Consider the following 57,671-nt stretch of genomic DNA (forward strand, 5'->3'; position numbering starts at 1 on the left):
GCGCGATGATTTTCGGCGCCGACATCTGCTGGTAGATGCGCTGGTTGGTGCGGTGATGCAGGTATTGCAGTTGCGGCACCATCGACACTTTGTAGCGGGTCAGGCGCTTGCCGGCATCGCCTTGGGCAACGCGGTAGATCTGGCCGTGGATGCCCGAACCTTGTGGATCGAATGCGAGAAACGCCTGCTTGTGCAGCAGTTGTTCGAGATCCAGATCCGGGTTTTCGCTGACCAATTCCAAGTCGAAACGAAACGGCTGGCTGATGCCTTCGGTGCCGGTGAACGACAGCACTTGCAGGTCGCCGACGTAGTCTTCGACCTTGAGGCTGAAGTGGGTTTCGTTAGCTGGGTTGAACATAAAGTGCTCCCTGTTCGAATGTCATCCGTTACGCCCGAAGTCGCAGACGTTGCAGCCAGGACGAAGTGGCGCCCAAGGCGTCACGCAATTGTTGGGCAGTGATGCTGCGTTCTGCCGGGTCGAAGCTCAGCGCGGTTCGCAGCGCTGGCCAGCCGTGTTTCGGTAAGTTCGCCGGTGCTTGCAGCTCGCGCTCCAGATGCTCGTCGCGGGCCTGGGTCGAGGGCAAGCGGCGGAACGGGTGTTTGCCGCCCGCCAGTTCGTAGATCACGCAGGCCACGCCGTACACGTCCGCGCTGGCCGACAAGGGTTGGCCCTCAAGCAGTTCGGGGGCGGCGTAGCCCGGGGTCCAGGCGTTGAAACGTTCGCGGCTCAGGTGCGGCAGGCCGGGCATCACGCCCTCCTCTGCCTGACCGAGACCGAAGTCAAAGAGGCGTAAGCCGTCTTCGCTGAGCATGACGTTGCTCGGTTTCATGTCACCGTGCAGCACGCCGCGACCGTGGGCGTAGGCCAGCGTGTCGAGCAGCGGCAGGACGATGTCGCGCAGTTCTTGCCACGGCAGGCCGAGGGGCCGCTCGCAGAGCAATTTGTCCAGGGTCAGGCCACGCATGTATTCCATGGTGATGAAGGCCCGCTGGCAGTCGGTGTCGACTTCAAAAGTGTGTGCACGCACGACGTTGTCGTGGCGCAGGCGTCGGGTCAGGGCGAACTCGCTGTAGAGCAAGGCACTGGCGTCCGGCGATTCGGCAAATTCTTCGCTGAGGATTTTCAGCGCGATGTAAGGGTCGGGATCACCGAACTGTTCGTGCAGCAGATCCCGCGCCCGGTAAACGGCGCCCATGCCACCGGCCCCGAGCAGACGCTCGAGGTGGTAGCGACCGGCGAGTACGTCCGGCAGTGCACCGATGCTGGCCTTGGTCGGCGCCAGCAACGGTTCTGCTTTATTGGCCTTGGCGAAGGCGAAGTAGGTCAGGTTGTTGGCCTGTTCTTCGCTCATCAGCAAGTCATCGACTGAGGTTTCGATTTCAGTCATTGGCGGATCACCACGGCTGTCAGGTTGTCGCGCGCGGCGCCACGCAGGGCGCCGTCGAACAAACGTTCCAGCGCCACGTGCGGCGCGCTGAGGCTGAGGGCGGTGCCGAGGGTATCGCTGCTCAGGCCCTGATACAAACCATCGCTGCAGAGCAAAAACGCATCGCCCGGATAGACCTCGAGTTCGAGGACATCCAGGGTCAGTTGTTCAGCGGCGCCGACGGCTCGGGTCAAGGCCTGAGCCGCCGGGTGCGCTGCCGCTTGTTCGACGCTCATTTGCTGTTCGTCGATCAATTGCTGTTGCAGCGAATGGTCCTTGGACAGCTGATACAGCCGCTGCCCACGCCACATATAGCAACGGCTGTCGCCGGCCCAGATGCAGGCCGCGCGATTGCCTTCCACCAACAGCGCCACAACGGTGCTGCCCATGATGCTGTCGTGGCGTCCGGCGGTGACCGTCAACTCCTGCCCCAAACGCCGGTTCAACCAGTGCAGGCACTGGCGAATGGCTTTGAGGCGTTCATCGAAGTCCTCGTGTTGCGGCAGTTCAGCCAGGCTGGCGACGATCAACTGGCTGGCGATGTCGCCACCCTGATGACCGCCCATGCCGTCCGCGACCACCCACAGCCCCTGCTGTGGCGAGTCGAGGAAGGCATCTTCGTTGCGCGCCCGCACCTTGCCCGGGTCGGTACGCGCCGCGCTGCGCCAGGCACTGGCCACCAGCATCAGAGCTGCACCGGCATACGGAAGGTGCGCAGTACGCCCATGTCGAACGGGTTCGGCGTGCGCTGGCTGGTCAGCAGATAGTTGGCGCGCAGGCCACCTACGTCGGCTTTCAGCACCAGCACGTCGCGACCGCTCAGGTACTCGGTCTGCATCAGGTCGAACAGACGGAACAGCGACCATGGGCCGGAGTTCTTCTCGATGCCGATCGGGCGCCCGGCCATTTTGTCCATGACCAGACTGGTGCGACCGTCTTCAGCATCGGTCGGCCATTTGAACGACATTGGCAGGATCGGACCGTGGCGGTATTCCATGGTCTTGTCGCCGAACTTGAACTCGGAACGGCTGACCGCCGGATCGAGGGTGTACGGCTCCAGTTTGAACTGCACGGTCGGCTCGGCCGGGTTGATCGAGAAGAAGCTCTGACGAATCGTCAGCGCCGCGGCCATTTGGTCGAGGTACATCTTCGATACCGGCAGGCTGTGACCATCGACGCTGCGCATGCGGTAGTTGCCCGGATCGCCGCTGACGAACGGACGCATGTAGCTGTCGAAGAAGCGGTCGACGGTACCTTGAGCCCGGAAGAACTCGCGGAAATCGCTGATCGCCACGTCGCTGGTGCTGCTGGCGCTGAACGGATAACGCTTGCTGATGGTTTTGCCATACACGCTGTACAGCTCGTTCTGATAACGGCCGTTCAGGTATTGGTAAGCATCGTTAAGCACCAGACGCCACGAATCTTCGGCCAGCACGTTGAACCACACGCTGAGCGGACGCGGCAGACGGCTGGACGCATTGCGCAGGTTGGTCAGCGCATCACGCTGGCCGCTCATGCGGGTTTTCGCCATTTCGAACGCGGCTTGTTCCGGCGTGCTGGAACGGGCCAGACCGGCCAGTTGCAGTTGCAGGTCGTTGAGCGCGCTCAGCGCAGGCGTGAGGTCCGCCGCCGGGCCGTTGTTGTCATCGAGCAAGCGATGCAGCGGTTCGAAGCGGCGTTGCAGCGACTTCTTCGCGGTGTCCGGCAGGGTCTTCGCCACGTTCAGGGCCGAAGCCTTGTCCGCTGCGGCGGCGGCAAGTTTGCCAACCTTACCCAGTTTGCCTTTCTGCCCGGCCAGCGCATCAGCAGCGTCGCCAGCTTCTTCGACAGGATCTGCAGCCGCCTGGAAGCGCGTGTTCTCGCGCACTTCGGTGAGCAAGGCCAGTACCGGCGAGTTGGCCGAGGTCAGGCCCGCCAGTTGCTCGGCGCCTTCACCGGCGTCGCTGATTGGCGGCAGGGCAACCTGGCCAACCGCTTCGCTCCAATAGTTGGCGTAGTCGCGGAAGTACAGCTGCTCCAGCTCGACCATCAGGCGACGCAAGTCCATGTCGCTGATGCCCGCACCTTCGCCCAGCACCCAGTTGTCACGCAGGATGTCGGTAACCAGCGCCGAACCCTGCACCGAGAAATACTGCTGATAACCGGTTTGCGTGTAGAACCCCGGGATCACGTATTCGGTGCCGATAAACAGCGAGCCTTGTGGACCGAGGTGTTGGCTGAAGCGGTAGTCCGGCAGGTTGCGCGCCTGCTCGCGGAGCATGCGGTAAACCACGGTAGCCAGCGATTCGCTGCGCAAAACCTGACGCGCCTGAGTGACCAATTGGTCGTTCAGCGGGTAGATAAACGGCTGCTTCAGCAGACGCTCAAGATGCGCACTCAGACCGTTTTGCACAGCGGTGTTGCCGGTGTAGCGCGTCGACCAGTCAGTGGCGACCCAGTCCTTGAGCCACGCGGCATCGCGACGGTCTTTCATGTTCAGCATCAGGTACGCGCGCAGGCTGTTGAGCAGGCGGTCGCGGTCTTTCATGTTGGCGCGGATCTGCCCTTCGAGCATCGTTGCAACCCGTGGCAGCAGTTGCTTTTCAAGCTCGCGCTCGTAAGCCTCTTTGACCACTGGATTGACGTCTTCGCCCTGATACAGACCGCCACGTTCGTGGTACGAAACGTCGCCCTTCTTCGGGAACACCTGTGTCGCAGCGTAGCTGCTGTCGAGGGTTTTCAGCACGCCCATGGCGTCATCACGCGGCGATAATGCCGTGCGTTGCTGCGTCCAGTTCTGCGCCAGATTGCGCAGGTTTTCCAGACGCTCGTAGTTGGCCGAGAAACCGCCCGCCCAAAGCATGCCGAACAGTGCCAGCGCCGCCAGTGCGCCAACATACAGGGCACGTTGCCCCCAATGAATGCGGCTGCGTTCGCGCTTGTCCAGACCGGCTAGATCGGACTCAGGGAAAATCACCTGGCTGAACAAGTGATGAATGAACCGCGAACGGCCGCTGCGCAGGGTCGGCAGCACACCGGCATTCAAGCCGAGGCTGGCACCGATGCCGGCGGTGGTCGCATCCATCTCTTGGGTCAGGTGCGGCGCGCTGGTCAGGTAGAAACCACGCAGTTGCGTGGCACGCTGATAACGGTTGCCAGTGAACGCCATGTCGACGAACAGGCACAGGCGCTCGCCGATCTGCCCCAGTTGATGCGGGAAGTCGAGGATGCGGCCACGGCGCTGAGTATCGCGCTCGGAGTGCATGCGCATGATTACTTGGCTGTTGAGGCGACGCAGCAGTTCTTCGAACTCGTTGCGCAGCACAGCGACATCGGTGCCGACCTGATCCTTGCGGAAACTGGTGCCGAGCACTTGATCGCTTTCTTCGCGAGTCAGTTGATCGAAGAACTCGTCGAAGCCGAGCAGCTTGTCAGCCTTGCTCAGGACCAGGTACACCGGCACGTCGACGTGCAGTTTCTGATGCACGTCTTGCAGACGGCCGCGAACCTGGCGCGCGAGGGTATCGATGTCCTGCTCACTGCCGCCGAGCAGGGTTTCCACCGGAATGGTCACCAGCACGCCGTTCAACGGACGCCCGCGACGACGCTTGCGCAACAGCTCCAGCAACGTCGTCCAGGCACCGCCGTCGACTTCCACATCCGGTTGCGTGGTGTAACGCCCGGCGGTGTCGATCAGCACACCGTGGTCGGCGAAGTACCAGTCGCAATGACGGGTGCCGAGGGTGTCGCGGGTCAGCTTGCGGTCGATCTTGTTGATCGGGAATTCCAGACCGGAGAAGTCCAGCAGGCTGGTCTTGCCGGAGGCCTGCGGACCGATCAGCAGGTACCACGGCAAGTCACTGCGCCAGCGCTCGCTGCGGCCGCGATACAGGCTCGAGGTCTTCAGGGTTTTCAGCGCGTCTTTGAAGCGCGCCTTCAACTCCTTCTGTTCTTCGTCGATCAGCTCTTCGCGGCGAATGCGGTCCTGGCCGTCCTCGCTTTCTTCCTCGGCTTTCTTGCGAATACCCGCGCGCCAGCTGACGAAGACCATGGTCAGGCCCCAGATCAGGAACAGCACGGCAATGGTCAGCAAGCGCGCGGTCGCGCTCTCCCAGAACTTGTAATCATCAACCGCCAACAACGGGCCGACGAACCACACCAGCAGCGCCACGAACAGCACCAGCAGCAAGGTCCAGACCCAGGTCTGGCGCAGGAAGGCGCCGACTTTCTTGAAAAACTTTTTCATCACACGTCCCTGTTTACGGCTGCGACTGCGGTTGCACCGCGGCCGGATCAAGCGGCTGATATGGTTGCAGAACGGTGTCGCGCTGCTCGCCCAAGACCCAGGCGAAGCCCGAATACATCACCACCAGACAGACGAAAGTGAACAACACCACCATCCACGCCGGCACGATGCGCACCAGGTTGCGGCGCTGATCGTTCAAGCCTTCCCAGTGCGGCGACAACTCGCGCGGCACGTCGCCACGCAACTGACGGATCTGCCGATACAAAGCATCGCGGATGCCTTCAAGTTCGAGCATGCCGCGTGCCTGTACGCGGTACTTGCCCTCGAAACCGAGGGACAGGCACAGGTACATCAGCTCGAGCATCGGCAGGTGCTTGACCGGGTTCTTCGACAGTCGATCGAGCAACTGGAAGAACTTCTCGCCACCGAAGGTTTCGTTGTGGAAGCTGCTCAGCAGGCTCATCTGCGACCACTCACTTTCGTTGCCCCACGGCGTGGTCACGACGGCTTCGTCGACCACGGTGCAGAGCACGTAACGCGCGGCCATCACCTGGCTGCTCTCAGCGCCGTTGTGCAGGGCGCGCACTTCAAACAGCTTGAGCCCGGCAGTCAGACGCTCGTTGAGTGCGTACAAGTCTTCGCGGGTTTCGCTGTGCTTGAGGCGCACCACTTCCGAGAGCAGCTCGGACGAGGCAGCGACCAGCGAATTGAGGCTGATGTTGAACGCTTCTGCCGGGCGCAGGCGCGCGGCGTAGATCATGCGTTCTTCCAGTTGCTCGAAACGCGGCGGCGCGGCGAAGTCGGTCAGCGGACTCGATGCCGGTCCGTGGCCCTGACGATCGAGCAGGACGGTTTTGTCGTCCTGGTTGTAATCCGTTTCCTTGATCATGTCGGTCAGTTCCTGATGGCCCAGAATTTCAGTTCAAGCTCGGCAAATTCGCCGGACACATGGAACGCGAAACCGCCGGAGCGCTCGAGTTGTGCCAGGTCTTCGGAACTGAGTTCGAGGATGAAATAGGTTTTGTTCGAGTGGAACGCGATCTGCCGTGGGGCCACCGGCAACGGTTTGACCTTGATCCCCGGCAGGTGCAGATTGACCAGTTGGCGGATGCGCTCCACCGGGCCGACCTTGAGGTGCGCCGGCAAGCGATGGCGCAGTTCTTCGGAGTCGCAGTTGGCACTGGCTGCCAGCACGAACGACGCCGAGCCGAGCAGTTTGTGGTCGTGCAACGGCGAGACGATGATGCCGTACTGACGCGCTTGCAGGATCAGTTCGATGGCGTGCTGTTCGAGCACCATCGACAGCACCTGACGAATCGCTTCCATCAGTTTTCGGAAGCTGCCGCCCTGATCGGCGTGGGAGTAGCGGCTGTCCAGACGCGGACGTTTGCTCTCGCCGGAGAAGGTCGCGAGATCGCCGAGCATGGTCAGCAGCGTGCGGTACAACTCTTCCGGGTGCACCTGCTCCAGGCCGAGGTAGTGGCGCAGCAGCAATTCGGTACGGTTGATCAGTTGCAGCATCATGAAGTCGCCGACTTCCGCGCCGCCAACCTTGCCGTTGGAGCGAATCCGCTCGGCAATCGTGTCGCCACGGTGGTTGAGCATGCTGATGACTTCTTTCAGGCACGACAGCAAGTAGCTGGAGGCGTGGGCCTGAATGTAGGTCGGCACGAAATCCGGGTCGAGGCTGATCACGCCGTCGGGCGTGGTGTCGAGCACGTCGCAGATCTTCAGCTTCACGTAGGCCTGATCGCTCTGCTGCTCACCGAGCAACAGTTTGAAATCCGGGCGACCGCAGCTGACCTGGCTGGCGGAATCGTCGCCGGCGTTGGAGTCGGCCACTTCGGCGTCGTACGCGGTGTAACGCGCGAGCACGTCTGATTGCTCCGGACGGCGCGACTCGATGTGGTTGCCGGTGACCAGTGGCAGCGCCAGGTAGATCGGCGTGTTGCCGGTGTTCGGCGGCACGTCCAGCGCCAGCGGCTCGGTGTTGCCACCGAGTTCGAACAGGCTGCCGTCCGGCAGGATCCCCGAGGCTTCACTGATCACCAGTTTGCCCATGTTGAGGAACTGCAGGTCGATCTCCAGATTGAGGAAACCCCAGGTGTAGCCACCCAGCAACTGGGTGCGGGTTTTCATCTGGTGATCGTAATAACGATCGTTGTGCTGGAAGTGCTGCGGACGCAGCAGCATGCCTTCCTGCCAAATGACTTTATGGGTATTCATGATCAGTCATCCGCCTTGGCGAGCACTTGATTGGTGTTGCGGATGCCGGTCTGGTCCAGCGTCAGATCGACTTCAGTGACCTCCAGCGGAGTGATCTGAACGGTGTGGCGCCATTGGGTGTCCGGCAAGTCGCGGTAAGCGGCGAGAACGCCCACATAAAGGCTGCCCTCTTCCACCTTGAGCTTCATTTCCACGGTTTCACCCGGGCGCAGTTCGAGTTCTTCGCTGGCCACCAGATCCGGGTTGAGGGATTCCTTGGCGCGCTCGTAGAGGCTGAAGAAATCAGCGTTCTCGAAGGTCACCGGGTGCTTGAGTTCGAACAGGCGCACGACGATCGGCGACGGCCGACCGTTGAGGTCCGGGTTGAGCTGATCGCTGCCGGTCAGCTTGAGGTTGATCTTGGTCACTTTCGAGTACGGCGACAGCGACGAGCAGCCGGCGAGCAGCACCAGCACGGTGAGCGCAGTCAGCGTCTTGAAAAAAGCGGTCGAGCGGCGAGACATGCGCATCATCCTTGGTGGTCGGTGTGGAGGGTGGAGATCAGGCGGATCTGTTCTTCGTAGGCCTGGGCGAAGTCGCGGGCCAGCAGGCGCTCGCTCCAGTCATCGTCCTGACGCAGGGCCTGGTGATAACGGCCGAACGCTCTCCAGCGCCCGCCCGAGGTCGCGATCAACGGCTTGTTGTCGCGCTCGAAACGCAGGGTCAGTTGCTCCGGCGAGAAGTGCTCCAGGGTGCCACGCACAGCGGCGCGGCTAGCGGTCAGCAGGGCGACTTGATGCGCCTGCAGATCGCGGAACGCGCGGGAGATCGCTTGCTCGGCCGGCAGATGGCCGGGCTTGCTTGGCTGCAACAGAATCTGCAGGGCTTCGCTCGGATCGACGGCGAATTTCAGCGGATTCTTGTTGGTGCCTTGCACGGTGGTCTGGGCCAGACGCAGCTCGTTTTTCAGCTCGGAACGGGTGCGCAGGCTCTGCTGCAAACCGCCGATGCTTTGGCGCAGCAGACGCGCGGCGTTCAGCGCCAGGGCTTCGCGTTCGTCGTGGCTGAGGCCTTTGACGTCGACACCCAGCGCTGCACCGAAGTGCTCCCAGAAACCTTCGCTTTGACGCTCAACGGCTTTCGGTGCTGGAGCAGGCTCAGGTTCGGCAGGCGCGGCAATCAGCTCCGGCACCATCAGGCTTTCCATGTCGATACGCGCGTAGTCGGCGCGCTGACGGGAATCCTCAGGCTTGGTGTTCGGCGCCAGCAGTTCGTCGATTTCCGAATACACGCGCTCTTGCTGTTCGAGAGCATTGAGCGGGTCGAGATCGAGGAAGGCGTCATCGGGAATGATGCTGCCAGCGGCACGTGGACGGCCGACTTCACCGTCGAAGGTCGCCGGGTCGCGTACCAACCGCGCGCGAATCTCGAAGTCACCCAGCACGTAGGTGCTGCCGTGTTCGATGCGCACCGGTTCGCCTTTGTGCAGACGCGCGCCGCTCTCGCCGTCCTGGACACCGTTGCTGCTGGTGTCGGTGAGGAAGAACGTGCCTTCGCGGTAGCTGACAATCGCGTGGTGATTGGACAGGTGACGCTTGCGGTCAGGGATGATCCAGTCGCAGTCCTCGCCCCGCCCGATCACGCCGCCGGCCTGTTTAAAGGTCTTCTGGCACAACTCGGTGGGCACGAACTGCTTGGTGTTCAGCATTTCGAAAACCAATTCCATGTTTGATGCTCCTTGCGGTCACTTGCCGCGATTGACCGCTTGCGGATCACCCAACGGGCGATAGTCGTTGTCGTTGAATTTGTAATTGCCGCTACAGCCGCCAAGGCCGCATAGAACGACGAGGGTCAGCAGGACAGCTTGCCAGTGACGAACAGACATCAGAGGGTCTCCAGGTGTAGACAAAGCACAAAGCGCCGACCCTTGCGGGCGGCGCTGAAATTGGTTTTTGTGGGGATTTCGATGACGTTTTGCCTACCCATCGAAATCTCCCAGATTGATGTTCAGACGGCCGAGCCGATACAGCAGCGTGCGTCGCGGCAGGCCCAGCTCGCGGGCGGCGAGGGTCTGGTTGCCGTCGTTCTTGCGCAGGCAATCGAGCAATAAAGTGCGCTCGACCTGCTCCAGACGTTCGCGCAGATTGAGGTGGCTGTTGTCTTCCGGCATTGCCTCCATGCGCAGGGAGAAATGCTCGGCGAGCAACTCGCCGCCTTCGCACAACAGCACCGCGCGCTCAACGAGTGCCTTGAGTTCCCGCACGTTGCCGGGGAAGTTGTAGCCAGACAAATGCTCCAGCGCGGCACTCGACCAACGCACTGGATCGCGCTGCAAATACGTGCAGGTTTTCTCGGCAAAGTGCTGGGCCAGTTCAAGGATGTCGCCGTCGCGCTGACGCAGCGCCGGTAACTCGATCGGGAATTGCGCGAGGCGGTAATACAAGTCCTCGCGGAATTTGCCTTCGCTGACCAGCGTCGACAGATCACGGTGCGTCGCAGCGATGATGCGTACATCGATCTTGTGGGTGTCGTTGGAACCCAGCGGACGAATCTCGCCTTCCTGCAACACGCGCAGAATCTTCGCCTGCAATGACAGCGGCATATCGCCGATTTCGTCGAGCAGCAGCGTGCCGCCATTGGCCGCATCGAACAGCCCGGCGCGATCACGGTCGGCGCCGGTGAAGGCGCCTTTGCGATAGCCGAACAGTTCGCTTTCCAGCAGATTTTCCGGGACCGCCGCGCAGTTCTGCACGATGAATGCCTGGGAGCGGCGCGGGCCGCAATCGTGAATCGCCCGCGCAACGACTTCCTTGCCGGTGCCGGTTTCACCGCGCAACAACACGGTGTACGGACTGTGCAGGACTTTGCTGATCAGCGAATGGGTCTGGCGCATCGCCGCGCTTTTACCGATCAAGCCGTAGCCACTGATGCTCGGCATACTGCGCGCGACCGTTGTCGATGCCGCCAGCGGCTGGCGCAGGCGTTGCAGCAAATGCAATTGGCCCAGCACGAACGAGCCGAGCTGGCCGAGGGAATCAGCGAAGCCTTGCAGGTGGGTGCGGCGACGGCTGGCGCACAGCAGCAAGCCTTCAACGGCCTTGTGCTGATTAACCAGCGGCACACACAACAGCGACTGCCACGGCGAGGTTGCCGCCGGCAGAAAACTGGTTTCGTGCAGGCTGCCGCTCAAGTCGTCGAGGCACACCACGCGGTTCTGGCACAGGGCGAATTGCAGCAGTTGCTCACCGTTGTAATCCGCCGGCAGGCTCGCCGCTTCACGCGGTTGCAGGGCGCCGTCGAGGCATTCGGCGTTCATCCCCAGGCACGTGTGGGTGGCGTCGAGCAGATACAGCTGCGTCAGTTCGCAACCGCTCAGCTCGGCCAGACCACGCACGAAGTCACCCAGCAACGCAGCACCGTCCGCCGCCCGCGACAGACTGGCGAACTGCGCCAGCAACGCTTCGGCATAGACCAGTGGCTGCGGCACCTGAGTGAACATCACACCCACCTCAGGCGAACTCGCAGGTCACGCTGGCATCGCCGTCGATCGTGGCGTGCACGCGCTTGAGGCTTTCACCGGTGGCCATGGCATCGAGCAAACGATCCGCCACCAACGGCAGCACATGCTGATCAAGCAGATGGTCGATCAGACGCGCGCCGCTGTCGCTTTGCGTGCAACGCTCGGACAGGTGATCGACGAGGTTCTGGCACCAGCTGAAATCCAGCTGACGACGATTCAGGCGCTCGCCGAGGCGACCGAGTTTGATCTCGATCAGCTCGCGCAATACCGGGCCGCCGACCGGGTAGTACGGCACCACTTTCATCCGCGCCAGCAGCGCCGGTTTGAAGTGTTTGCTGAGCACCGGGCGAATGGTTTCTTCGAGGACTTCGGCAGTTGGGCGCGCGCCGTTTTCGCAGAGGTCGCTGATCTTGTCGCTACCGAGGTTCGAGGTCATCAGGATCAACGTATTGCGGAAGTCGATCTCGCGCCCTTCGCCGTCGTTGGCCACACCCTTGTCGAAGATTTGGTAGAACAGGTTGAGCACGTCCGGATCAGCCTTCTCGACTTCATCGAGCAGCACCACCGAGTACGGTTTCTGCCGCACCGCTTCGGTGAGCATGCCGCCCTCGCCGTAACCGACGTAGCCCGGCGGCGCGCCGATCAGACGGGAGACGGTGTGCTTCTCCTGGAATTCGGACATGTTGATGGTGGTGATGAAACGGTCACCGCCGTACAGCAAATCAGCGAGGGCCAGGGCGGTTTCGGTTTTACCGACGCCGCTCGGGCCGACCAGCAGGAACACGCCCACTGGTGCGTCAGGTTTGTTCAGACCGGCAGCGGTGGCGCGCATGGAGCGATCCAGTGCGTGCACGGCTTGTTCCTGACCACGGATGCGGGTGCGCAGGTCAGTGGCGAAGCTGGCGACTTTGGCGTTGTGTTCGCGGGCCAGTTGCGCCAATGGCACGCCGGTCCAGGCGCTGATCACTTCGGCGACCAGACGCGGGCACACTTCGAAGCTGACCAGACGCTCCTTGACCTGGGCGGCGGTCAGGGCGCTGTGGGTTTCGTTGAGTTGGGCTTCCAGCGCCTCGACGCTTTGGCCCTCTTCAACCTCAGCGGCAACGGTTTCGATCACGGTGCCTTCAGCGTCTTCTTCAACGTTGACGGTCGGCTCGACGGCGGCGGCTTCGCGGGCCTTGGCCAGTTGCTGACGCAGTTCCAGCAGGCGCTCGGCCAGTTGCTTCTGTTCAGTCCACAGGGTTTCCAGCGCGACCATTTCGTCTTCGGCTTCGTCGAGACGCGCTTCCAGTGCATCCAGCGCTTCGTGGTCGATCAGCAGACCGGCCTCGGCATCACGGCGCAGGGCCTGACGCTGACGGCCACCTTCAGCCAGTTCGCCACGCAGGCGCTCCAGACTTTCCGGGGCAGCGGCGAGACTGATGCGCACGCGGGCGCACGCGGTGTCGAGGACGTCGACGGCTTTGTCCGGCAGTTGGCGACCGGCCAGATAACGTGCGGACAATTCCGCCGCCGAGACCACCGCGTCATCACGCAGATAGATGCCGTGGCTCTTCTCGTAAACCTGGGCCAGACCACGGAGGATGGTCACCGCTTCGCTGACGGTCGGTTCGTGCAGTTGCACTGGCTGGAAACGACGGGCCAGCGCCGGGTCTTTCTCGAAGTATTTCTTGTACTCAGCCCAGGTGGTGGCGGCGATGGTGCGCAGCTCGCCACGGGCCAGCGCTGGCTTCAGCAGGTTGGCTGCATCGGAACCGCCAGCGTTGCCGCCTGCGCCGATCAGGGTGTGGGCTTCGTCGATAAACAGAATGATCGGTTTCGGCGAGGCTTTGACTTCGTCGATCACGCCTTTGAGACGACGTTCGAATTCACCTTTGACGCTGGCGCCGGCCTGCAGCAAGCCCATGTCCAGCGACAGCAGCTCGACGCCTTTGAGCACTTGCGGCACTTCACCGGCGGCGATGCGCGAGGCCAGACCTTCGACGATCGCGGTCTTGCCGACACCGGCCTCACCGACGACGATCGGGTTGTTCTTGCGGCGACGGGCGAGGATGTCGACCATCTGGCGGATCGCACCGTCACGGCACAGCACCGGGTCGAGTTTGCCGTCGCGGGCCTGCTGGGTCAGGTTGTGGGTGAAGCGCTGTAACAGCGATTCGCCCTGAGCGGCCGGTTTGCCATTGGCCGCCGGTTGCTCTTTTTGCGACAGGGCAAATTCCTTCAGGCGATCGATGTTCAGCTTGGCGAGCAGCGGCTGATAACGGCTGCCGGCGTAGCGCATCGGATTGCGCAGCAGCGCGAGGATCAGCGCGGCGTCTTCGACCTGGGTCTGGCCCAGTTCGAGGTTGGCCACCAGCAAAGCGTCTTGCAGCCACTGCACCAGCTCCGGGGCGAACACCGGGTTGCGCGAAGCGCTGTGTTCGACGCGCGATTGCAGCGCGGCGCTGAGTTCACCGGCGTCGACATCGGCATCTTGCAACGCGCGTGCGAGCAAACCGTTCGGACGCTCAAGCAGGCCGAGCATCAAATCTTCGACGAGGATCTTGCTGCCGCCACGGGCCACGCAACGCTCGGCGGAACGCTCCAGATCACGACGGGTTTCGGCGTCCAGCGCCTGGATGAGTTGTTGCAGGTCTACGTTGATCATGGCTCACGTCCTTAATGAATTTTGCTGCCCAGGGTCACCACGCCGTCCGCTTTTTCGCGGCCCAGCCAACTGGTCCAACCGAGGCGACAGGCGTTCTGCTCACCGATGCGCAGTTCGCGGATTTCTTCCTGGCGCAAAACCAGGCGGATGTCGTAATCGAGCGGGTCACGCAAGGTGAACCGCACCAGCGCGCAGAGCGGCTGGTAACCGAAACCGATCGGCAGGAATTCATGGAATCGCTGCCAGTCGAGTTCGGTGATGTGAATGCGGAATTTGCCGCTGCGGTCGCGCACGTGCTCGCCGAGCACCAGGTCTTCACCGAGCAGGCTGTTGGCGCGGCCCAGACGATTGCGCTGCTCTTCGAGAATCTCGACGCGGCGCTCGATGCACTGCTCGATGACCAGGTCTTCGTGCTTGAAGTAGTAACGCAGCACCGCTTCGATCAACGCCGCCGAGTGCGCGCGCAAGCTGAGCAGGCCGAGGTAAGGCAGCAGGCGCTTCCAGTTGAGCTCCTTGGCCTTGCGAATCTCGTCGCCGCCCAGACCGATCAGGGCGAACAGCTGCGCCGAAAACGGGTCGAGCGCGCCGCTCTGGAAACTCGCGCGGTAACGATATTTGCGCCAGATCGGCAGCATCAGCCGTTGCAGGCGATGATGGAACAGGTCGAGGAAGTTGCGTGTCGGGTTGCCGTCTTCACTGTCGCCCAGGGCTTGTTCGCCGTAGAACGCCGGCAACGGCGAGCCCGAGCCGACCAGGCCGATCAGGTTGAAACGCATGCGCGCGCGCATCTGCCCGTGCTCTTCGAAAAACTCCACGCGATCGACGTCGCTACGCGGAAAACCGAGGCTCGGGTTGGCCTGGAATTCGACGTGGTCGTACAGATCGTCTTCGCTCAGGTGCGGGTGTGCCTCGCGCAGCCGGTCGATCACCAGCAGCACGGCCTGAAACAGCGAGTACTCGCGTATTACCTTGGTCAGCCCGCTTAAAGCAGGGGCTGCAGGCCCATACGTGGTGTCCATTGGTACACCTCTCCCTGTGTGCTTTTTACGCGCAGTTCATGGAATGAATTGAGACTGGCGTAAAGCGCGAAAAACTCGTTAAGAACCGAAGCGAAAACGAACAGGTCGCCCTCGCCGATGTACCCTTCCGGGTCGATGGTCAGTTCGGTGCGCAAACCGCGCACCGGCAACCCACGGTGCAAGCGGTCGACGTGGTGATGCTTGATGTGCTTGAGGCCGCCGAGCAGGCGTTTGCTGACCTTCTCCGCGTGCTGGTCGTAGTAACGCGGCAGGTCGTAGGTTTCGAGAATCACCTTCAACGCATTGACGTCGGCCAGCGACAGATAGTTAAGCGACATGTTGCTGATCAGCTTCCACAGGAAGTCACGGTTCAGCGGTGGCGCGAAGCTGGAAGTGGCCGGGGTAATGTTGCGGAAGCTCAAGAACTCCGGCGTCTCTTCACTGGCCATGCAGATGTCGCCGAGCTTGAGCTTGCGCGGCAGGTTCTGGTTGGTGCACATCAGCTCGATCGACAGGGTTTCGTGGGCTTCGGTGTGGCGAATGCCGAAGCTCAGGTAAGTGTCGAGGCCGTCGTGCAGCAAGGACGAACGCTGGCGGATGCTGTAATGCGGACGGCTGTTGGGCACGTCGAAACTCGGGTCGTGCTCGAAGGATTCGAACGGCACGTATTCCTGATAACCGAGGCCGCCGGGCTTCCAGCCGGTCACGGTTTCCACCGAGAACACACCGCAGTTTTCCAGATCGTATTCCGCTGGCAGCAGCAGGTATTCGTCCTGCTTGCCATCGAGGCGAATCGGCAGCGCGTCGTGGGCGAACAGGTTGGCAATCGGCGTGCAGAACAGCTTGACGTTATCCAGGGTCGGCCGCATGCGCATGATGCCGCTCTTGCGAATATCGAAGCGCAATTCCAGGCCGCGCATCTGCTTGAGCGTGTCTTCCGGCAGCGCGTTGAGGATGTCCAGACCATTCACATCGACGAACAGGAACTTGTCCTGGAAGGCGAAGTATTCCTGCAGGTAGCGATAGCCGCGGAAGGTGTTCAGCGGATACGGGATCAACGCCTCTTCTTCGGCAAAGCCCACCGGTTTGACCCGATCACCGGGAATCTTGAACGCCATCGGCTTGCCGCTGACGCCATCGATCGGTTTACCGGCGCCGTCGAGCGGGATCAGTTCGATGCCTTCGAGGTTGCGCAACAGGCTCAGGTAGAGCATCTGGCTGATGTAGCGCTCACCGGCAAAGTGCAGACGCAGTTTGCTCAGTTCCAGTTCACCGAGGTGGCCGTCGGCGCTCATTTCCAGGCGCAGGCTGAGCAGCGAGCCGTCACCCTTCACCGAGTAGTTCAGCGCAGCCAGATCCAGCGGCAACACTTCGGTCGGGTAGCAAGTACGGAAGCGACAACGCACGTCTTCGATCGGTTTGCTTTCAATCGGCGTATCGCGCTCGACGCGCAACGCCGGCCCGGAGCGCTTGAGCGGATCGAACTGCAAAATGCTGAACGCCGGCAGCGGGCGCATGTAGTTCGGCCAGAGCAACTGCATCAGCGAATGACTGAGTTCCGGCAGCTCGTCATCAAGCTTCTGGCGCAGCCGCCCGGTGAGGAACGCAAAGCCTTCGAGCAACCGCTCCACGTCCGGATCCCGCCCGGCCTGGCCAAGATACGGCGCCAACGCCGGACTACGCTCGGCGAAACGGCGACCGAGTTGGCGCAGTGCGGTGAGTTCGCTTTGGTAGTAGTGGTTAAAGGACACGGGTTACCTGCCTGGTAGTGGAACGCATCAAAAAAATATCCTGTAGAGCGCGACTGTCACGCCGGCACAGACATAACCGCCAATCAGCAGGAACGGCACAATCGTGATCCAGCCGTACGCCATGTAGGCATCACCGAGTTGCCCGACAACCAGACTGAGCAGGCCATACAGCATCCATGGCACGGCGTAGAACGGGATGAACTTCACCGGCGCCCACCAAACCATCCGTAGTGCCTGTTGCTCGTTGCGGCTCTGCGCCGATCGGGACATCCACAGCGAGAAACCCAGAAACCCGGGAATGCCCCACCACAACAGGTACTGCCAGCGGGTCTCGGACGAATCGAACGACGAGTACTCGCCATTCCACAGGTCATAGGAAGTAATCGCCAACACCGCCAGCAATGGACACCACAATGCAGCCATGAAGAAGCTGAGTTGCGCGCGACTGAGCATGAGCATCTCGCTTGATGAGTCGGTCATCGGCGAACCTCCACAGCGTGATCCATGCACCATGTGCGGACATCGCGCTTGTCGAAGCCTGCGCACCGATTGTCTTTTGCGATCACGCGATATGAATGTTCAGGGACGTACGCAAAAAAGTAATAGTTGTTCCTGTCCTCACCGTAGAGCCAGTAAGACGAAGAACCTTGATTGATTTCGTAAGGTTCAAATGTCCAGATGGACGACTGTGCAGGGATAAAATTTTCGCGGTCCATCAGCAACATAAAAGCGTTGGAAAGCGCGTGCGCAGCAAAATAGAGCATGCAGGCGAACGCTCCCACCACGAGTAGCAAGCGCTGCAGCCAAATCATTGCGAAGCGACCTGAGTCGGTCATGCGTCCGTCTCCTGCCCCGGGGTCGCTGGCACGTATTTATTCATCGCTGCGCAACTCCCTGTTTTTGCGCCGTGATCGCGACACCCGTATAGACATAGAGCTCTTCACCGCCGTAGCCACCAATTGCCGCAGCGCTGAGTGGATGGCTTTCCCTGGTGCCATATCGAACCCAGCCTTCAGTCCACATCCCACCATTTTCGTGACGAATTTCCACGTAATAGTCCGGCGCTTCGTGCTTGGTAATCTCGACGAATACCCCGCCATCCTCGGCGCCAACCCACAACGCATTGGGATGCGCGAACAGCTTTGGTGCGGTCGAGCTTTCCATTCGCAGCAGCAGCGTCAAGCCGACCAGAATCGCCAGCAAACCGACCGAGCTGAGAAAAGCGATGAGACATTGCCAGGCTCTGAGTTTCATCAAGCCAACCCGAACAAATGCTTCATGGGCAGAAAGCCCCGGTATCGACCGTCCAGGAGCGGACAGCTTTGTCTTCAGTTTTTTTGATGCTCGCTACTGTATTTCGCAAGGTCTGCGCGTCGATGGACTTAGTCGCGTTCTGGCTTTTGATCGACAGGCTGTACTGGTCGCTGATCTGACCCGATACGTCTTCACCGAATGACTGGTAGTTGCCGATGGAACTGCGCTGGTTCGGGTTTAACGTGAAACTGCGTGGCTGATCGTCATAGTTGGAGTCATTCGCCAGCGCCAGTTCCAGTGGTACTCCACAAGTGTTCAACAGGTAAACATCATTGCGATAGACCTGCTGCGCAGCGCATGCGGTCAGCGAAACGAAGCACGCGAAGAAGCTTGCCCATCTCATCATCAAAATCGTCCTTGGCAGTTTCATGGACAAACCGATGCCTCGCTGATTGTCCACTCGCGCTGCGTGCCTTCAGTGACTTTCTCGACGGCAGCCAGGTGTTGTTTCAACTGAGCGGCGTCCAGGGTCTTGCTACCCGCGGCATCCTGGAGGGTCAGCTGATAATTGCTCGGGATCTGTTCGATCACGTCTTCACCGTAAGAAGCAAAACTCGCCACGAGCGCACGTGCGCCTGCTGCAACGGTAAGGTTGCGCTCCAGTGAATGCATGTTCGAGCTGTTGGAGACCTTGATCTCCAGTGGCTGGCCACAACGGTTTTCCATGTACACATGGTTGTTGTAGACCTGCTGCGCGGCGCAGCCGTACAGGGAGACAAACAGCAGGATGAAACCGGCGAACCTAGTCATCGAATTCAACCCTGGCCAGCCAAAGCAAGCTCTTCACGTCTTGTTCGGAAGCGGCCATGCGCTTCTGCAGGTTGGCGGCCGACTGGGTGTAGCTGCTGAAGTAATGCATGACATCCACCTCACCCGTGCTCGGTGTCGGGTGGTTGGCCTTTGGGTTCTGCATCAACGTTGACGTTTCCTTGTGCGTCCACGAGTAATTCGGGATCAGCCCGCCACCGTATTCGTTGAGAATCAGATGCCCGAATTCATGCGCCGAAGTCTCTTTGAACTCTCCCTGGGCGTAGTTGGCAGCATCCGCAGCCGTGAGGCCCTGACGCTTGACGAGCTGGTCAAAGGCATAGCCAGCGTTGTGGTAAACCTTGCGGGCAATCGCCAGGCTGGTCGAACGACCGAAGTCCGCTGACAACGAATCAATCAACGGGAAGTTCCCGGCCTTGGGCTCGACATTGACGTCGGCCTTGACCGTGACTTTGTAGACCCCTTTGCTGGTCGTGATGCCTTCTGCAATACCACCGCCGCGCGAACCATTGCGAGACCAATACAGTTCGATGCCTTCCTTGGCCCAACCCAGCAGAGTGCTGAATGGCGTAGGCACCAGGCCAGGCGTGGAACCACTGCTGCCACCATCCGAGAAGCTCGGGCGCAGGGTCACTTCCACGGTCTTGGCATTACGGTCGATACGCACATCGACCCACTTCACCTCTTCGGCCGAACAAGCGAGCTTCACTTCGGTGACTTGCTGCTTGCCTGCTCCGGTCGCGGTCAGACGTACCTTGAGGTTTGGGCTTTTGAGGATTTTGGTGTCGAGGATGCCGACCGTGTCGTAGCCGTCCCATTGCCATGGGTGCTTGCCTGGCGGCAGGAACGGCGCAGTGTTGGCTTCGGCGTAGACCGGCTTCTCGCCGTCCAGCACTTCCAGCTTCACACTGTCAGCTGCGTCCATGCGGTTCTCGACAACGAAATCGACCAACTCACGGTTTTTCGATGTTCCTGATTTCAGCTCGTCGAAGTCTGGAATTTCCAGCGGCGTCAGTACCGAGTTGCCACCGGACTTCAAACCCAGTCGGTAATCCAGCGCCGCGACAAGCGCTATAGCGGCAAGCCCCGAAAAGGGCGCTGGCGAATGCGAATTCCCGATGATCACCGTCCCGGAACCTGCCGTAACCTTGTTGCCGTGAGAGCCAACAGAGCCGACCGTGGCGGCCGGTTTGCCATTGATCAAAACCGTGTTCGCCAGATCACCGACCATCGCACCACCACACGCCGAGGCATCGCCTTGGCGGGCGGCCGCGAGGCCGTCGAAGAACACGTCGCCGGAACCGGCGGCGATCGGGTTGGTACCGTGGCCTGGAAGTGGGCAAGCGGTGGGGTCGGATACGCGTGCTGCTGGTTTGCCAGACATCGGGGATCTCCTTAGGTGACCTTCACTTGTCCGCTGCCATCCAGGCGCGCGGAAAAACTGACCTGACGCTTGAACCCTTCAACTTCCAGCAGGCCTTCGATACTGAAGGCCAGGCGCAGTTGATCGTGGTCACGCGGCAGGGAAATGACACGCACATTGCTCAGGCGCGGCTCGTAGGCTTCGATGAAGTTTTCGATGGCCAGACGGGCCTGACTCAGGGAGTCGTGCAGGCTCAGGCGCATGTCATTGAGATCGGGCAACCCGTAGTCGGCCAGCGTTTGCACGCTGCCGGCCCGGGTGCTGAGCATTTTGGCCAGATGAGCAGCCACTGACGCCATGGCACAAGCCTCAAGGCTGTTGCCCTTGCGTAGTTGTGCGTCGCCGTTGAGGCGTTCGAACAGGCTGCCGTATCCGTCCATGAGTCGCTCTTACTCTTTGTCCAGCTTGCCAACCAGCGACAGGGTGAAATCGGCACCCATGTACTTGAAGTGCGGACGCACGTTCAAGCTCACGCGGTACCAGCCTGGCTCGCCTTCAACGTCGCTGACAATGATTTGCGCAGCGCGCAGTGGACGACGGCCACGCACTTCGGCGCTCGGGTTTTCCTGGTCGGCAACGTACTGACGGATCCACTTGTTCAGTTCCAGCTCGAGGTCGGTACGTTCTTTCCACGAACCGAGTTGCTCGCGCTGCAGCACTTTCAAGTAGTGAGCCAGGCGGTTGACGATCATCATGTACGGCAGTTGGGTGCCGAGCTTGTAGTTCAGCTCTGCCGCCTTGCCTTCTGCGCTGATGCCGAAGAACTTCGGCTTCTGCACCGAGCTTGCGGAGAAGAACGCCGCGTTGTCGGAGCCTTTACGCATGGTCAGGGAGATGAAGCCTTCCTCGGCCAGTTCGTATTCACGACGGTCGGAAACCAGAACCTCGGTAGGGATCTTGGTTTCGATTTCGCCCATGCTTTCGAAATGGTGCAGAGGCAGGTCTTCTACCGCGCCACCGCTCTGCGGACCGATGATGTTCGGGCACCAGCGGAATTTGGCGAAGCTGTCAGTCAGCTTGGTGCCGAATGCGTAGGCAGTGTTGCCCCACAGGTAGTGCTCGTGGCTGTTGGCAACGGTTTCCTTGTACACGAACGATTTGACCGGGTTTTCTTCCGGATCGTACGGGTTACGCAGCAGGAAACGCGGCACGGTCAGGCCAACATAGCGGGAGTCTTCCGAAGTACGGAAGCTCTGCCACTTGGCGAATTGCGGGCCTTCGAAGTGGTCTTTCAGATCTTTCAGATCCGGCAGGCCGGTGAAGCTTTCCAGACCGAAGAATTTCGGGCCGGCAGCAGCGATGAACGGCGCGTGCGACATGCACGAAACGCTGGCCACGTACTGCATCAGCTTGACGTCTGGCGAGCTTGGCGACATGTAGTAGTTAGCGATGATCGCGCCCACAGGCTGACCACCGAACTGGCCGTATTCAGCGGTGTAGATGTGCTTGTACAGGCCCGACTGCATGACTTCCGGCGAATCTTCGAAATCGTCCAGCAGGTCTTCTTTGGAGACGTTGAGGATTTCGATCTTGATGTTTTCGCGGAAGTTGGTGCGATCGACCAGCAACTGCAGACCACGCCACGACGATTCCAGGGCCTGGAAGTCCGGGTGGTGCAGGATTTCGTCCATCTGACGGCTGAGCTTGGCATCGATCTCGGCGATCATGCGGTCAACCATGGCCTTCTTGACCGGCTCACCGTTGTTCTGCGGCTTGAGCAGTTCTTCGATGAACGCCGACACACCGCGCTTGGCGATGTCGTAGGCTTCGTCGTCCGGAGTCAGACGGGTTTCAGCGATGATGCTGTCGAGAATGCTGTATTCGCCGCTGGCGGCGCTCTTCTCTTGTGCTGCGCTAGTGCTCATTGTGTTGGCTTCCTTGGCTGGAGTCTCAGGCGTCCGGGGCTGCGGCGTTCAGGCCCAGCTCACCGAGTACGCGACCGCGGGATTCGTCGTCGGCGAGCACGCCTTCGATCGCTTTACGGAACGCAGGTGCGTTACCCAGCGGGCCTTTGAGGGCCACCAGCGCATCGCGCAGTTCCATCAGTTTTTTCAGCTCAGGCACTTGCTCGACCAGGCTGGCCGGGTTGAAGTCCTTCATCGAATTGACGCGCAGTTGCACAGCCAGCTCGTCGGCCTCGCCATCTTCCTGCAGACGGTTCGGCACGCTCAGCGTCAGACCCAGTTCTTGCTTGGCCAACACTTCGTCGAAGGTCATCTTGTCGATGCTGATCGGCTTGCGATCTTCGATTTTGCGATCGTCCTTGCGGTGGGTGTAGTCACCGATTGCCAGCAGCTTCAGCGGCAGTTCAATCTCTTCCTGAGCACCGCCGGTGGCGGGTTTGAAGGTGACGTTGATGCGTTCCTTGGGGGCTACCGAGCCTTCTTTGGCCATGGCTTTTCTCCTTGCGGTTGTGGCCCTGGGGCCTATTCGAGTACCACTTCGAGGTCGAGGTGGCACAGCCTGCGATAAATCTCTTCCTTGCGTTCACGTACGGCATGGTTCTGCGGCAACAACTCGCAGCAGCTATGCAGTAGATGCAGCACTTCCAATGCAAGATCGGGCTCCCAGGCGTGCAGGCCTGAGTCCTGTAATGTCTGATCGAGGGTTTCCAGCTGGTTCTTGGCCAGTTCGTATTTCTTGGCCATGAAGCACAGGCGCGCGAGGGCGAACTGCCAGAAGAAGCGTTCGCGGCCACCGTGAGCCGATTGCAAACCCTGCTTGAGCGTCTGCACGGCAGGCTTCAAGCCTTCCTTGCGCAGCAGCGGCAGGACTTCTTCGAGGGCCTTTTCCCAGGCCGGCTGGGTTTCGACGTTTTCGCTTTCGACCTTGCGCGGTGCACTGGCGCTTTGCAGGTGCGGCATGACGTTGGCGGCGATCCACGCGCGGGTGGACGGATCGGCAAACGGCGCGCCGTCATGGAAGCGCAACTCGACAATGCCGGGCAGCCGTTGAACCAAAAGCGCGAAGTGGATTTCCACTTCGCGCATTGCCAGCTCGGCGTTGAGGTTCTGGAGACATTCCCAGACCATCCTCTGGCCATCGAACCAGAACGGCGCCTTCGCCAGGCTCGCCTCCAGTTCCACCAGCAGGTCAGCGTATTTGCCCTGATCGAAACGGTCCTGATAGAGCTTGAGTTTTTCCAGCGGCAGACCGCGCAGCACGGTGATCTGCTCGGCGTTGCGCTCGGGCACCGCGTCGATGGTCATCCACAGCAGCGTGCGATTGAGGCGCAGGGCGCGCAGGTCGGTGGCCTTCTGCTTCAGCCACCAGGCGCACAGCGGGCGAGCACTTTCCTGCTGGGCACGCAGGGCTTTGTGCGCATCTCGTTCGTTGTCGATCGGCGCGCCGGGGGTGAGCAACTGGCTCGCGGCTTGCTTGACCTGCGCCACCGCCGCGCCCACCACGCCGGGGGCCGGCTGATTGTCGGCCGCGCGCTGGATCATGGTTTTCAAGCGGCGGGAGATCGGCAGCAGCAACGGCGAGTCATCGCCCAGGTGCTCGGCGCAAGCGGCTTCAAGACCCGACAGGTGCTCGGAGAGCTGCCGGAACATCGGCAACTGCTCTTTGATCGCAATGTTTTCGGTGATGACCTGCTCGAGACGCGGCACCAGCCAGCCGATCGCGGCGGCACGAGTGCGGGGTTTGAGCGGGTGAACGTCGGCCCAGTTGTTTTCCGACAAATGGTGCAGCAAGCCGAGACCGGCAAGGAGGCCGGGGAAGGATTCGCGCTGGTACAGCGACCAGGTCAGCCAGGCGCCGACACGCAAATCCTTGGATTGGGTACGTAGAAGATTTTCGCTGTTTTCGCGAATTTTCAGCCAGTCGATCTGCCCGCTTTCGTGCATCGACGAGGCTTTGGCCAGCTCGCTTTCCAGTGCCTCGAATTCGCTCGAAAAACGAACGTCTTCGCCCGCGAAATTCTCTTTGGAAACAGAGACTTTTGCGAGTTCGAGGTAATGGGCGGAAAGTTTGCTTGAGTAGGACATCCATGGCCTTTATTAAGGATTACAGTCATGCGCCTATTGGAGTTGCGGCGGCGCGGGACAGTATCGAAGAGCGGTGAAGCGACTCATCCAATTGAGATGTGCTCTTTCAAGTGGGCGCATCGTAATCACTATGATGGCCACTAGCAAGCATCTGATTAAACAACAAGACGAAGTGTTCATTGAGGCCTGTAGGAGATCGCCCTATATGTTGCAAGGGAATCCCTGATAGTCATTTATATTCGCCGCATTTCTCTCGCCTCCGTCAAAGCCCCGAGCCAGAGCGCTTCTGCGCGGTGAGGCGACATCCTGCCGGACGCTCATCCCATTACAGGGCGGCAAGCATGACAACTCTTGAAAAAAATAGAAGTAGGACTCTTCCTAAAATGCATTGGTCTCTTTGAATAATTCAGCGAGGACAATGACCAACAAAAAAAGTGCCATCAATTTGATGGCAAATTACTTTGTGAAACTTTTAGCAGGCCGGAAACACTGCACATTCGTGCTAACTCAATAACTTCCGAAGTGGCTTCCTACGGCCCTTTCCTTCAATTCATACAACACCTTACAACCCGGAAGTCTCTGACAAATGACAGAGATACTTCTTACATCAATTTATTTCCCGCGCAGCTAGCGTGCCTTGGCGAATTTTTTTACGCGTGGCGATCAGGGACGATCGAACACCGCGCATCGACTCATTTTGCTTAAGGACAAGCGTATGTTCAGCACGGGCAATTGCGCGCCTTTTACCCTGCAGATTCCCGGAGTTCGCCACGACTTCAAGGTGCTCGCATTTGCTGGTGATGAAGCCATCAGCTGCCTGTACGCCATCCGGGTCGAACTGGTCAGTGAACGAGCGGATATCGATCTGGAAGGACTGCTCAGTCAGCCGGCGTTTCTGCAATTCGGGTTTAACCAAGAAGGCCTTCACGGACGCATTGAAGATGTGCGGATGGGTGAAGCCGGAAAACGCCTCACCGATTACCAACTGACGCTGGTGCCGGCGTTGTACTACTTGCAGTTCAGCCATGACCAACGGATTTTTCAGCAGCGCACGGTGCCGCAGATCATCGCGCAGGTGCTCAAGGGTCACGGTATTCAAGGTGATGCCTTCAGCTTTCATGTCACCCCGAATCCGCCTCGCGACTATTGCACTCAATACGCGGAAAGCGATTTTGAATTTATCCAGCGGCTGTGCGCCGAGGACGGTATCGCCTGGCATCACCAGCATTCGACAGACGGCCATTTGCTGGTGTTCACCGATGACCAGGTGTTTCTCCCCAGGTTGGCTGCGACACCGTATAAGCAGGAATCCGGCATGGTGGCCGAGCATCAGGTGATCAGCCGATTTGGTGTGCGTAACAGCACGCGCACCTGCTCCGTCACCCGCCGTGACTACGACCTGAAGCGCCCGAGCCTGTTGCTTGAAAGCCGCTTCACCGCCGGGTTCACTCCAACGCTTGAGGACTACCGCTATCCGCTGCTGATCGAGAACGAAAGGCGCGGCAAACAAATTGCCCGTCAGGCACTGGAGCGCCACCGTAGCGATTACGAACTGGGCGACGGCGAAAGCGATCAGACGAATCTGCGTTGTGGCCACCTGTTTGAGCTGACCGGACACCCGCGTAAAAAGTGCAACGACCTGTGGCTTCTGCTCAGCGTTGCCCATGAAGGCCGACAGCCACAAGTGCTTGAGGAGTTCGGCCCCAGCGACGTCAAAACCGCCGATGGTTTTACCCAAGGCTACCGAAATCGCTTTAGCGTGATTCCCGCTGAGGTGGTTTTCCGGCCTCCGCTGCCTGCACCACGCCGCCCGCTGGTGATCCAGACCGCACGGGTTACCGGCCCCGAAGACGAAGAGATTTACTGCGATGAGTTAGGTCGCGTGAAGATCGAACTTCCTTGGGATCGCAAAGAACTCAACAGTGAGCGCAGCAGTTGCTGGGTACGCGTGGCGAGCAGTTGGGCCGGAGATCATTTTGGAGCTGTGACCATTCCGCGGGTCGGCATGGAAGTCGTGGTGTCCTTTTTGGAGGGTGACCCGGACAAACCACTGATCACCGGGTGTGTGGCCAACAGAGTTACCACGCCGCCCTACTCTTTACCCGACCACAAGACCAAAACCGTCTTGCGCAGCGAAAGCTCGCCGCGCAATGGCGGCTACAACGAACTGTCGATTGAAGATCGCGCGGGACAGGAACTGATCTACTTGCGCGCGCAACGCGACATGGCGCAGAAAGTCGGCAACAGCCTTCAACTGGAAGTGGGCAACGAACGCCGCGAAACCATCAATGGCAGCAGTTACACCAAGGCTGGAAAGTCTCTCGACATCGAGGCCGGCCAGCAAGTGCATCTGAAGGCCGGCGCCAGTGTGGTGCTGGATGCCGGCGCCAGCATCACGCTGAAAGCCGGCGGCCATCACCTCGTGATCGACGCAGGCGGTATTTTCAGCAGCACGGAAATCGAGACGGGCCGCAAGCCAAACGCCAGTGAAGCCCCCCATCTGCTGCTGCCTGGACTGGATGGCGCATTACCCGTTGCGCCATCGGTGCACGCACGCGCAGACGACGAACTCGAAGAAGAGGAGGAAGAAGTCGAGCTGGAGGATGAAGCGCCGGGCGGCATCACCTTGCGCATCGGAGTGTTTTTCGATGGGACAGGGAACAATAAGGCCAACAGCGAGACGGTCGCCGCGTGCTATGCCCCGGATGCCAATCTCGCGGAAGCGGCTGAAGAAATCCAGCAGCACTGCGCCACCTATGGTTACGACGGAAACGGGAGTTCGCCGGACAATAGTTACGGAAATGATGTGAGCAACATTGTGCGGCTGTATGAGCTGTATACGGATCATTCCTTCGAAACACTGTCGGAGAAAACGAGAAACGCCTCTTTGCGCGTGTATATCGAAGGTATTGGCACAACAGCTGAGGCAGGTGACTCACTTTACGCACAAGCAACAGGCCGAGGTGAGACTGGCGTATCAGCTCGTGTGGAGCAGAGCCCTGAAAAAATCATTCGCCAATTTCGCTCACTGATCGATAAGAACCCCAATCTACTTATAGAAAAGATCGAATTCGATATTTTCGGCTTCAGTCGAGGTGCCGCTGCGGCTCGACACTTTGCAAATGAAGTTCTCAAAGGCAATCGCAGTATTCTTGCGGATGCGCTTCCAGCAGGTTCTCCGGCTCTCTCCAGCAGCTTTGACTGGCAGCCGCAATCAAGTATCAGCATTAATTTCATAGGTTTGTTTGACACCGTTGCAGCAATCGCCAACCCATGGCTGCTCGATTTTACCGGCGCTAACAGCAGAAACCACGGTCTCGATTTAAAGCTGCCTGATGGTTGCGCCAACAAAGTAGTCCACCTGGTTGCGCGTGATGAATATCGCGAGAACTTCGCACTTAACAGCCTGGGCGACATCGATCTGGCTTTGCCCGGTGTTCACTCGGATCTGGGCGGCGGCTACTTGCCCAGGGCCAAGGAAAAACTTCTGCTGAGCAACCCGATCACCAGCACTATCAGCCGAGACAAGGACGCGACCCGCAGTGTGGCCTATGTTGCGGCCGAGAAAGAAGCATTTGCCTGGTATGCAAAAGGCGTCATCGATGAGGACGTCCCGGGCAGCCATTTGCGCGTGGCATTTTGGGAAAGAGCCGTTACTCAACCGACAGAAAGGGGCAGATCCACACAGGATCCCCAGAAGCGGGTTTACGCAGCGGCCAGCATTGAGCGACCGGTACATGGCGAGCTGTCACTGGTGTATCTACGCATCATGCGTGAGCTTGCGGTTAGGCATGGAGTGCCATTCGACGAGATTGACGAGAATGAGCCAAGACTGGCCCTGCCTGCGGAATTGATCCCGATCCACGCCAAGCTTGAAGCTTATGCGCTTGGAAAATCATCCGTCGAAGCGCTGACTATCAAAGAAAGGGCTTTGTTACGTAGCCGCTATATACATCTTTCCGCTCACTGGAATGCAGCCAAGGGCCTGAACAGCAGCGACATGAGCATTGTTTTCATCAACCGACCAACCAAGAACAACCAACGAGTGGTGCATCCCCATGAATGACTTCACTCGACCTATCAGGAAAACAATGCACTTCCTTCTAGGCATATTGATGGCCGGCTGCGGACTAGACGTCTCCCAAGCTGCGGACAAGCTGCCCTGGTTCCTTGGCTTTGGAGCACCGGACTACATGGAGGTCTGGATTGAAACCGCCGATGTGGTGGATATTCGAGAGCGAGTATTCCGACGTGCCGGAGCCGGAATTGCTTCGGTAAGAGCTCCCGCTGATAACAAAGGCACGCCCGCAGGGTGGCCAGAAAACCCCGGAAGTGGCGCAGGGCGGGATGTCACCGGCGCCGACCTGCCCCGTTTGATCTATGTACGATGGCAATCCCAGGCCGAACCTCAAACCTATGAGGCTTACATCACCATTTCCGAATCGGCCCGGGAAATCATGCGCAAGCCGGAAAAAGCTTTCTGCAGGGCTGATGGAAAATGGATCACCGATTACCGCAATGATATCGGTATCGGTCTGGCACCCGGCGGCATAGCAAAGGTCTGGCTGGGCGGCCCCTGCTTTAAGGCGGTCGAAATTGCCCGCGTTCAAGGAACAATCAATCCCAAAGGCCCTTACGAGGGTAAATCCGGCGGTAAACATCGGCCTCTAACCGACGTATCCAAAGCCTACATCGAAAAATTCGGCATTCCCTTCGGGAGCTGGTAAGGAGCATTACCTCATGGAATTGAAACCGCTGTTGTTCGCAGCGCTGATGTGGCTTCCCGTTACCCACGCATCCGCATACACCCCGCTGGACGGTCATTACTACCTGTCTGGCGCAATGGAAATGGGCGCCGAGTTGCTGTTGCGTAAGGACGGCACCTTTTCTGCTGGTATCGCCTACGGATCGGCTGGCGGTGTCGCCAAGGGAAACTGGTATGTCGAGGAAAACACTCTCATGCTGGAGCAAGAGCCTGCTGCCCAACCAGCAAAGAAGCTTTCCTACAATCTTTCACGCGAGAGAACGCTGATCGAATTAAAGGAATATGCCGACAAAGAAAAAAATGAGTTGGCTAAAGAGAGCTACGTTTTAGAACTACGGTACGATCACCAACCTCCACCGCCGCCCCTGAAGCCCGTGATGGTCAGTCTCGAGTTCGATTCAGGTCCACCGGGTCAATTGCTCTTGAACTCGAATCAACAAACAGACCTCTGGTTTCCTTACGATCACCAGAGAGCTCTGAAAAAAATTGGCTTTGGCACAGATCATAATCCTGAAACTTATCAATGGTTCGATGTCGCGGGGGATAGCCGAGCGTTCAATATTGGCTGGAAGAAACGAAAAAACCAGCCCTTAACGTTCGAACAACCAATCGGATTTGATCTGGCGACCACCCGCCAATATCTGGCTCCAGATGAGCGAGAACGAGTTGACCATAACTATTGGTTGACGTTTTATCACTTCGATCCGGTCTCACCACCCGCGATCCATCCAGTGGACGTTCATTGGCAATTCGAAGACGGTTCGACATTGAAGGAGGTTTGGACAGACTCGCAGCGAAACACGCTGACACTGCCGTTCTCCCCAAAAAAAGCATTGGCGAAAATCGGTTTGCATACAAAAAATTCTCCTGATGAAATCGAGTGGTTCACCGTCATGCCGGAAACTCGATGGGCGACGCTGGACTGGCAAGCCTATCCTGACCCTGCCAACGGCGATCTTTCTGTGTTGTTCAACGATCTGCAATTAGCCATCGAACCCAACTGCTTGGCCGTCAATTTTGGCAACGGCAAGGCCTGCTTCCGGCGTCAATAAGCCGATTTACAGCCACAAAAAATGGGCACCCGACCGCAATCGGTGTGCCCATTTTTGATTACGGTGCTCCCTCGCTATTCAGGGGATCCGCCGCAATTATGGATTAACGCTGTCTTTCAACGATTTGCCTGGCTTGAACGCAACGGTGTTGCTGGCCTTGATTTTCACCGGCTCGCCGGTTTGCGGGTTTTTGCCGGTGCGGGCGCCGCGGTGGCGTTGCAGGAAGGTGCCGAAGCCGACCAGCGTCACGCTGTCCTTGCGGTGCAGAGCGCCGGTGATTTCTTCGAGAACGGCGTTGAGTACGCGGTTGGCCTGCTCTTTGGTCAGATCTGCTTTTTCAGCGATTGCAGCGGCGAGTTCTGGTTTACGCATTAGTGAAGCCCCTTTGACGGTTTTTTGTTGTTATGTCCGTGCTGTTCTCGTTGGAACAGCGCCCAAGGCGCCGCAGGCTCTACTCTGCGGCAGACGGGAGTGAGAATGGCACGCGGATACCGGCGGCGCCAGTCTCCCCGTGACCTTTGTAGGGGCAAAAGCGGGGTGATTCCGACAGAACGACCGGTATTTACGCCAGCAGGGCCGGAAGCTGTTTGTTCAGGGCAAGTTTTTCCAGCACCGCTGCGCCGGTCAGCGCGTAGCCGAGCAATTGGCCGTCGGCGCTGTGACACAGGGCCTTGATGTCGGCGCCCTGCCCCTCAACCGTCCAGACGCCTTCGCTGCCCCGTGGCGGTGGCGAGACGACCAGTGGGCAGACCGGAGTTTTCACCGTGATCGGCATCGGGCCGTAGCTCACTGCAGTCGGGTTGCCTGCCAGGGTTTGTGCCAGCGCACGCGCACAACTCATGAGGGGCATCACGTACAGCAGATTCAGCCCGTCGACCTCGGCGCAGTCACCCAGCGCATAGATATTGGCGTGGGAAGTCTTCAGATGCCGATCAACCACGACGCCGCGATTGACCTGCACGCCAGCGGCGGCCGCCAGATCGATACGCGGTCGCAGGCCGATGGCCGAGACCACAACGTCGCAAGGGATAACCTGGCCGTCGGACAAATGCGCTTCCAGTCCGTCGGCGACTTTCTGCAAGCGGGTCAGCACCGGGCCGAGGTGGAATTTCGCACCGAGGCTCTCCAGCCCGGCCTGCACCGCTGCCGCAGCGGCGGGGTGCAGCAACATCGGCATGACTTGTTCGCACGGCGCAACCAATTGCACTTCGTAGCCGCCGAGGATCAAGTCATTGGCGAATTCGCAGCCAATCAGGCCGGCACCGAGTAACAGTACCCGGCGTTTGCCCGCCGCAGCGGCACGGAAACGCGCGTAATCTTCGAGATCGTTGATCGGGAATACCCGTTCCGCGCCGTCGCCTTCAATGGGTACACGCACGGTTTCTGCGCCCCAGGCGAGGATCAGGTCGCGGTAATACACCGCCTCTTCACCGATCCACAGACGCTTGTGGCCGGCATCGATGCCGCTGATGCGCGTGTGGGTGCGCACCTCGGCTTTCAACTGCTCGGCCATCGCCCCCGGTTCAGCCATGCTCAGGTCATCGGCGTCCTTGTTCTTGCCGAAACCGGTGGAGAGCATCGGTTTGGAGTAAGAGCGGCCGTCATCGGCAGTGATCAGCAGCAGCGGGGTTTCGCTGTCGAGCTTGCGAAACTCGCGGGCCAGGTTGTAGCCCGCAAGGCCAGTGCCAATGATGACGACAGGTGCGCTCATGCCTTACTCCTTTCGATGTGCTTAGTTGATTTCGATCATTTCGAAGTCCATCTTGCCGACGCCGCAGTCCGGGCACAGCCAGTCTTCCGGCACGTCCTGCCACAGGGTGCCCGGCGCAATGCCGTCATCCGGCCAGCCGTCGGCTTCGTTGTAGATGAGGCCACAGACGATGCATTGCCACTTTTTCATACAGGTACTTCCTCAGGGTTCAGGCTCATTGCCGGCGCGGACGGTCGATGGTTATTGCGCTGCCATCCGGCTCAGCGCGTTTTGTACTGATGGAGCCGGTCAGATGCAAGCCTGTTCGGCGCAATGGCGACCCGGATCAATCAATCTCGCAGCTCGCCATGGTAAGCTCGCCGCCTCATTTGCGGCCAATAATGACTCATTGTGCAACATTCAAATGCCTGCCCGACCCCGCTCTGGCTGACCCAAAGCCGACTGACGCCCCTCTCCGATTCGTTGACCCTCGACTGGTTGTTCGACGAAGGCTCGCTGACCCGCCGACTGACCCGGCTGTCCGACGATGGCTTCAGCGTCACGCCGTTGTTCGAAGGCTGGGACACCCTGCGCGCTGACGAGTGCGCAGCGCTGGATCTGGCCGAGGGCAGCGAAGGCTGGGTGCGCGAGGTGTATTTGCGCGGTCACGGCGAGGCCTGGGTGTTTGCTCGCAGCGTGGCCTCGCGCGCTGCCTTGCAGGGCGACGGTTTGCACATGGACGAACTGGGCAGCCGCTCGCTGGGCGAATTGCTGTTTTGCGATCAGGCGTTCCAGCGTCGCGCCCTCGAAGTTTGCCACTACCCTGAACAATGGCTGCCACAAGCCGCGAAAGCGCAGCAACTGTGGGGCCGCCGCTCGCGCTTCGACCGTGGCGCGCTGAGCGTACTGGTCGCGGAAATCTTCCTGCCGAGCCTGTGGAGCGCCGCCCGCGCCCATCCGGAGAACTGCTGATGTATCAGAGCCTGCTCAAGTCGCTGAATCGCTTGAACCCGCGCGCCTGGGATTTCATTCAGTTGACCCGGATGGACAAGCCGATCGGCATTTATCTGCTGCTGTGGCCGACCTTGTGGGCACTGTGGATTGCCGGCAAAGGCTCGCCGTCGCTGGCCAACGTGGTGATTTTCGTCCTCGGCGTGGTGCTGACCCGCGCCGGTGGTTGCGTGATCAACGACTGGGCCGATCGCAAGGTCGACGGCCACGTCAAACGCACCGCGCAGCGACCGCTGGCCAGCGGCAAGATCAGTTCGAAAGAGGCGCTGGTGTTCTTCGCCCTGTTGATGGGCGTGAGTTTCCTGCTGGTGCTGTGCACCAATGCACCGACGATCTGGTTGTCGTTGGGCGGTCTGGCACTGGCCTTCACCTATCCGTTCATGAAGCGCTACACCTATTACCCGCAAGTGGTGCTGGGCGCGGCGTTCTCGTGGGGCATGCCGATGGCGTTCACGGCCGAGACCGGCGAACTGCCGGCGGCGGCGTGGCTGCTGTGGATTGCCAACCTGCTGTGGACGGTGGGTTACGACACCTATTACGCGATGACCGACCGCGATGACGACTTGAAGATTGGCGTGAAGTCGACGGCGATTCTGTTTGGCGAAGCGGATCGGCTGATCATCCTGAGCTTGCAGGCAATGTCGCTGGGCTGTCTGTTGCTGGCGGGGTCGAAGTTTGAGCTGGGCGTCTGCTTCCATCTCGGCTTGCTGGTGGCTGCCGGCTGCTATGCGTGGGAGTTCTGGTACACGCGGGATCGCGACCGGATGCGCTGCTTCAAGGCGTTCTTGCACAACCACTGGGCCGGGTTGGCGATATTCGTCGGAATCGTGCTGGATTACGCATTGCGCTGAAGATTCAAACCTGTGGCAGCGAGCTTGCTCGCGAACGCTTTGGGTCAGTTGCCACATAGGCTGACTGAGACGACGCCTTCGCGAGCAAGCTCGGCTCCTACAGGGTGACGCGGTTATTTTTGTGACATGTGGACGACGTGCCAGACGTCTTTCATGCCATCACCTTTCATTTCTCCAGGTTTTTCGTCCTTCATGAAGGTGTACAGCGGCTTGCCGTCATAGGCGTACTGCATCATGCCGTCATCGCGCTTGATGACCGTCCATTTGCCTTCAGCCTTGGCCCCTGCCGGCGCCATCATCGGCGGCCAGTTTTTCGCGCAATCGCCGTTGCACATCGACTTGCCGCCAGCGTCCTTGTCGAACGTATAAACGGTCATGCCTTTGTGGTCGACCATCATGCCGTCCTTCATCATGGCCGGCTCGGCAGCCATGGCAAATCCGGGCAGAGTCAGGGCGGCAGCCATCAGCAGTGCTTTGAAAGAAACAGTCATTTGAGTCATGGAAACCTTCTTTTGTGGTTGTCAGGATTCGGACTTAGAGCTTAGTTGAGGATTTGCACAATCGCTGCCGGACTAAAATACTGTCACACGACTGCAATAATTCCGTTATCTAATGCGGCGCAAGACAGTTAAATGACAAGAGGATTAAGGCATGGTTGGCAGGAGCATTCTGATCGTCGACGACGAAGCGCCCATTCGCGAAATGATCGCCGTTGCGTTGGAAATGGCCGGCTATGACTGCCTCGAGGCAGAGAACTCGCAGCAGGCACACGCCATCATCGTCGACCGCAAGCCGGACCTGATCCTGCTCGACTGGATGCTGCCCGGCACCTCGGGCATCGAGTTGGCCCGTCGTCTGAAACGCGATGAGCTGACCGGGGACATCCCGATCATCATGCTCACCGCCAAGGGCGAAGAGGACAACAAGATCCAGGGTCTGGAAGTCGGCGCCGACGACTACATCACCAAACCGTTTTCCCCGCGCGAACTGGTCGCCCGCCTGAAAGCCGTGCTGCGTCGCGCCGGCCCGACCGACGGCGAAGCGCCGATTGAAGTCGGCGGCCTGCTGCTCGACCCGATCAGCCACCGCGTGACCATCGACGGCAAACCCGCCGAAATGGGCCCGACCGAATACCGTCTGCTGCAATTCTTCATGACCCATCAGGAACGCGCCTACACCCGTGGCCAGTTGCTCGATCAGGTCTGGGGCGGCAACGTCTATGTGGAAGAGCGTACCGTCGACGTGCACATCCGCCGCCTGCGCAAGGCCCTCGGCGACGCCTACGAAAATCTGGTACAAACCGTGCGCGGCACCGGCTACCGGTTTTCCACCAAGGCCTGATCCGACCGCCAGACTCGCAGACAAGGACCGTATTTCCCGTGAATCAAAACTGGCATGGCACCCTGATTCGCCACATGCTGTTGCTGGTCACCGCCTGCCTGGTGATCGGCCTGATCACCGGCTATTACGGCTGGAGCCTCGCGGCGGGTCTGGGCATTTATCTGGGCTGGACGCTCAAGCAACTGCTGCGGCTGCACGAGTGGCTGCGCCAGCACCAACCCGACGAAGCACCGCCCGACGGCTATGGCCTGTGGGGTGAAGTGTTCGATAGCATCTACCACCTGCAACGCCGCGACCAACGTGTGCGCGGACGCCTGCAAGCGGTGATCGACCGGGTTCAGGAGTCCACCGCCGCGCTGAAAGACGCGGTGATCATGCTCGACAGCGACGGCAACCTGGAATGGTGGAACCGTGCCGCCGAAACCCTGCTCGGCCTCAAGACTCCGCAAGACAGTGGCCAACCGGTGACCAACCTGGTGCGCCATCCGCGCTTCAAGGAGTACTTCGAGCAGGAAAGCTATGCCGAGCCGCTGGAAATCCCTTCGCCGACCAACGATCGCGTGCGCATTCAGCTGTACCTGACCCGCTACGGCAACAACGAACACTTGATGCTGGTGCGCGACGTCACCCGTATTCATCAACTGGAACAGATGCGCAAAGACTTCATCGCCAACGTCTCCCACGAACTGCGCACGCCGCTGACGGTGATCTGCGGTTATCTGGAAACCCTGCTCGACAACGTCGAAGAAGTGAACCCGCGCTGGAGCCGTGCCCTGCAGCAAATGCAACAACAGGGCGGACGCATGCAGACGCTGCTCAACGATTTGTTGCTGCTGGCGAAACTGGAAGCCACCGACTACCCGTCGGACAACCAGCCGGTGCAGGTCGATACGCTGCTGCAATCGATCAAGAGCGACGCACAGCAATTGTCCGGCGCGAAAAACCAGCGCATCAGCCTCGAAGCCGACGCCAGCCTGTTGCTCAAGGGCAGCGAGGCGGAATTGCGCAGCGCGTTTTCCAATCTGGTGTTCAACGCCGTGAAGTACACCCCGGCCGAGGGCAACATCCGCATCCGCTGGTGGGGCGACGATCAGGGCGCGCACCTGAGCGTGCAGGATTCCGGGATCGGCATCGACAGTAAACACCTGCCGCGCCTGACCGAACGCTTCTACCGCGTCGACTCCAGCCGCAACTCCAACACCGGCGGTACCGGACTGGGTCTGGCCATCGTCAAGCATGTGTTGCTGCGCCATCGCGCACGCATGGAAATCAGCAGCGTGCCCGGTCACGGCAGCACGTTCACCTGCCATTTCGCCCCGGCTCAGGTGGCTCAGGCGCGGGCAATCAGCGCCGCCGAGTAATACCGGCCAGCACGCGCCACTAGGCAATCGCCATGTCAGCCGCTACATTGGCTGACTTGTGCCTGCCTTTCAGGCGCGATTTTTCTCTCTCTTGAATCACACGGAACCCGCAAAACTCCATCATGGACCCTTCCCCTGGCTTGTCCCTCGCAACAATATTCGCCGATTTCGGCATGATCCTTTTTGCTCTGATCCTGGTTTTGCTCAACGGCTTTTTCGTTGCGGCGGAATTCGCCATGGTCAAACTGCGCTCGACCCGGGTCGAGGCCATCGCTGATCAGAACGGCTGGCGCGGACACATCCTGCGCACCGTACACAGCCAGCTCGATGCGTACCTCTCGGCGTGCCAGCTCGGTATCACCCTCGCCTCGCTTGGCCTGGGCTGGGTCGGTGAGCCGGCGTTCGCGCATATTCTCGAGCCGCTGCTGAGCGCGGTCGGCGTGCAGTCGCCGGAAATCGTCAAAGGCGTGTCGTTCTTCACCGCGTTCTTCATCATTTCGTACCTGCACATCGTGGTCGGCGAACTGGCCCCGAAATCGTGGGCGATCCGCAAACCCGAGCTGTTGTCGCTGTGGACGGCGGTGCCGCTGTACCTGTTCTATTGGGCGATGTACCCGGCGATCTATCTGCTCAACGCCAGCGCCAACGCGATTCTGCGGATCGCCGGCCAAGGCGAACCCGGCCCGCACCACGAACACCATTACAGCCGCGAAGAACTGAAACTGATCCTGCACTCCAGCCGTGGCCAGGATCCGAGCGATCAAGGCATGCGCGTGCTGGCCTCGGCGGTGGAAATGGGCGAGCTGGAAGTGGTCGACTGGGCCAACTCCCGCGAAGACCTGATCACGCTGGAATTCAACGCGCCGCTGAAAGAAATCCTGGCGATGTTCCGTCGCCACAAGTTCAGCCGTTATCCGGTGTACGACAGCGAGCGCCAGGAGTTCGTCGGCCTGCTGCACATCAAGGATCTGCTGCTGGAACTGGCGGCGCTGGACCACATACCCGAGTCGTTCAACCTGGCTGAGCTGACCCGTCCGCTGGAACGCGTGTCGCGCCACATGCCGCTGTCGCAGTTGCTGGAGCAGTTCCGCAAGGGCGGCTCGCACTTCGCCGTGGTCGAGGAGGCTGACGGCAACATCATCGGCTACCTGACCATGGAAGACGTGCTGGAAGTGCTGGTCGGCGACATTCAGGACGAACACCGCAAGGCTGAGCGCGGCATCCTTGCCTATCAGCCGGGCAAGCTCTTGGTGCGTGGTGACACGCCGCTGTTCAAGGTGGAACGCCTGCTGGGCATCGACCTCGACCACATCGAAGCGGAAACCCTCGCCGGGCTGGTCTACGAAACCCTGAAACGGGTGCCGGAAGAGGAAGAAGTGCTGGAAGTCGAAGGCCTGCGGATCATCATCAAGAAGATGAAAGGGCCGAAGATTGTGCTGGCCAAGGTGTTGATGCTGGATTGATGGGCTGATCCGGCACCGCGCCGCTCCTTTCGCGAGCAGGTGCAGCACATCATTGCTTGCCCAACGCAAAGTTGGGCAACGCCCCCAGCGGCTGGTTGAACTGATACGGAATCGACACCAGCCCCTCGCCGGTATTGCGCTGCACCACAAAGTGCAGGTGCGGGCCGCTGCTGTTGCCGGTGTTGCCTGACAGCGCCAGCGGACTGCCCACCGCCACCCTTTGCCCCTCGCGCACGCTCACCGAGCCTTGCTTGAGGTGCAGGTACACACCCATCGTGCCGTCGTCGTGCAGCACCCGCACAAAGTTGCCGGACGCATCATTGCCGCGTCCGCTCTGGGAATTCTCGGTTTTCACCACCACCCCGGCCCGCGCGGCAATGATCGGCGTGCCCACCGGCATGGCGATGTCCATCGCATAGCGATTCTTCGGCCCGTAGTGGCTGTACTGGCCGTTGGCGCCCTGGCTCAGACGAAACGGTCCGCCACGCCATGGCAGCGGATAACGATAGCTCTGCGCCGTACCCGCAGGGTCGCCCAGGGCGTATTGGAACTGCGGCGAATAGACCAGCGGCTTGCCGCTGCTAATCGCCGTCAGCAGCGCCAGACGCGTGTTGCTGCGCGCCGGTAGCACCCGGCGGATGGTTTGCGCCGGTGCGCCGCGGACGTTGCTCATTCCGGTAAACGCCAGGGCAACCTCGACCGGCGCGTAAAGATCGTTGCGCACGAAAACGACGTCGACGCCCTTCTGCTTCTTGATATCGAGGTACACCTGCCGTTCCAGACGTTCGACCATGCGATCCTGAAAGACAAACACCTGCGAGCCTTTGCTCGGCCGGTCGCTGTACGAGACCACGCCGTTGGCATCGGTGGATTTGTAAATGGTCATGGCCACAGCCGAGGTGGCGGCCATGAAGAGACCACAGAAAAACAGCAGGCGCGCGAGCATGGGCAAAAGTCTGTCGAAGTGAGGCCTGAAAGTGAGCCTAGCAGGTGAAGCAGACCAGGCTAGTCGACAGATGTTTCAAATTGGCAGGAGCGGGAGATGGATGGTGCTTTTGATGGCCCCTTCGCGAGCAAGCTCGCTCCCACATTGGAATGCATGTCAAATGTGGGAGCGAGCTTGCTCGCGAAAGCGGACTATTAGGCGACGAAGATCAAGCGCCCGGAACGAAGTGCTTCTGCGCCGTGCCGCGAGCGATCAGGCGGGAGATGTAGTCGAGCTTCTGTGCGTCCTGATCGACAAAGCGGAAGGTCAGTTGCAGCCAGTCGCTGTCGGCTTTCTGCTCATGCGCGACGATGGCGTGCAGGTAACCGTTGAGTCGGGCGATTTCGGCGTTGTCGCCCTGTTCCAGATCGAGCACGGCGCTGTCGAGGATCTGCGGCAGGGTGTCAGTGCGTTTGATCACCAGCAGCGCTTCCTTGATGCTCAGCGCCTTGATCACGCATTGCTGGGTGCCGCTTGGCAGGCGCAATTGGCCTTGACCGCGACCACCGACCGGCGCTTTCGACGCTGCCGGGGCCTGCACCGGTGGGCTGTTGAGCAAACCACGCGATGGCGCAGCGGCGGGCGCTGGCGCGGCAGCAGCCGGTTTGGCGAACGGGTTGACCGCAGCGGCTGCCGGTGCACCGCCGACCACGGCAGGCTTGCCGCCAGTCAAGGCGCTCAGGGAGTCGTTGCCGAACGCTGAGTTCATTTTGGTCGGCGCGCTGTTCATCAGGGTGTCGAGCTTGCCGACCTTGTTCAGCGCCTGTTTGACCTTGGTCAGCAGTTGCTCGTTGGTGAACGGCTTGCTGACGTAGCCGGAAACGCCGGCCTGAATCGCCTGCACGACGTTTTCCTTGTCGCCACGGCTGGTGACCATGACGAACGGCATGGTCTTGAGGTTGTCTTGCTCACGGCACCAGGTCAGCAGCTCAAGACCGGACATTTCCGGCATTTCCCAGTCGCACAGAACCAGGTCGAACGCTTCTCTGGCCAGCATGGCCTGAGCCTTTTTACCGTTGACGGCGTCCTCGGTGCGGATCCCCGGGAAGTAATTACGCAGGCACTTTTTCACCAGGTCACGAATGAACGAAGCATCGTCCACGACCAACACACTGATCTTGCTCATCCAACACCCCTATTAAAATCCCGGCAAGCATAACGCTGGCTGATGGCACATTGCCAAAACTCTTCAGTCACGCCGGGACTTTTCGTTCGCGGGTGCTGCTTTTTAATTCGATCTGCCTTGTGAAAAGCAGAAACAAAAACGCCCGGCCAAAGGGCCGGGCGCTTTTCTCAGGCAATCTTACTTATCGTCAGCATTGCCCGGAACATTAGCGGTTTCGCCGCTTGTCCCTTCAACTTCTTCCTTCATGCGCTTGAGGCCCATGTGGCGCACGTCGGTGCCGCGCACCAGGTAGATGACCAATTCGGAGATGTTGCGCGCGTGGTCGCCGATACGCTCCAGCGAACGCAGGACCCAGATGATGCTCAAGACCCGCGAGATAGAGCGCGGGTCTTCCATCATGTAGGTCGCCAGCTCACGCAGCGCGGTCTTGTATTCGCGGTCGATGATCTTGTCGTATTGCGCCACCGACAACGCCAGATCGGCGTCGAAACGGGCAAACGCGTCCAGCGCATCACGGACCATGTTGCGCACCTGGTCGCCAATGTGGCGAACCTCGACGTAACCGCGCGGCGCTTCGCCTTCTTCGCACAGTTGAATCGCACGGCGGGCGATCTTGGTCGCTTCGTCACCGATGCGTTCCAGGTCGATCACCGACTTGGAGATGCTGATGATCAAACGCAGGTCGGACGCTGCCGGTTGACGGCGGGCGAGAATGCGCAGGCATTCTTCGTCGATGTTGCGTTCCATCTGGTTGATCTGGTCGTCGATCTCGCGCACCTGCTGAGCGAGGCCGGAGTCGGCCTCGATCAGCGCGGTCACCGCGTCATTGACCTGCTTCTCGACCAATCCACCCATGGCCAGGAGGTGGCTGCGCACTTCCTCGAGCTCGGCGTTGAACTGCGCGGAGATGTGGTGGGTAAGGCCTTCTTTACTAATCATGTTGGCGTCCTTGGAGCGTCCGGTAAGGTGCGGTGGGCCGCAGCGTCAATTCTGTGAATAACCCGCAACTGTCAGCCATAACGACCGGTGATGTAGTCTTCGGTCTGCTTCTTCGCCGGATTGGTGAACAGGGTATCGGTGTCGCCGAATTCCACCAGTTTGCCCATGTACATGAACGCCGTGTAGTCGGACACCCGCGCGGCCTGTTGCATGTTGTGCGTGACGATGACGATGGTGAACTTGGACTTCAGCTCGTAGATCAGCTCTTCGACTTTCAGTGTCGAGATCGGGTCGAGGGCCGAGCACGGTTCGTCGAGCAGCAGCACTTCCGGCTCAACCGCGATGGTACGGGCGATTACCAGACGCTGTTGCTGACCACCGGACAGGCCGAGTGCCGAGTCGTGCAGACGGTCTTTGACTTCGTCCCACAGTGCCGCACCTTTCAATGCCCACTCAACGGCTTCGTCGAGGATGCGCTTCTTGTTGATGCCCTGGATGCGCAGGCCGTAAACCACGTTTTCGTAAATGGTCTTCGGGAACGGGTTGGGCTTCTGGAACACCATGCCGACGCGGCGACGCAGTTCGGCAACGTCTTCGCCCTTGCGATAGATGTTGTTGCCGTACAGGTTGATCGCGCCTTCTACGCGGCAGCCGTCAACCAGGTCGTTCATGCGGTTGAAGGTGCGCAGCAAGGTCGATTTGCCGCAGCCGGACGGGCCGATGAAGGCGGTCACGCGCTGTTTCGGGATGTTCATGCTGACGTCGAACAGTGCTTGTTTCTCGCCGTAGTACAGGCTCAGGCCGGGTACTTCAATGGCCACGGTTTCCTGCTCGAGGCTGAGGCTTTGCTTGTCGCGACCCAGGGCCGACATGTTGATGCCGTGGGTATGTGTTTCGTGCTGCATGGGAGGCTCCCTGTGCTAACAAAATTCGGTTCGTTGAACCACTGGCCTTGCCAATGGGTTACTGAAAATCTGTGGCTTGCGCCGATCCTTGTGGGAGCTGGCTTGCCAGCGATGGCATCACCGCGGTGTTACTGGCTGACCGAGTCGCCTGCATCGCTGGCAAGCCAGCTCCCACAGGGTTTGTGTTAACTATCCAAAGCTTTGTATTTTTCGCGCAGGTGGTTGCGGATATACACCGCCGACAGGTTCAACGTGGCGATCACCAGCACCAGCAACAGCGCCGTGGCGTACACCAGCGGGCGGGCTGCTTCGACGTTCGGGCTCTGGAAGCCGACGTCATAGATGTGGAAGCCCAGGTGCATGATCTTCTGGTCCAGGTGCAGGTACGGGTAGTTGCCGTCCACCGGCAGCGACGGCGCCAGTTTCACCACACCCACCAGCATCAGCGGCGCCACTTCACCGGCGGCACGGGCCACGGCGAGGATCATGCCGGTCATCATTGCCGGGCTGGCCATCGGGATCACAATCTTCCACAAGGTTTCAGCCTTGGTCGCGCCGAGGGCCAACGAGCCTTCACGCACGGTACGCGGAATACGCGCCAGACCTTCCTCGGTCGCCACAATCACCACCGGCACCGCCAGTAGCGCCAAAGTCAGCGACGCCCAGAGCAGACCCGGTGTACCGAAAGTCGGTGCCGGCAGCGCTTCCGGGAAGAACAATCGGTCAACCGAACCACCGAGTACGTAAACGAAGAAGCCCAGACCGAACACGCCGTAAACGATCGCCGGTACGCCAGCGAGGTTGTTCACCGCGATACGGATGATCCGCGTCAGGGCGTTCTGCTTGGCGTATTCACGCAGGTACACCGCTGCCAGCACGCCGAACGGGGTGACGATCATCGCCATGATCAACGTCATCATCACGGTGCCGAAGATCGCCGGGAAGATCCCGCCTTCAGTGTTCGCTTCACGCGGGTCATCCGAGAGGAATTCCCAGATCTTGCTGAAGTAGAAACCGACCTTGGTAAAGGTACTCATCGCGTTCGGCTGGTAGGCGTGAACGACTTTGCCCAGACCGATTTCAATCTCTTTGCCGTTGGCATCGCGAGCGGTCAAGGCGTCGCGGTTGAACTGTGCATGCAAGTCAGACAGACGCGCTTCGATGTCCTGATAACGCGCATTCAGTTCGGCCCGCTCGGACTCCATGTCCGCTTGCGCGGTGGCGTCGAGCTTGCCTTCCAGTTCCAGTTTGCGACCGTGCAGACGGATGCGTTCCAGGCCTGCGTTGATCGCACCGATGTCGGTTTTTTCCAGTGACTTCAGTTGTGCCGCCAGACCGTTCACACGGTTGATCCGCGCTTGCAGCTCAGGCCATGCAGCCTCGCCCTCGGCGATGACCTTGCCGTCCTGTTTGACGTTGACCAGGTAGCCGTAGAAATTGCCCCACTCGCGACGCTCGATCGCCATCAACTCCGGCGGCGTGGTCTGGTTGGTCAGCCACTCGCCGACGATCCAGGTGAAGTCGTTGCCGTTCAGGTCACGGTTGCCGACCTTGATCAGCTCGCGGGTCATGAATTCCGGGCCGACGTCAGGCACCGGCAAACCGGCGCTCTTCAGACGGGCACGCGGCACTTCTTCTTTCTGTACCACTTCGCCGACCACAAGATGCTGGGCCTGGCCCGGCACGTCGTAGCTGGCATGCACGAGATCCGCCGGCCAGAAGTGACCCAGACCGCGCACGGCAATCACTGCCAGCAGGCCAATGGTCATGATGACCGCGATGGACACCGCGCCACCGCTGATCCAGACGCCCGGGGCGCCGCTCTTGAACCATCCTTTCAGGGAGTTCTGTTTCACAGACTTCTACCTTTGCTTAAAGCGACGAGTATTTCTTGCGCAGACGCTGACGAATCAGTTCTGCCAGGGTGTTCATGACGAAGGTGAACAACAGCAGCACCAGCGCCGAGAGGAACAGCACGCGGTAGTGGCTGCCGCCGACTTCCGACTCGGGCATCTCCACCGCGACGTTGGCGGCCAGGGTGCGCAGGCCTTCGAACAGGTTCATTTCCATGACCGGGGTGTTACCGGTGGCCATCAACACGATCATGGTTTCGCCGACCGCACGGCCCATGCCGATCATCAGCGCCGAGAAGATCCCCGGGCTGGCGGTCAGGATCACCACGCGAGTCATGGTCTGCCATGGTGTGGCGCCGAGGGCCAGCGAGCCGAGGGTCAGGCCGCGCGGCACACTGAACACGGCGTCTTCAGCGATCGAGTAGATGTTCGGGATCACCGCAAAACCCATGGCCAGACCCACCACCAAGGCGTTGCGCTGGTCGTAGGTGATGCCCAGGTCGTGGGAGATCCACATGCGCATGTCACCGCCGAAGAACCAGTTCTCCATGAACGGGCTCATGTACAGCGACAACCAGCCCACGAACAGAATCACCGGAATCAGCAGCGCACTTTCCCAGCCATCAGGGACTTTCAGGCGGATCGATTCAGGCAAGCGGCTGAAGGTGAAACCGGCGACCAGGATGCCGATCGGCAGCAGCATCAGCAGGCTGAAGATGCCCGGCAGATGCCCTTCTACATAAGGTGCGAGGAACAGGCCGGCGAAGAAACCGAGGATCACCGTCGGCATCGCCTCCATCAGCTCGATCACCGGTTTGACCTTGCGGCGCATGCCCGGGGCCATGAAGTAGGCGGTGTAGATCGCCGCGGCAACGGCCAGTGGCGCCGCCAGCAGCATCGCGTAGAACGCCGCTTTCAGGGTGCCGAAGGTCAGTGGCGAGAGGCTCAGTTTCGGTTCGAAATCGGTGTTGGCTGCGGTCGATTGCCAGACGTATTTAGGCTCGTCGTAGTTCTCGTACCAGACCTTGCTCCACAGCGCGCTCCAGGAAACTTCCGGGTGCGGGTTGTCGAGCAGCAGCGGTTGCAGCTTGCCGCCGGCTTCGACGATCACCCGGTTGGCGCGTGGCGACAGGCCGAATACGCCTTGGCCATCGACCACCTGATCAACCAGCAGCGTGCGGTGCGCGGTGCTGTGGAACACGCCGAGCTTGCCGCTGGCGTCGAGGGCGAGGAAACCTTTGCGCCGCTCTTCGGCGGTGATTTCAACGATCGGCGTGGTGCCCATCTGGAAGGTACGAATCTGCTTCAGGCGCAGTTCGCCGTCGGTGTCGCGGGCCATGAACCACTGGGCCAGACCACCCTTGGAGTCACCGACGATCAGCGAGATACCGCCGACCAGTTGCGTGGTTGCAGTGACTTCAGCGTCAGCGTTTTCCAGCAGTTTGTAGCGACCGTTGAGGCTCTTGTCGCGCAGGCTGAAGACGTCGGCCTGAGCGCGACCGTTGACCACGTACAGCCACTGCTGGCGCGGGTCGACGAAGATGTTTTTCACCGGCTCAGTCATCTGCGGCAGATCGATACGCTTCTGCTCGCTGGTGACTTCGCCGGTCATCATGTTTTCTTCGCTGGTCAGCGACAACACATTGAGTTGCGAACCGGTCGAACCGACCAGCATCAGCGTCGTGTCGGTGGCATTCAGGCTGACATGCTCCAGCGCACCGCCGGCTTCGTTCAGCGCGATCGGCGTCTCGCCGTACGGATATTCAATCGCCGGGGTGATGGTTTTCTTGCCATCGGGGTAGCTGACTTTATAGGTATGACGGAACACCAGCGCCTGACCGTTGGACAGGCCCACGGCCACCAGCGGGTGGCCTGGCTGGTCTTCACCAATGGAGGTCACGGTGGCGCCAGCCGGAACCGGCAGATCGACGCGCTTCAGTTCAGCGCCACTGTCGATGTCAAAGAACAATGCCTGGCCCTTGTCGGAAACGCGCATGGCCACCTGATTCTGCTCTTCGAGCGAAATCATCAGCGGCTTGCCGGCGTCCTGCATCCAGGCCGGGGTGATCGAGTCTTTCGCGGTCAGGTCGGCGCCCTGAAACAGCGGCGCAACCACGTAGGCGAGAAAGAAGAAAATCAGGGTGATGGCTGCCAGCACCGCAAGCCCGCCAACGAGGACGTACCAGCGGGTGAAGCGATCCTTGAGCGCGCGAATGCGGCGCTTGCGTTGCAGCTCAGGCGTATTGAAATCAATGCGCTTGGGAGGATTAGTAGTCATGTGGGAATTGGCCAGATCATTCATGCGCTCACCCTAGCGATCCTGTATGACAGAAAGATGACAGTGCAGTGACGCAGCAAATCCACCGCCAGCGGGACTGGCAGGGGATCAAAAATTTGAGGTGTGGAAAAGGCCGGTCTGCAAGCAGTTCCGGCCTTTTACCTGAGTCCGGCGGGGTTCACCCCGGACTCAATTTGTTACTTCTTTGCGACTTCAGCGCCGCCTTCCTGCAGACCCAGGTCAGCCAGTGCTTTTGCAGCAACTTTGGCTGGCAACGGGATGTAGCCGTCTTTCACTACCACTTCCTGGCCCTGCTTCGACAGCACCAGTTTCACGAACTCAGCTTCCAGCGGAGCCAGAGGCTTGTTCGGGGCTTTGTTGACGTAAACGTAGAGGAAACGCGACAGCGGGTATTTGCCGTTCAGGGCGTTTTCTTCGCTGTCTTCGATGAATTCAGTGCTGCCCTTCTTCGACAGTGCAACAGTCTTCACGCTAGCGGTCTTGTAACCGATGCCCGAGTAACCGATACCGTTCAACGAGGAGCTGATCGACTGCACCACCGACGCCGAACCTGGTTGTTCGTTGACGTTCGGCTTGTAGTCGCCTTTGCACAGGGCTTCTTCTTTGAAGTAGCCGTAGGTGCCGGATACCGAGTTACGACCGAACAGCTGCACTGGCTTGTTGGCCAGGTCGCCGGTCACGCCCAGGTCGCCCCAGGTTTTCACGTCGGCCTTGGCGCCGCACAGACGGGTCGACGAGAAGATCGCATCAACCTGTTCCATGGTCAGGTGCTGGATCGGGTTGTCTTTGTGTACGAACACAGCCAGGGCGTCCACGGCAACCGGGATAGCGGTTGGCTTGTAGCCGTATTTCTGCTCGAAGGCCGCCAGTTCGGTGTCCTTCATCTTGCGGCTCATCGGGCCCAGGTTGGAGGTGCCTTCAGTCAGCGCAGGTGGCGCGGTGGCAGAGCCAGCGGCCTGAATCTGGATGTTTACGTTCGGGTATTCTTTTTTGTAGTTCTCAGCCCAGAGGGTCATGAGGTTGGCCAGGGTATCGGAGCCGACGCTGGACAGGTTGCCCGACACACCAGTGGTCTTGGTGTAGCTCGGGATCGACGGGTCAACAGCGGCGAACGCGTTGGCAGTCGCAACGCCAGCAGCGACAAAAGTCATTGCCGCCATCAAACGCTTCAGTTTCATGCCTTACTCCTAGCAGATAGGGTGTGTTAAGTCGGGGCCAAGTATCAGCAGGCCGTATGAACACTCTATGGCTGAAATATGACAATTGGATGAAAGGCCAGCATGTCGCGACAGATCGTTCCAACGCTCTGCGTGGGAACGCCGCCATGGACGCTCTGCGTCCGCATTTGAGAGGTGACGCGGAGCGTCACAGGATGCATTCCCACGCGGAGCGTGGGAACGATCAGGCGGCAGGGGAAATCAGCGCCCCTTCTTCCAGAGCCACGCCCCGACCAGAATCCCCATCGCGCACAGCACCGCCACATAGTAGGCCGGCCCCATCGCGCTTTCTTTCAGCAGTAAGCTCACCACCATCGGCGTCAGACCACCAAAGATCGCGTAAGCAACGTTGTACGAGAACGACAACCCACTGAAGCGCACCACCGGCGGGAACGCTTTCACCATCACGTACGGCACCGCACCAATGGTGCCGACCAGAAAACCGGTCAATGCATACAGCGGGAACAGCCAGTCCGGGTGATCGGCGAGGCTGTGATAGAAGGTCCACGAGCTGATCAGCAAGCCCAGGCAACCAAACACGAACACGCGACCGGCACCGAAGCGGTCCGCCAGTGCGCCGGAAATGATGCAGCCGATGCTCAGAAATACGATCGCCAGACTGTTCGATTGCAGCGATTGCGTCGGCGTGAAGTGATAGACGGTTTGCAGCACGGTCGGGGTCATCAGAATGACCACGACGATGCCCGCGGAGAGCAGCCAGGTCAGCAGCATCGAGATCGCAATCGCCCCGCGATGATCACGCAGCACCGCACGCAGCGGCACTTCTTCGGCCAGCGCCTTGCGCTGTTGCAGTTCGGCGAACACTGGGGTTTCGTGCAGCCAGCGGCGCAGATACACCGAAAACAGGCCAAACACGCCGCCGAGCAGGAACGGGATTCGCCAGGCGTAATCGGAAACCTCCGCCGGCGTATAGATGCTGTTGATCGCGGTGGCGACCAGCGAGCCGAGCAGAATGCCGGCGGTCAGCCCGCTGGTGAGGGTGCCGCAGGCGTAGCCCATGTGCTTTTGCGGCACGTGTTCGGAAACGAAGACCCACGCCCCCGGCACCTCACCGCCAATCGCCGCGCCCTGAATCACCCGCATCACCAGCAGCAGGATCGGCGCCCACATGCCGATCTGCGCATAGGTTGGCAGCAGACCCATGATCAGGGTCGGCACGGCCATCATGAAAATGCTCAAAGTGAACATCTTCTTGCGGCCCAGCAGGTCACCGAAGTGCGCCATGACGATGCCGCCCAGTGGCCGCGCGAGGTAGCCGGCGGCGAAGATGCCGAAGGTCTGCATCAGGCGCAGCCACTCGGGCATGTCGGCCGGGAAGAACAGCTTGCCGACCACGGTGGCGAAGAAAACAAAGATGATGAAGTCGTAGAATTCCAGCGCACCGCCGAGGGCGGACAGCGACAGAGTCTTGTAGTCATTGCGGGTCAACGGTCGTGCGGGTTGCTCGGGCTGCGCGAGGCTCGAAGGCGCTGTGGTCATGGCAAGGGCTTCTCTTATAGTCAGATCTGCGACTCCAACAACGCTGGCTGGAGCTTTGGCAGGTTCGGCACCATAGCAAATTGTTCGAAAAAGCACATAGAGGCGCGTATTTGACGGTCGAAATGAGAACCGGATGGTCGTCGCGGAGTCTACCGACCGATATACTCGCAACCTGCTCCGGTTTGTAGGGGGTTGCTGTGCGAAAACGTCGTTGGCCCGGCCTTTGCTCGGGATTAGCCGGTTTCGCAGAGTTTCTCCTTAGGCGCCTGATGGAAAACGTGACGAACGTAGTAGGTTCGGTGCTGAATCGTTTTTCCCGAAGACGGCTACCACCAGCAATACCAACGAAGAGTCACGGGTCAGAGGCACCCCCGGCATGATAGAGCTCGAACAAGAAGATCCAATCCCGCAAGGCGACCTGGCCCTGCAAATCACCGCACTTCCACGCGAAACCAACGGCTTTGGCGATATTTTCGGCGGCTGGCTGGTGGCGCAGATGGATTTGGCCGGCACCGCAATGGCCAGCCGCGTTGCGGGTGGCCGTGTCGCCACCGTTGCCATCGACCGCATGGCGTTTCTGGTGCCTGTGGCTGTCGGCGCGCAATTGTCCTTTTACACCCAGACTCTGGAAATCGGCCGCAGCTCGATCCAGATGATGGTCGAAGTGTGGAGCGACGACCCGTTGTCCAGCGAGTGGCGTAAAGTCACCGAAGCGGTGTTCGTCTTCGTTGCCATCGACGGCAGCGGCCGCACGCGCTCGGTTCCACCACGCGCGCGTTAAACATCGTGGCCGTTTGACGGTCGATAGTTGCCCTTGTTACTGATCGAGAGCTGTCCCATGAACACGCCCAACGTTGAAGCGGTGAAACTGGATGAACTGAACTGCTGGCGCATCCGCCACGGTCAGGCCGAAGTGCTGGTGGCCCAGCAAGGCGCGCACATCCTCAGTTATCAGATCGATGGCCAGCCGCCGATCATCTGGCTCAACGACAAGGCAGTGTTCAAGACCGGCAAGAGCATCCGCGCCGGCGTGCCGGTGTGCTGGCCGTGGTTCGGCATCTTCGAGCGCAACCCGCAGAGCGTCAAAGCGATGCGCGTCAGTGACGAACCGGCGCAGGCTCACGGTTTTGTCCGGGCGATGGATTGGGAGCTGGGCGGTATCGAAGCCGAAGACCATGGCGTCAAGGTTGAATTCAAGTTGCCTTACCCTGAAGGCGGGTTCCCGGGCTGGCCGCATCAGGTCGATCTGACCCTGACCCTGCATTTGTCCGAGCAACTGAGCTTCAGCCTGACCAGCCACAACCGTGGCACTGACACCGTCAGCCTGAGTCAGGCGCTGCACACTTATTTCGCGGTCAGTGATGTGCGCAATGTGCACGTCGACGGTGTAGAGGGTTTGAATTACATCGAGACGCTGGATGAGTGGAAGATCCACAGCCAGCAAGGTGACCTGCATTTTGCCGGCGAAACCGACCGCATTTACCTCGACGCTCCGCCGCAGCTGAGCATCGTCGACCCGACCTGGGAACGACGCATTGTGCTGACGGCTACCGGTTCGCGCACGGCGGTGATCTGGAACCCGTGGATCGACCGCGCGGCAGCGCTGGCCGATATGGACAACGATGGCTGGCAGCGCATGCTGTGCATCGAGACGGCGAACGTGATGGACGATGTGGTTACGCTGGCACCGGGTGCTAGCCACACAATGGGCGTCAGCGTCGGCAGCAAATCGCTTTAAGCCACACCCGATAAAACTGTGGGAGCGAGCTTGCTCGCGAAAGCGTCGTATCAGTCAACATCAATGTGACTGAGAGACAGCATTCGCGAGCAAGCTCGCTCCCACAATTGTTTTGTATAGGTGCTACAGATCTGATTCCTGCACCACCCGCACTTTGTCCGCGTCCAGCGCATACGCCGCATCGGCCAGATCATTGCTGACCTTCTCGACCTTCAGCGTGCCGGTCACCCACAGCGGCGTGTAAATATCGTCCAGTTTCAAACCTTTCGGATAACGCACCAGCACCAGTTGATTCGGCGGCGGTGGCGGCACGTGGATACACGCGCCCGGGTACGGCACGAGGAAGAACAACGTGCTGCGGCCCTTGGCATCGGACTCCAGCGGCACCGGGTAACCACCGATGCGGATGTGTTTGTCGTTCATCGACGCCACGGTTTTGGTCGAATACATCACCGCCGGCAGACCTTTGGCCTGCTTCATCCCGCCCTTCTCGGTGAAGGTGCCGGTGGCTTCCGGGGAGTTGTGATCGATTTCAGGCATGGCCTCGAGGGCCTTTTGATCCGACTTGGGCATCAGTTCGAGCCAGTCGGTTTCCGGCAGTTCGCCGGCGTGGGCCAAACCGCTGCCCAGGAAAAGGAGAGTCAACAGAAGACGGCGCATGAAGGTGCTCGGTATAGAAAGGAAGGATCGTTGAATCGCCGAGCATTCTAGCCCTCCCGGCCACTTTGGCAGAGAGGGCTTTGTCGCTTTGGATCAGTTCTTTTTGATCAGGCCGTAGATCACCAGCAACACGATCGCGCCGACCAGTGCACCGATGAAGCCTGCGCCCTGACCTGCCTGATAGATGCCCAGGGCCTGGCCGCCGTAAGTGGCCGCCAGCGAACCGCCGATACCGAGCAGGATGGTCATGATCCAGCCCATGCTGTCATCGCCCGGTTTCAGGAACCGTGCCAGCAGGCCGACGATCAAGCCGATAAAGATGGTTCCGATAATTCCCATGGCAATTCCCTCTCAGTAGTAGATATGCGAAGCCTAGTCAGACTTTGGCATCCTGCCATGAGAGAACGGCGGCCCCTGAATGGTTCCGCCGCTGCCACATGAAACTGTCGTTACTCGGCGATCAGCGCTTCGACCTTGACGATCTGCGCCTGCAGCGTGGCCATGTCAGCGCAACGCAGATTGGCGTGACCGACCTTGCGCCCGGCCTTGAAGGCCTTGCCGTAGTGATGCAGATGGCAATCTTCGATGGCGATGACTTTTTCAACCGGCGGAACCACACCGATAAAGTTGAGCATCGCGCTCTCGCCGACTTTGGCGGTCGAACCCAGCGGCAGGCCGGCAACGGCGCGCAGGTGGTTTTCGAACTGGCTGCACTCGGCGCCTTCGGTGGTCCAGTGCCCGGAGTTGTGCACGCGCGGGGCGATTTCGTTGGCCTTCAGGCCACCGTCGACTTCAAAGAACTCGAACGCCATCACGCCCACATAGTCGAGTTGCTTGAGCACACGGCTCGAGTAGTCTTCGGCCAACGCCTGCAACGGGTGATCGGTACTGGCCACCGACAGCTTGAGGATGCCGCTGTCGTGAGTGTTGTGCACCAGCGGATAGAACCTGGTTTCGCCATCGCGAGCACGCACGGCGATCAGCGAGACTTCGCCAGTGAACGGCACGAAGCCTTCCAGCAGGCAGGCAACGCTACCCAGCTCAGCGAAAGTGCCGACCACGTCTTCTGGCTTGCGCAGGACTTTCTGGCCCTTGCCGTCATAACCCAGGGTGCGGGTTTTCAGTACGGCCGGCAGACCGATCGAAGCCACGGCGGCATCCAGATCGGCTTGCGACTGAATGTCGGCGAAGGCCGGAGTCGGGATACCCAGATCCTTGAACATGCTCTTTTCGAACCAGCGGTCGCGAGCGATGCGCAGGGCTTCGGCACTCGGGTAGACCGGGACGAATTGCGACAGGAATGCCACGGTTTCGGCCGGGACGCTTTCGAACTCGAAGGTCACCAGATCGACTTCATCAGCCAATTGGCGCAGATGATCCTGATCGCCGTAATCGGCCCGCAGGTGTTCGCCCAGCGCGGCGGCGCAAGCGTCCGGCGCAGGGTCGAGGAAAGCGAAGTTCATGCCCAGCGGAGTGCCCGCCAGGGCCAACATGCGACCCAACTGGCCGCCACCGATTACACCGATCTTCATCTCAACAACCTCAGGCAATACGTGGGTCTGGATTGTCCAGGACGCTGTCTGTCTGCTCGGCACGGAAGGTTTTCAGTACCGCGTGGAACTGTGGATGCTTGGCGCCGAGGATGCTCGCCGAGAGCAGGGCGGCGTTGATCGCGCCGGCTTTACCGATAGCGAGGGTGGCAACCGGAATGCCCGCTGGCATCTGCACGATCGACAGCAGCGAATCGACGCCCGAGAGCATGGCCGACTGCACCGGCACGCCCAGCACCGGCAGGTGGGTCTTGGCCGCACACATGCCTGGCAAGTGGGCTGCGCCACCGGCACCGGCGATAATCACCTCGATGCCACGGCCTTCAGCCTCTTCGGCGTACTGGAACAGCAGATCCGGGGTGCGGTGGGCAGAGACCACTTTGACCTCGTACGGGATGCCGAGCTTTTCCAGCATATCGGCGGTGTGGCTAAGGGTGGACCAATCGGACTTGGAGCCCATGATCACGCCAACCAGTGCACTCATCGTCGCGCCTCTTCTCTCTGGAGCGCCCGCAGGCGCGTCATAAAACAACAAGCCACGCAGGTTGCGTGGCTTGATTGTACGAAAAATGGCCGGACGTGCCGGCCGAAGGCCGCGCAGTATACCGCAAAGAAAGCAATAAACAGCCCCCTGCGCGACCATCTGTCATCTGCCGCAAATGCCCGGTTTTATTGACTTGAAGGTCAGCGCATAGACGTCACACGATCCCTGTGGGAGCTGGCTTGCCAGCGATGGCGTCGCATCAGCAAACAGAGTCGGTGTCTGACCCACCGCTATCGCTGGCAAGCCAGCTCCCACAGGGTTATAGGGCGTGCTCAGGAAGCTTGTGCGGCGCCACCTTCGAGCTTGCGCCACAACAGCCGCACGTTGGCTTTACGCACCAGTGCGCAGCGATACAGACGGATCTCCAGCGGCACATGCCATTGCGGGCCGCCGCAGACCACCAGCTCGCCACGTGCCAGCTCAGCACGCACGCTCAGCTGCGGCACCCAGGCAATCCCGAGGCCTTCAAGCGCCATGCTCTTCAGGCTGTCTGCCATCGCGGTTTCGTAAATAGTGGTGAAGCGCAACTGACGCTGACGCAACAAGCCATTCACCGAACGCCCGAGAAACGCCCCGGCGCTATACGCCAGCAACGGCACACTCGCCTCCCCTTCGAGATCGAACAACGGCTTGCCCTCGGCATCCGCCGCGCACACCGGCAGCATCTCGGTCTGGCCCAAATGCAGCGACGGGAAAATCTCCGGATCCATCTGCATTGCCGCATCCGGGTCATAGAACGCCAGCATCAGATCGCAGCCACCTTCACGCAACGCATGCACTGCATCGCCGACGTTGGTCGCGACCAAGCGGGTAGCGATGTTCAGTCCTTCATTGCGCAACTGCGCGATCCAGCGCGGGAAGAAACCCAAGGCCAGCGAGTGAGCGGCAGCGACTTGCATCACTTCACCCTGCCCGCCTTCCAGATGATGCAGGTGGCGCAGCACTTCACCGAGCTGTTCGACCACCGTGCGCGCGGTCACCAGAAACAGTTGCCCCGCCGCCGTCAATTCGATCGGCGTGCGCGAGCGATTGACCAGAGTCAGCCCCAGCGCCGCCTCCAGACTGCGGATCCGCCGACTGAATGCCGGCTGAGTCACGAAGCGCCGTTCAGCGGCCTGCGAGAAACTGCGGGTGGCGGCCAGGGCACTGAAGTCCTCGAGCCATTTGCTTTCCAGATTCATCACGTCCTCCCGGACACGCACCAAAACAGGTCACACGTCTGCCGCGCACGCGGCGTCACACGGGCATTATGCCGAATGTGCATAGGGCAGTGCTGAACAGCATTGGCCCAAAAATTCGCACAAGCCTAGCATTCGCAGCGTTCCGGCACAGACCGGGTCCATATCGAGATGATTTCTATCATGTCCTCCGCTGCATCTTTCCGCACAGAAAACGACCTGCTTGGCGCCCTCGAAGTACCGGCTCAAGCGTATTACGGCATCCAGACCCTGCGAGCGGTGAACAACTTCCGTCTCTCCGGCGTTCCGATTTCGCATTACCCGAAACTGGTTGTCGGTCTGGCAATGGTCAAACAGGCCGCTGCTGACGCCAACCGCGAGTTGGGTCACCTGAGCGAAGCCAAGCACGCTGCCATCAGCGAAGCCTGTGCCCGATTGATCCGCGGTGATTACCACGAAGAGTTCGTGGTCGACATGATTCAAGGTGGCGCCGGTACGTCCACCAACATGAACGCCAATGAAGTGATCGCCAACATTGCGCTCGAAGCAATGGGTCACGAGAAAGGCGAATACCAGTACCTGCACCCGAACGACGACGTCAACATGGCGCAGTCGACCAACGACGCCTACCCGACGGCGATCCGCCTGGGTCTGCTGCTCGGCCACGACACCCTGCTGGCCAGCCTCGACAGCCTGATTCAGGCGTTCGCGGCCAAGGGCAAAGAATTCGATCACGTCCTGAAAATGGGCCGTACCCAGCTGCAAGACGCCGTGCCGATGACCCTCGGCCAGGAATTCCGTGCCTTCGCCACCACCATGGGCGAAGACCTGGCCCGTCTGAAGACGCTGGCCCCGGAACTGCTGACTGAAGTGAACCTGGGCGGCACCGCGATCGGCACTGGCATCAACGCCGACCCGCGCTATCAAGCACTGGCCGTTCAGCGTCTGGCCCTGATCAGCGGTCAACCGCTGGTACCGGCGGCCGACCTGATCGAAGCGACTTCCGACATGGGCGCCTTCGTGCTGTTCTCCGGCATGCTCAAGCGCACTGCGGTCAAGCTGTCGAAGATCTGCAACGACCTGCGCCTGCTGTCCAGCGGCCCGCGCACCGGCATCAACGAAATCAACCTGCCGGCGCGTCAGCCAGGCAGCTCGATCATGCCTGGCAAGGTCAATCCGGTAATCCCGGAAGCCGTTAACCAGGTGGCCTTCCAGGTCATCGGTAACGACCTGGCGCTGACCATGGCAGCCGAAGGCGGCCAACTGCAGTTGAACGTGATGGAGCCGCTGATCGCCTTCAAGATCTTCGACTCGATCCGCCTGCTGCAACGCGCCATGGACATGCTGCGCGAGCACTGCATCGTCGGCATCACCGCCAACGAAGCGCGCTGCCGTGAACTGGTCGAACACTCGATCGGTCTGGTCACCGCACTGAACCCGTACATCGGCTACAAAAACGCCACCCGTATCGCCGGCCTCGCCCTTGAAAGCGGCCGCGGCGTGCTGGAACTGGTGCGCGAAGAAGGTCTGCTCGACGAAGCCATGCTCGCCGACATCCTGCGCCCGGAAAACATGATTGCTCCGCGTCTGGTTCCGCTGAAAGCCTGAACCGACACGTAACTTGTGGCACCGCTCACCAGGTCGAGGGACTAGACACCTCTCACCTTTTGAGGGCTTGGGGATGATTCTCCAGGCCCTTTTTTTTAACTTTCTGCCCCTGAGACCCGTATGTCTGGGGACTGCTCGCTCTTACAGAAGAGCAGTCCCTGCACAAGCCCGGCGCCGGTAACGCCGGGTGTTTCAAAGCCTCGTTTCGTCGCTTGCACCACGACTGTGCAGACGGGCGCGTCACTGATCGGTATAGTGCCGCCCCTCTTCGCATGAGCGGTCGTCGGTAACGAGGCCATAACCCATGTGAAACCCGAACTAATAACAAACCCGCGATATGGAAACGGGACGAAACCTTCGCCTCACCTGTCGTGCCGCGCGCACACCGGTGTAACACGATGTTTCTTCCATCCAGCATTTGCTCACACAAAAAACAGCGAGGAAAAATCCATGCTCGAAGTCATTAACGACTTCCTCTCAGGGAAAGTACTGATCGTGCTCATTGTCGGGCTCGGTAGCTACTTCACGATTCGCTCGCGTTTCGTTCAACTGCGCCACTTCTTCCACATGTTCGCGGTGTTCCGCGACAGCCTCAAAGGCAGCGCCGGGCAACTCAGCTCGTTCCAGGCCTTGATGCTCAGCCTTGCCGGCCGTGTCGGCGCAGGCAACATCGCCGGTGTCGGCATCGCCGTAACCCTCGGTGGTCCGGGTGCGGTGTTCTGGATGTGGGTGACCGCACTGGTCGGCATGTCCAGCAGCTTCTTCGAATGCACCCTGGCCCAGGTCTACAAACGCGCCGAAGGCGACGGCCTGTACCGTGGTGGCCCGGCCTACTACATCCAGCACGGCCTGAAGCTCAAAGGCATGGCGGTGGTGTTTTCCGTTCTGCTACTGGTCACCTACGGCTTCGCCTTCATTGGCCTGCAGTCCTACACCGTGACCCACTCGCTGCAGAACGCCTTTGAATTCAACCCACAACACACCGGTATCGTCTTGGCAGTGCTGCTGGCCATCACCTTCATCGGCGGCATCAAGCGCATCGCCTCGGTGTCCGACTTGCTCGTACCGATCAAGACCCTCGCCTATATCGGCGTGACCCTGTACGTGATCGGTACTCAGATCGAACACGTGCCAGCCATGCTGGAAACTATCTTCAAGAGCGCCTTCGGCCTCGATCCGGCCTTTGGCGGCCTGCTCGGCAGCGCCATCGTCATGGGCGTGAAGCGTGGCGTGTTCGCCAACGAAGCGGGTCTGGGCAGTGCGCCGAACGTCGCCGCCGTGGCTGCCGTGAAACACCCGGGCGCTCAGGGCGTGGTTCAGGCTTTCAGCGTGTTCCTCGACACCTTCGTGATCTGCACCTGCACCGCGCTGCTGATCCTGCTGTCGGGCTTCTACACCCCGGGCTTCGAAGGTGACGGCATCGTCCTGACCCAGAACTCGCTGGCCGCCGTGGTCGGTGACTGGGGTCGCATGTTCGTCAGCGTCGCGCTGTCGCTGTTCGTCTTCACCTGCATTCTCTACAACTACTACCTGGGCGAAAACAGCCTGCAGTTCCTCACCCGCAACCGCGCCGCGCTGATGATTTTCCGTGGTCTGGTGCTGGCGCTGGTGGTATGGGGTTCGATGCAGGATCTGTCGACCGTGTTCGCCTTCGCCGACATCACCATGACCTGCCTGGCGTTCGTCAACCTGGTGGCTTTGGCCATGTTGTTCAAGGTCGGCATGCGCGTGATGCGCGACTACGACG

Annotated in this window: 51 protein-coding genes and 1 pseudogene (1 of these 52 running past the window's edge); 12 read left to right on the forward strand and 40 right to left on the reverse strand. The window is 60.1% G+C overall.

What is annotated here, in order from left to right:
- The 23 genes and pseudogenes from WA225_RS17655 to tssA form a co-directional block, all read right to left on the reverse strand.
- A partial coding sequence (locus WA225_RS17655) for a contractile injection system protein, VgrG/Pvc8 family (protein ID WP_422606943.1) occupies positions 1-358 on the reverse strand: 358 nt, incomplete at its 3' end.
- Between the two features lie 28 nt (positions 359-386).
- Entirely contained in the window at positions 387-1,388 is a 1,002-nt protein-coding gene (locus tag WA225_RS17660) for a serine/threonine-protein kinase (RefSeq protein ID WP_422608940.1), read from the reverse strand.
- Positions 1,385-2,113, reverse strand: coding sequence for a PP2C family protein-serine/threonine phosphatase (locus WA225_RS17665; protein WP_422608941.1), 729 nt, complete (start codon positions 2,111-2,113; stop codon positions 1,385-1,387). Before WA225_RS17665 ends, WA225_RS17660 begins: the two co-directional genes overlap by 4 nt.
- Positions 2,113-5,652: a type VI secretion system membrane subunit TssM gene (gene tssM, locus WA225_RS17670; protein ID WP_422608942.1), complete on the reverse strand. Its 3,540-nt coding sequence runs from the start codon at positions 5,650-5,652 to the stop codon at positions 2,113-2,115. Before tssM ends, WA225_RS17665 begins: the two co-directional genes overlap by 1 nt.
- A 13-nt stretch (positions 5,653-5,665) precedes the next feature.
- Positions 5,666-6,541 carry a type IVB secretion system protein IcmH/DotU gene (gene icmH / locus WA225_RS17675; RefSeq protein WP_016985783.1) on the reverse strand — a complete coding sequence of 292 codons (876 nt, stop codon included), beginning with the start codon at positions 6,539-6,541 and terminating at the stop codon, positions 5,666-5,668.
- Positions 6,542-6,546: 5 nt separating this feature from the next.
- The gene (gene tssK, locus WA225_RS17680; RefSeq protein WP_007920300.1) at positions 6,547-7,878 is read right to left on the reverse strand and encodes a type VI secretion system baseplate subunit TssK; all 1,332 of its coding nucleotides are present in this window, start codon (positions 7,876-7,878) and stop codon (positions 6,547-6,549) included.
- Positions 7,879-7,880: 2 nt separating this feature from the next.
- On the reverse strand, positions 7,881-8,381 hold the full coding sequence (tssJ, locus tag WA225_RS17685; protein WP_007920299.1) for a type VI secretion system lipoprotein TssJ: 501 nt from the start codon (positions 8,379-8,381) through the stop codon (positions 7,881-7,883).
- A gap of 5 nt (positions 8,382-8,386) precedes the next feature.
- Entirely contained in the window at positions 8,387-9,583 is a 1,197-nt protein-coding gene (gene tagH / locus WA225_RS17690; protein WP_064116459.1) for a type VI secretion system-associated FHA domain protein TagH, read from the reverse strand.
- 18 nt (positions 9,584-9,601) lie between these two features.
- On the reverse strand, positions 9,602-9,742 hold the full coding sequence (locus tag WA225_RS17695) for a hypothetical protein (RefSeq protein WP_007920296.1): 141 nt from the start codon (positions 9,740-9,742) through the stop codon (positions 9,602-9,604).
- 93 nt (positions 9,743-9,835) lie between these two features.
- A complete protein-coding gene (locus tag WA225_RS17700) occupies positions 9,836-11,356 on the reverse strand; it encodes a sigma-54 interaction domain-containing protein (RefSeq protein ID WP_422608943.1) in 1,521 nt (506 codons plus the stop codon).
- Between the two features lie 10 nt (positions 11,357-11,366).
- Positions 11,367-14,024 carry a type VI secretion system ATPase TssH gene (gene tssH / locus WA225_RS17705; RefSeq protein ID WP_422608944.1) on the reverse strand — a complete coding sequence of 886 codons (2,658 nt, stop codon included), beginning with the start codon at positions 14,022-14,024 and terminating at the stop codon, positions 11,367-11,369.
- Between the two features lie 11 nt (positions 14,025-14,035).
- Positions 14,036-15,043 carry a type VI secretion system baseplate subunit TssG gene (gene tssG, locus WA225_RS17710; protein WP_064116462.1) on the reverse strand — a complete coding sequence of 336 codons (1,008 nt, stop codon included), beginning with the start codon at positions 15,041-15,043 and terminating at the stop codon, positions 14,036-14,038.
- Positions 15,007-16,794, reverse strand: a complete 1,788-nt coding sequence (tssF, locus tag WA225_RS17715; RefSeq protein WP_422608945.1) for a type VI secretion system baseplate subunit TssF — start codon at positions 16,792-16,794, stop codon at positions 15,007-15,009. The genes tssG and tssF overlap by 37 nt, the downstream gene beginning before the upstream one ends.
- A 27-nt stretch (positions 16,795-16,821) precedes the next feature.
- A complete protein-coding gene (locus WA225_RS17720) occupies positions 16,822-17,274 on the reverse strand; it encodes a hypothetical protein (protein WP_422608946.1) in 453 nt (150 codons plus the stop codon).
- The gene (locus WA225_RS17725) at positions 17,271-17,630 is read right to left on the reverse strand and encodes a hypothetical protein (protein WP_422608947.1); all 360 of its coding nucleotides are present in this window, start codon (positions 17,628-17,630) and stop codon (positions 17,271-17,273) included. The genes WA225_RS17720 and WA225_RS17725 overlap by 4 nt, the downstream gene beginning before the upstream one ends.
- 40 nt (positions 17,631-17,670) lie before the next feature.
- Positions 17,671-18,048: a hypothetical protein gene (locus WA225_RS17730; protein WP_422608948.1), complete on the reverse strand. Its 378-nt coding sequence runs from the start codon at positions 18,046-18,048 to the stop codon at positions 17,671-17,673.
- A 22-nt stretch (positions 18,049-18,070) separates the two neighbouring features.
- A complete protein-coding gene (locus WA225_RS17735; protein ID WP_422608949.1) occupies positions 18,071-18,454 on the reverse strand; it encodes a hypothetical protein in 384 nt (127 codons plus the stop codon).
- A gap of 20 nt (positions 18,455-18,474) precedes the next feature.
- Positions 18,475-18,858: a hypothetical protein gene (locus tag WA225_RS17740; RefSeq protein WP_331693138.1), complete on the reverse strand. Its 384-nt coding sequence runs from the start codon at positions 18,856-18,858 to the stop codon at positions 18,475-18,477.
- A 1,108-nt stretch (positions 18,859-19,966) separates the two neighbouring features.
- Positions 19,967-20,260: pseudogene (locus WA225_RS17745) on the reverse strand (PAAR domain-containing protein); the annotation flags it as partial.
- 11 nt (positions 20,261-20,271) lie between these two features.
- Positions 20,272-20,679, reverse strand: coding sequence for a type VI secretion system baseplate subunit TssE (tssE, locus tag WA225_RS17750; RefSeq protein ID WP_007920274.1), 408 nt, complete (start codon positions 20,677-20,679; stop codon positions 20,272-20,274).
- Positions 20,680-20,688: 9 nt separating this feature from the next.
- Positions 20,689-22,164 carry a type VI secretion system contractile sheath large subunit gene (gene tssC, locus WA225_RS17755; protein ID WP_008078745.1) on the reverse strand — a complete coding sequence of 492 codons (1,476 nt, stop codon included), beginning with the start codon at positions 22,162-22,164 and terminating at the stop codon, positions 20,689-20,691.
- A gap of 25 nt (positions 22,165-22,189) precedes the next feature.
- Positions 22,190-22,693, reverse strand: coding sequence for a type VI secretion system contractile sheath small subunit (gene tssB / locus WA225_RS17760; protein WP_003229587.1), 504 nt, complete (start codon positions 22,691-22,693; stop codon positions 22,190-22,192).
- Between the two features lie 32 nt (positions 22,694-22,725).
- On the reverse strand, positions 22,726-24,288 hold the full coding sequence (gene tssA, locus WA225_RS17765) for a type VI secretion system protein TssA (protein ID WP_007920270.1): 1,563 nt from the start codon (positions 24,286-24,288) through the stop codon (positions 22,726-22,728).
- A gap of 715 nt (positions 24,289-25,003) precedes the next feature.
- Here tssA and tssI point away from each other — a divergent pair.
- From tssI to WA225_RS17780, 3 genes are read left to right on the forward strand one after another with little or no spacing between them, the layout of a single operon-like run.
- Positions 25,004-28,354 carry a type VI secretion system tip protein TssI/VgrG gene (tssI, locus tag WA225_RS17770; RefSeq protein ID WP_422608950.1) on the forward strand — a complete coding sequence of 1,117 codons (3,351 nt, stop codon included), beginning with the start codon at positions 25,004-25,006 and terminating at the stop codon, positions 28,352-28,354.
- Entirely contained in the window at positions 28,347-29,015 is a 669-nt protein-coding gene (locus tag WA225_RS17775; protein WP_422608951.1) for a DUF2931 family protein, read from the forward strand. Before tssI ends, WA225_RS17775 begins: the two co-directional genes overlap by 8 nt.
- 13 nt (positions 29,016-29,028) lie before the next feature.
- The gene (locus WA225_RS17780) at positions 29,029-30,105 is read left to right on the forward strand and encodes a hypothetical protein (RefSeq protein ID WP_422608952.1); all 1,077 of its coding nucleotides are present in this window, start codon (positions 29,029-29,031) and stop codon (positions 30,103-30,105) included.
- A gap of 96 nt (positions 30,106-30,201) precedes the next feature.
- On the opposite strand, the gene WA225_RS17785 is transcribed toward WA225_RS17780, so the two are convergent.
- The 3 genes from WA225_RS17785 to WA225_RS17795 all read right to left on the reverse strand — a co-directional run bounded on the left by WA225_RS17785 (position 30,202) and on the right by WA225_RS17795 (position 32,005).
- Positions 30,202-30,477: an HU family DNA-binding protein gene (locus tag WA225_RS17785; RefSeq protein ID WP_003213368.1), complete on the reverse strand. Its 276-nt coding sequence runs from the start codon at positions 30,475-30,477 to the stop codon at positions 30,202-30,204.
- 190 nt (positions 30,478-30,667) lie between these two features.
- Complete coding sequence (locus WA225_RS17790) at positions 30,668-31,816, reverse strand: NAD(P)/FAD-dependent oxidoreductase (RefSeq protein WP_422608953.1); 1,149 nt, start codon at positions 31,814-31,816, stop codon at positions 30,668-30,670.
- Between the two features lie 21 nt (positions 31,817-31,837).
- On the reverse strand, positions 31,838-32,005 hold the full coding sequence (locus WA225_RS17795; protein WP_003437744.1) for a rubredoxin: 168 nt from the start codon (positions 32,003-32,005) through the stop codon (positions 31,838-31,840).
- A 201-nt stretch (positions 32,006-32,206) separates the two neighbouring features.
- Between WA225_RS17795 and WA225_RS17800 the strand changes: the two genes are divergently transcribed.
- Both WA225_RS17800 and ubiA read left to right on the forward strand, forming a co-directional pair.
- A complete protein-coding gene (locus WA225_RS17800) occupies positions 32,207-32,767 on the forward strand; it encodes a chorismate--pyruvate lyase family protein (RefSeq protein WP_422608954.1) in 561 nt (186 codons plus the stop codon).
- A complete protein-coding gene (gene ubiA, locus WA225_RS17805; protein ID WP_422608955.1) occupies positions 32,767-33,657 on the forward strand; it encodes a 4-hydroxybenzoate octaprenyltransferase in 891 nt (296 codons plus the stop codon). Before WA225_RS17800 ends, ubiA begins: the two co-directional genes overlap by 1 nt.
- 113 nt (positions 33,658-33,770) lie before the next feature.
- On the opposite strand, the gene WA225_RS17810 is transcribed toward ubiA, so the two are convergent.
- A complete protein-coding gene (locus WA225_RS17810) occupies positions 33,771-34,157 on the reverse strand; it encodes a hypothetical protein (RefSeq protein ID WP_422608956.1) in 387 nt (128 codons plus the stop codon).
- 151 nt (positions 34,158-34,308) lie between these two features.
- Here WA225_RS17810 and phoB point away from each other — a divergent pair, with 151 nt between their 5' ends.
- The 3 genes from phoB to WA225_RS17825 all read left to right on the forward strand — a co-directional run bounded on the left by phoB (position 34,309) and on the right by WA225_RS17825 (position 37,822).
- Complete coding sequence (phoB, locus tag WA225_RS17815) at positions 34,309-34,998, forward strand: phosphate regulon transcriptional regulator PhoB (RefSeq protein WP_007896474.1); 690 nt, start codon at positions 34,309-34,311, stop codon at positions 34,996-34,998.
- A 74-nt stretch (positions 34,999-35,072) separates the two neighbouring features.
- Positions 35,073-36,359 (forward strand): phosphate regulon sensor histidine kinase PhoR, encoded by a 1,287-nt coding sequence (gene phoR, locus WA225_RS17820; RefSeq protein WP_422609116.1) that lies wholly within the window; start codon positions 35,073-35,075, stop codon positions 36,357-36,359.
- A gap of 122 nt (positions 36,360-36,481) precedes the next feature.
- The gene (locus WA225_RS17825) at positions 36,482-37,822 is read left to right on the forward strand and encodes a hemolysin family protein (RefSeq protein WP_007920256.1); all 1,341 of its coding nucleotides are present in this window, start codon (positions 36,482-36,484) and stop codon (positions 37,820-37,822) included.
- A gap of 49 nt (positions 37,823-37,871) precedes the next feature.
- Here the strand turns inward: WA225_RS17825 and WA225_RS17830 are convergent, their stop codons facing one another.
- The 8 genes from WA225_RS17830 to WA225_RS17865 form a co-directional block, all read right to left on the reverse strand.
- The gene (locus WA225_RS17830) at positions 37,872-38,768 is read right to left on the reverse strand and encodes a peptidoglycan DD-metalloendopeptidase family protein (RefSeq protein WP_422608957.1); all 897 of its coding nucleotides are present in this window, start codon (positions 38,766-38,768) and stop codon (positions 37,872-37,874) included.
- Positions 38,769-38,976: 208 nt separating this feature from the next.
- Positions 38,977-39,933 (reverse strand): response regulator, encoded by a 957-nt coding sequence (locus WA225_RS17835; protein ID WP_422608958.1) that lies wholly within the window; start codon positions 39,931-39,933, stop codon positions 38,977-38,979.
- A gap of 177 nt (positions 39,934-40,110) precedes the next feature.
- Positions 40,111-40,872, reverse strand: a complete 762-nt coding sequence (phoU, locus tag WA225_RS17840) for a phosphate signaling complex protein PhoU (RefSeq protein WP_016985766.1) — start codon at positions 40,870-40,872, stop codon at positions 40,111-40,113.
- Positions 40,873-40,943: 71 nt separating this feature from the next.
- Positions 40,944-41,777, reverse strand: a complete 834-nt coding sequence (gene pstB, locus WA225_RS17845; RefSeq protein WP_097089455.1) for a phosphate ABC transporter ATP-binding protein PstB — start codon at positions 41,775-41,777, stop codon at positions 40,944-40,946.
- Between the two features lie 185 nt (positions 41,778-41,962).
- Positions 41,963-43,633 carry a phosphate ABC transporter permease PstA gene (gene pstA, locus WA225_RS17850; RefSeq protein ID WP_422608959.1) on the reverse strand — a complete coding sequence of 557 codons (1,671 nt, stop codon included), beginning with the start codon at positions 43,631-43,633 and terminating at the stop codon, positions 41,963-41,965.
- Between the two features lie 16 nt (positions 43,634-43,649).
- Positions 43,650-45,683 carry an ABC transporter permease subunit gene (locus tag WA225_RS17855; RefSeq protein WP_422609117.1) on the reverse strand — a complete coding sequence of 678 codons (2,034 nt, stop codon included), beginning with the start codon at positions 45,681-45,683 and terminating at the stop codon, positions 43,650-43,652.
- A gap of 422 nt (positions 45,684-46,105) precedes the next feature.
- Complete coding sequence (locus tag WA225_RS17860; RefSeq protein ID WP_085708814.1) at positions 46,106-47,107, reverse strand: phosphate ABC transporter substrate-binding protein PstS; 1,002 nt, start codon at positions 47,105-47,107, stop codon at positions 46,106-46,108.
- Positions 47,108-47,347: 240 nt separating this feature from the next.
- Entirely contained in the window at positions 47,348-48,646 is a 1,299-nt protein-coding gene (locus tag WA225_RS17865) for an MFS transporter (protein ID WP_422608960.1), read from the reverse strand.
- A gap of 376 nt (positions 48,647-49,022) precedes the next feature.
- On the opposite strand from WA225_RS17865, the gene WA225_RS17870 reads away from it, so the two are divergent.
- A complete protein-coding gene (locus tag WA225_RS17870; protein ID WP_003229628.1) occupies positions 49,023-49,427 on the forward strand; it encodes an acyl-CoA thioesterase in 405 nt (134 codons plus the stop codon).
- A 57-nt stretch (positions 49,428-49,484) separates the two neighbouring features.
- On the forward strand, positions 49,485-50,384 hold the full coding sequence (locus tag WA225_RS17875) for a D-hexose-6-phosphate mutarotase (RefSeq protein ID WP_422608961.1): 900 nt from the start codon (positions 49,485-49,487) through the stop codon (positions 50,382-50,384).
- Positions 50,385-50,507: 123 nt separating this feature from the next.
- Here the strand turns inward: WA225_RS17875 and WA225_RS17880 are convergent, their stop codons facing one another.
- The 5 genes from WA225_RS17880 to WA225_RS17900 all read right to left on the reverse strand — a co-directional run bounded on the left by WA225_RS17880 (position 50,508) and on the right by WA225_RS17900 (position 54,319).
- Positions 50,508-51,044, reverse strand: a complete 537-nt coding sequence (locus WA225_RS17880) for a DUF3299 domain-containing protein (RefSeq protein WP_008078784.1) — start codon at positions 51,042-51,044, stop codon at positions 50,508-50,510.
- A 93-nt stretch (positions 51,045-51,137) separates the two neighbouring features.
- Entirely contained in the window at positions 51,138-51,383 is a 246-nt protein-coding gene (locus tag WA225_RS17885; RefSeq protein ID WP_003229635.1) for a GlsB/YeaQ/YmgE family stress response membrane protein, read from the reverse strand.
- A 110-nt stretch (positions 51,384-51,493) separates the two neighbouring features.
- On the reverse strand, positions 51,494-52,576 hold the full coding sequence (locus WA225_RS17890) for a 5-(carboxyamino)imidazole ribonucleotide synthase (protein WP_047297318.1): 1,083 nt from the start codon (positions 52,574-52,576) through the stop codon (positions 51,494-51,496).
- Positions 52,577-52,586: 10 nt separating this feature from the next.
- Positions 52,587-53,078, reverse strand: coding sequence for a 5-(carboxyamino)imidazole ribonucleotide mutase (purE, locus tag WA225_RS17895; RefSeq protein WP_007954291.1), 492 nt, complete (start codon positions 53,076-53,078; stop codon positions 52,587-52,589).
- Between the two features lie 332 nt (positions 53,079-53,410).
- Positions 53,411-54,319: a LysR substrate-binding domain-containing protein gene (locus WA225_RS17900; protein ID WP_064116481.1), complete on the reverse strand. Its 909-nt coding sequence runs from the start codon at positions 54,317-54,319 to the stop codon at positions 53,411-53,413.
- Positions 54,320-54,499: 180 nt separating this feature from the next.
- Here WA225_RS17900 and WA225_RS17905 point away from each other — a divergent pair, with 180 nt between their 5' ends.
- The gene (locus WA225_RS17905) at positions 54,500-55,924 is read left to right on the forward strand and encodes an aspartate ammonia-lyase (protein ID WP_016985755.1); all 1,425 of its coding nucleotides are present in this window, start codon (positions 54,500-54,502) and stop codon (positions 55,922-55,924) included.
- A gap of 450 nt (positions 55,925-56,374) precedes the next feature.
- Positions 56,375-57,671: the 5' portion of an alanine/glycine:cation symporter family protein gene (locus tag WA225_RS17910; RefSeq protein WP_422608962.1), read on the forward strand. 152 nt of this gene lie beyond the right edge of the window; only the first 1,297 of its 1,449 coding nucleotides appear in the window; its start codon is at positions 56,375-56,377; the stop codon falls past the right edge of the window.

The sequence above is a fragment of the Pseudomonas sp. genome (genome assembly GCF_049300855.1).
Classification (GTDB): domain Bacteria; phylum Pseudomonadota; class Gammaproteobacteria; order Pseudomonadales; family Pseudomonadaceae; genus Aquipseudomonas.

Bases quoted from the DNA above. Each gene is read 5' to 3' on its own strand.
- tssH (WP_422608944.1), bottom strand. From the start codon at position 14,024: ATGATCAACGTAGACCTGCAACAACTCATCCAGGCGCTGGACGCCGAA.
- tssI (WP_422608950.1), top strand. From the start codon at position 25,004: ATGTTCAGCACGGGCAATTGCGCGCCTTTTACCCTGCAGATTCCCGGA.
- phoR (WP_422609116.1), top strand. From the start codon at position 35,073: ATGCTGTTGCTGGTCACCGCCTGCCTGGTGATCGGCCTGATCACCGGC.
- tssM (WP_422608942.1), bottom strand. From the start codon at position 5,652: ATGAAAAAGTTTTTCAAGAAAGTCGGCGCCTTCCTGCGCCAGACCTGG.
- purE (WP_007954291.1), bottom strand. From the start codon at position 53,078: ATGAGTGCACTGGTTGGCGTGATCATGGGCTCCAAGTCCGATTGGTCC.
- WA225_RS17905 (WP_016985755.1), top strand. From the start codon at position 54,500: ATGTCCTCCGCTGCATCTTTCCGCACAGAAAACGACCTGCTTGGCGCC.
- WA225_RS17890 (WP_047297318.1), bottom strand. From the start codon at position 52,576: ATGAAGATCGGTGTAATCGGTGGCGGCCAGTTGGGTCGCATGTTGGCC.
- WA225_RS17860 (WP_085708814.1), bottom strand. From the start codon at position 47,107: ATGAAACTGAAGCGTTTGATGGCGGCAATGACTTTTGTCGCTGCTGGC.
- WA225_RS17780 (WP_422608952.1), top strand. From the start codon at position 29,029: ATGGAATTGAAACCGCTGTTGTTCGCAGCGCTGATGTGGCTTCCCGTT.
- WA225_RS17900 (WP_064116481.1), bottom strand. From the start codon at position 54,319: ATGAATCTGGAAAGCAAATGGCTCGAGGACTTCAGTGCCCTGGCCGCC.
- ubiA (WP_422608955.1), top strand. From the start codon at position 32,767: ATGTATCAGAGCCTGCTCAAGTCGCTGAATCGCTTGAACCCGCGCGCC.
- WA225_RS17775 (WP_422608951.1), top strand. From the start codon at position 28,347: ATGAATGACTTCACTCGACCTATCAGGAAAACAATGCACTTCCTTCTA.
- WA225_RS17700 (WP_422608943.1), bottom strand. From the start codon at position 11,356: ATGTTCACTCAGGTGCCGCAGCCACTGGTCTATGCCGAAGCGTTGCTG.
- phoU (WP_016985766.1), bottom strand. From the start codon at position 40,872: ATGATTAGTAAAGAAGGCCTTACCCACCACATCTCCGCGCAGTTCAAC.
- phoB (WP_007896474.1), top strand. From the start codon at position 34,309: ATGGTTGGCAGGAGCATTCTGATCGTCGACGACGAAGCGCCCATTCGC.
- WA225_RS17870 (WP_003229628.1), top strand. From the start codon at position 49,023: ATGATAGAGCTCGAACAAGAAGATCCAATCCCGCAAGGCGACCTGGCC.
- WA225_RS17830 (WP_422608957.1), bottom strand. From the start codon at position 38,768: ATGCTCGCGCGCCTGCTGTTTTTCTGTGGTCTCTTCATGGCCGCCACC.
- WA225_RS17740 (WP_331693138.1), bottom strand. From the start codon at position 18,858: ATGACTAGGTTCGCCGGTTTCATCCTGCTGTTTGTCTCCCTGTACGGC.
- icmH (WP_016985783.1), bottom strand. From the start codon at position 6,541: ATGATCAAGGAAACGGATTACAACCAGGACGACAAAACCGTCCTGCTC.
- tssG (WP_064116462.1), bottom strand. From the start codon at position 15,043: ATGGACACCACGTATGGGCCTGCAGCCCCTGCTTTAAGCGGGCTGACC.
- WA225_RS17730 (WP_422608948.1), bottom strand. From the start codon at position 18,048: ATGAAACTCAGAGCCTGGCAATGTCTCATCGCTTTTCTCAGCTCGGTC.
- WA225_RS17720 (WP_422608946.1), bottom strand. From the start codon at position 17,274: ATGACCGACTCATCAAGCGAGATGCTCATGCTCAGTCGCGCGCAACTC.
- WA225_RS17875 (WP_422608961.1), top strand. From the start codon at position 49,485: ATGAACACGCCCAACGTTGAAGCGGTGAAACTGGATGAACTGAACTGC.
- WA225_RS17660 (WP_422608940.1), bottom strand. From the start codon at position 1,388: ATGACTGAAATCGAAACCTCAGTCGATGACTTGCTGATGAGCGAAGAA.
- WA225_RS17665 (WP_422608941.1), bottom strand. From the start codon at position 2,113: ATGCTGGTGGCCAGTGCCTGGCGCAGCGCGGCGCGTACCGACCCGGGC.
- tssJ (WP_007920299.1), bottom strand. From the start codon at position 8,381: ATGTCTCGCCGCTCGACCGCTTTTTTCAAGACGCTGACTGCGCTCACC.
- WA225_RS17795 (WP_003437744.1), bottom strand. From the start codon at position 32,005: ATGAAAAAGTGGCAATGCATCGTCTGTGGCCTCATCTACAACGAAGCC.
- tssK (WP_007920300.1), bottom strand. From the start codon at position 7,878: ATGAATACCCATAAAGTCATTTGGCAGGAAGGCATGCTGCTGCGTCCG.
- tssA (WP_007920270.1), bottom strand. From the start codon at position 24,288: ATGTCCTACTCAAGCAAACTTTCCGCCCATTACCTCGAACTCGCAAAA.
- WA225_RS17785 (WP_003213368.1), bottom strand. From the start codon at position 30,477: ATGCGTAAACCAGAACTCGCCGCTGCAATCGCTGAAAAAGCAGATCTG.
- WA225_RS17865 (WP_422608960.1), bottom strand. From the start codon at position 48,646: ATGACCACAGCGCCTTCGAGCCTCGCGCAGCCCGAGCAACCCGCACGA.
- WA225_RS17735 (WP_422608949.1), bottom strand. From the start codon at position 18,454: ATGATGAGATGGGCAAGCTTCTTCGCGTGCTTCGTTTCGCTGACCGCA.
- WA225_RS17725 (WP_422608947.1), bottom strand. From the start codon at position 17,630: ATGACCGACTCAGGTCGCTTCGCAATGATTTGGCTGCAGCGCTTGCTA.
- WA225_RS17790 (WP_422608953.1), bottom strand. From the start codon at position 31,816: ATGAGCGCACCTGTCGTCATCATTGGCACTGGCCTTGCGGGCTACAAC.
- WA225_RS17695 (WP_007920296.1), bottom strand. From the start codon at position 9,742: ATGTCTGTTCGTCACTGGCAAGCTGTCCTGCTGACCCTCGTCGTTCTA.
- WA225_RS17835 (WP_422608958.1), bottom strand. From the start codon at position 39,933: ATGAGCAAGATCAGTGTGTTGGTCGTGGACGATGCTTCGTTCATTCGT.
- WA225_RS17810 (WP_422608956.1), bottom strand. From the start codon at position 34,157: ATGACTCAAATGACTGTTTCTTTCAAAGCACTGCTGATGGCTGCCGCC.
- WA225_RS17855 (WP_422609117.1), bottom strand. From the start codon at position 45,683: ATGCAGGACGCCGGCAAGCCGCTGATGATTTCGCTCGAAGAGCAGAAT.
- tagH (WP_064116459.1), bottom strand. From the start codon at position 9,583: ATGGAATTGGTTTTCGAAATGCTGAACACCAAGCAGTTCGTGCCCACC.
- tssB (WP_003229587.1), bottom strand. From the start codon at position 22,693: ATGGCCAAAGAAGGCTCGGTAGCCCCCAAGGAACGCATCAACGTCACC.
- WA225_RS17825 (WP_007920256.1), top strand. From the start codon at position 36,482: ATGGACCCTTCCCCTGGCTTGTCCCTCGCAACAATATTCGCCGATTTC.
- pstB (WP_097089455.1), bottom strand. From the start codon at position 41,777: ATGCAGCACGAAACACATACCCACGGCATCAACATGTCGGCCCTGGGT.
- tssE (WP_007920274.1), bottom strand. From the start codon at position 20,679: ATGGACGGATACGGCAGCCTGTTCGAACGCCTCAACGGCGACGCACAA.
- tssC (WP_008078745.1), bottom strand. From the start codon at position 22,164: ATGAGCACTAGCGCAGCACAAGAGAAGAGCGCCGCCAGCGGCGAATAC.
- WA225_RS17880 (WP_008078784.1), bottom strand. From the start codon at position 51,044: ATGCGCCGTCTTCTGTTGACTCTCCTTTTCCTGGGCAGCGGTTTGGCC.
- WA225_RS17885 (WP_003229635.1), bottom strand. From the start codon at position 51,383: ATGGGAATTATCGGAACCATCTTTATCGGCTTGATCGTCGGCCTGCTG.